Raw genomic sequence first — 57671 nt, forward strand, 5'->3', positions numbered from 1 at the left:
TCACCGGTACGCCGTTCATCGAGGTGACCACCGGTGTGGGGGTCGTGATGAAGGCCTCAAGACCGTCCTTCCGGCACCGGTTGATCAGCGCGGAGGCGATGAAGCTGTCGAGTTCGTTGAATCCGTCGAAGGTGAGCACCGCTACCTGCATGGCATCTCCTCTGGGCACGGCACGGACGACGCGGATGCCGAGTCTCTCAGGAGAGCCGCGCCGGGGTCGCGGGCCAATCGCCGACCGGTGGCCGGTCAGCCTTCGGTGTCCTGCTGGGCGAAGTGCTCCCGCAGCCGGTCGAGGAGGGCCGCGAACGCGGGGGACATGGTGGTGTCCGACCGGGTGAGGACGGTCGTACGGCCGCCGTCCTCCACCGTGATCGTGTAGCTCATGGCGTCCGGGGCCCCGCCGGGCGGCTCCGGAGCCGGGGCCTCCGGGACGGCCGCGGCCACCAGCCGGGCGACCTGCGCGGCGGCTTCCTCGGGCAGGGTGCCGGTGTCCAGCACCTGGGGCGGGAGGCGGAGGTTGATCGCCGCCGCCTGCCCGCCGTGCGTCGCCAGGGTGACCTTCATCGTCGCCGGGCCGCCCGTTTCGGCGGCCGGTGCACGCCGCCGGTCCTCACCTGCCCGCCTTCAGCGCGGTGACGTCCTTGGCCAGACCGGTCACCTGGACGGACAGGGCGCCGATCTGCTTGCTCAGGGCCGCCAGGCCGTCCTCCCGGCCGACCAGCCCGTCTCGGCCGTCGCGGCCGTCAAGGCCGTCATGGCCGTTGCGGCCCGCCGCGAGGCTGCGGGCCCGGGCGACCCCGGTGGGGATCCCGCTGATCTGGACGCCCACGCCCTGCCAGGCCGCCAGCACGGCCAGCTGCTCGGGGCTGCCGGCTCCGAACAGTTCCTCGGCCTTCTGGTAGGTGGTGTCCGCGAAGTCCTGGAACTGCGTCTCGGCGCTGGACGCCTTGAGCGACTCGTACCAGATGAGTCCGGGGGACTCCCAGGCGAATCCGCCGATGCCCGTGGCCGTCAGGTAGAACGCCCGGTTGGGAATGCCGGAGTTGATGTGTACCCCGCCGAAGTCGCCGTTGTCGCTGTCCGGCAGGTTGACGTACTTGCTCATGTGGTCCGGCTGGGGGTCCTTGCCGAACAGCGGGTTGTCGTAGGCCTGTCCGGGGGCCTTCATCGACCGCAGGGCGTCGGCCTCGATCCCCGGGGTGAAGACCTCGGGGCCGATCAGCCAGTCCGCCTCGTCGACGGACTGCTTCTTCGACCATTGCTTGACGAGTGATCCGAAGACATCCGAAACGGATTCGTTCAGGGCTCCGGACTGGTTGTGGTAGGCCAGTCCGGCCGTGTTCTCGGTGACTCCGTGCGTCAGTTCGTGGCCGATGACGTCGACGGACGAGGTGAAGTCGGTGAATATCTTTCCGTCGCCGTCTCCGAAGACCATCTGCCGTCCGTCCCAGAACGCGTTGTTGTAGTGCGAGCTGAAGTGGACGTAGCCGTCCAGGCGCATGCCCTGGTCGTCGATCGAGTCGCGGCTGAACACGTCGTGGTAGAAGTCGCGGGTCGCGCCCAGTCCGTCGAACGCGCGGTTGACGGACTCGTCGGCGGACGGCGGTCCGTCCTCCGACCGGGCCGTCTCGGCCAGGGAGAGCATGCGGCCGTGCTGGCAGTCGAAGACGGTCCGCCGGCCGTTGCCGGGGGCGGCGGCGCCGGCGAAGGTCGCCCGTACCGTTCGTTCGCCCCGCAGGGACGCGGTGGTCAGCAGGGTGGCCAAGGCGGCCTTGTGCACCTCGCTGTCGTCGCTTCTCAGCAGCTTTTCGAGAAGGTGCGGGGGAATGATGCAGTTCGGGCGGCAGGTCCTGGTCATGGGATACCTCGGGTGCGGAAGAGCGGCGGCAAAGGCCTTGCTCGTCAGAGCGGCGCGCGCCGGAGGTGCCGATCGCCGAGAGAAACGGTGCCGCTGTGACCGGACGATCGCGTCCGACGCGCGGGACGGCTCCTGCGTGCGGGCGGGAAGCCCGCGGACCTGCAGGGCAAGCCGTGTGGCGAGCGGTTCGCCTTCCCGGCGTCGTACACGGGATTCCGGCGTCGTACACAGGACGGGGGAGTCGTGTGCACGGCTGAGGAGGCGGAAACCGCTTCTGCCTTCATTGTCCGCTCGATTCCGGCGGCCCGCACCCCGGGCGGGGTCTGACGTCCGGTCAGTGGGCGAACCACCCGTCAAGGGTGAGGCCGGCGGCGCGGCCCCACCGGATGCTGTCGAGCAGGTCGTACGGACCCGGCGGACGGCGGACGGTGACGGTGGACGGCGGAAGTAAGGAGCGGACGGGCGATGGGCGACGACAGGGCCGAGCGGATAGCGGAGTTCATCGAGCCTCTGCGGGTCGAGCCCGGGAGCAGGGTGCGGCTGGGCGAGGACTTCGACCCCGGCTACAAGGCCGGCATCCACAAGAAGGAGGACGGCGTCGAACTGCTCCGCACCGGTATCGAGCTGCTCGCCGACTACCAGCGGCGGCTGGCCGCCCAGGACACCTACGGAGTGCTGCTGTGCCTGCAGGCGCTGGACGCCGGAGGCAAGGACGGCACCATCCGCCATGTGATGAGCGGAGTGAACCCGCAGGGCGTGCGGGTATCCGGCTTCAAGGTGCCCTCGGACGAGGAACTCGACCACGACTACCTGTGGCGTTACACGCGCGAGCTGCCCCGGCGCGGCGAGATCGGCATCTTCAACCGCTCCCACTACGAGGAAGTACTGGTGGTGCGGGTCCATCCGGAGAACCTGCGGCGCGAGAAGCTGCCCGACGCGGCACGCGGCCCCGACGTGTGGCAGCGGCGCTACCGGGAGATCAACGACTGGGAGCGCTATCTGAGCGACAACGGCTTCAGGGTCGTCAAACTGTTTCTGAACCTTTCGAAGGAAGAACAGCGCATCCGTTTTCTGAAACGCATCGACGTTCCCGAACGGAACTGGAAGTTCTCGTCGGCCGACGTGCGTGAGCGGGCCCGGTGGGACGACTATCAGCGGGCGTTCTCGCAGATGCTCTCCGCCACCAGTACGGAATGGGCGCCCTGGTACGTCGTTCCCGCCGACCACAAGTGGTTCGCCCGGGTGTGCGCGGCCGCCGTACTGGCGCACACCCTCATCGACATCGACCCCCGGTACCCGGAGGTCAGCGACGCGACCCGCCGTGAACTGGCCGAGGTCAGACGGGAACTGGAGGCGGAGGCGCCCGAGGGGGCGGCCGCGGACCCCTATGCGGCGGACGCCGGAGCGGGCGAGAAGAAGCGGAAGAAGAAGCACAAGAGGCACCGGTGACGGGGCGGGCGAGCAACGGGGGCTGGCGAACAACGGGGGTGGGCGAGCAACGGGGGCCGGGAACGGAGGCACCTTCATGACTGCGCAGACAGACGCCTCGCAGGACCGGGCGGCCGACGGCCGGTCGTGGTACGCGCATCCGCCGCAGGAGGTGGCCGCGGCGTTCGAGGTGGATCCGGCCGCCGGACTGTCCACCGCGCGGGCCGCGGAACTGCTGCGTACGCACGGCCCGAACGCGCTGCCCGAGGAGAAGGCGACGCCGGGCTGGCGCCGCTGTCTCGCCCAGTACCGCAGCTATATGCAGCTGGTCCTGGTGAGCGCCGCCGTGGTCTCGCTCGTCATCAAGGAGTGGAGCACCGGGGTGCTGCTGCTGGTCCTGACCGTCGTCAACGCGGTCGTCGGGATGCGCCAGGAGGGCAAGGCGGACAGCGCCATGAACGCGCTGAAGTCGATGATGAAGGCGACCGCGCGGGTGCGCAGGGACGGCACCGAGTCGAAGATCCCGGCCGAGCAGGTCGTCCCGGGTGACGTGGTGCTGCTCGCCGCGGGCGACGAGGTGCCGGCGGACGGCCGGATCGTCCTGGCGAACGCCCTGCAGATCGACGAGTCGGCGCTGACCGGCGAGAGCGTGCCGGCCGCGAAGGAGTCGGGCACCCTCACCGGTACCGACCTGCCGCCCGGCGAACGCCACAACATGGCGTTCATGAACACGCCCGTCACCCACGGCAGCGGCACGGTGGTGGTCACGGCCACCGGCGCGGACACCGAACTCGGCCGGATCTCCGGCATGTTGTCGAGCACCCGCCGGGAGGCCTCGCCGCTGACCCGGGAGATGGACCGGCTCACCCTGTGGATCACGGGCACGGCCGGGCTGACGATGATCCTGATGTTCGTGCTGGGCCGCAGCCGGGGTACGGCGTGGGACGCGCTGTTCGTCAGCGCCGTCTCGCTGGCGATCGCCGCCATCCCGGAGGCCCTGCCCACCGTGTCCCAGACGATCCTGTCCATCGGCGCCGTCGACCTGTCCCGGCGCCAGGCGATCGTGAAGGACCTGCCGTCGGTGGAGGCGCTGGGGTTCACCTCGGCGATCAACTCCGACAAGACCGGCACGCTCACCATGAACCAGATGACCGCCGTGGAGGTCATCGACCCCGGCGACCGCTACACCGTCTCCGGCACCGGTTACAGCCTGGCGGGCCGGATCCAGCACGCGGTCGGCAGCGCCCCGGACATGACGGACGCGATCCTGCCCTACCTGGTCGCCAACGACGCCCGGCTGGTGGACGGCAAGGTGGTCGGCGACCCCACCGAGGGCGCCCTGCTGGTCCTCGGCCACAAGGCCGGCCTGGACGTCGACGCCACCAGGGAACGGCTGCCACGGCTGGCCGTGCTGCCCTTCGACCCCTCCTACAAGCTGATGGCCACCTTCAACCGGGCCACCGACGAGGACGGCCGCCCGGTCGTGCGCTGCTTCGTGAAGGGCGCCGCGCCCGCCATGATGGACCGCGCGGCGACGGCACTGCGCCAGGGCACGTCCGTCCCGTGGGACGACGCGCTGCGGCAGCGGGCGCAGGAGCACGTCGAGCGCATGGGCGGCGAGGGGCTGAGGGTGATGGCCGCCGCCCGCCGGGACCTCGACCCGGCCGCCTTCGATCCGGACGGCGATCTGCTCGGCCATGTCACCGACCTGCAGATGACCAGCCTGGTCGGGATGGTCGACCCGCCCCGCGCGGAGTCGAAGGCCGCGGTCGCCGACGCGCAGGCCGCGCACATCAGGGTCCGGATGGTCACCGGCGACGACGTCGTCACCGGCGCCGCCATCGCCCGGCAGCTCGGCATCGAGGGCGAGGCCATGCTGGGCGCGGAGTTCGCCGCCCTGCCGGAGAGCGAACGCCTGGCCAGGATCGACGGCATCGGTGTCGTCGGCCGGGTCGCGCCCGAGCACAAGGTGCTGCTCGCCGAGACCCTGCGCAAGAAGGGCGGTGTCGTCGCCATGACCGGCGACGGCGTCAACGACGCCCCCGCCATCAAGGCGGCCGACGTCGGTATCGCCATGGGCTCCGGCACCGAGGTCGCCAAGAACGCCGGCCGTATGGTGCTCGCCGACGACAACTTCGCCACGATCGTCTACGCCGTCGAGCAGGGCCGCAAGATCTATGACAACCTCACCAAGTACATCCGGTTCGTGCTCGTCCTGCTCGTCGTTTTCGTGCTGACGTTCCTCGGCGCGACCCTGTTCGACATCGCCGCCGGGGAGCCCTTCACCCCCGCTCAGGTGCTGTGGATCCACTTCTTCGTCAACGCGGCCTTCGGCTTCGCGCTCGGCTTCGACCGGCAGAGCCCCGGTCTGATGGCCCGCAGGCCCCGCCCGCGCGGGGCGCATGTGCTGTCCCGGGGCGTGATGGTCACCGTCGGCCTGTCCGGCCTGGTGATCACCATCGGTCTGCTCTGCCTGATCGAGCTGGGCACGAGCCGCTACGACAGTGTCGCGATCGGCCAGTCGATGGCGTTCACCTCCTTCGCGCTCTGCCTGATCGTGGCCGCCCTTGAGTGCCGCAGCGAGCGGGACACCGTGCTCACCACCGCCAGCTTCGACAGCAAGCAGATGAACCGGGCCATGCTGATCGAGTTCGTGCTCGCGGTCCTGGTCACGCAGATGGACGTCTTCCGCAGGCTGCTGGGCACGACCGAACTGGACCTGGCCCAGTTCGCCTGGGCGCTGGTGCCCGCGCTCGTGCTGCTGGCGCTCTGGGAGATCGGCAAGTTCCTCGCCCGATGGAACGGCAGGCCCACCGCGCGGACCTGACGCCGGCCCGCTGTGAGGCCACGCTGTGAGGTCTCCCACGAACTCTTGTCGCGGCCGGACACCGGTACCTAAATTCGGTCATATGTCCGCCAAAGATGACTCCCTTCCCACCGAGCCGGTCGACTTCGCCGTCGATCTCACCGGTCATGAGATGACCCGGCGGGCCCACGTCATGAACGCACTCGGCGCCGAGTGGGACCCCGTCGAGGTGATGCGCGGCGAGGAGGAGGCCTACGACCGGCTGTACTCCGGCCTCGACCAGGAGCAGCAGCGGCTGTACGACACCCTCGTCGCCGCCGGCGTTCTCCCGCGACGCGGGGGCGATGGGTGAGGCCGGTCAGTCGGTCGAGTCCATGAAGGCGAGCATGCGGCGGTTGACCTCGTTCGCGTGGTCGATCTGCGGCCCGTGGCCGGTGCCCTCGATGATCTCGGCCCGGGCGCCCGGTATCAGCCGGGGAACGCGCTCCAGCTGGCGCCGCGGGTGCACGAGCAGACTGCGCCTGCCGAGGACCAGGTAGAGCGGGGTGCGGATGGTGGACAGCTCGCCCTCGGTGAGGGGGAGCGGGGCCGGCCGGCGGATGCGGTACGCGCGGACGCTCCGCCGGATCATCGTGTGCAGCTCCGGCACGACGAGCACCGGCTGCTCCAGCCAGGCCGCGAGGCGCGGGCGCAGCGCCTTGGGGGCGGACGTCGCGAACAGGCCGGCGAAGATCCAGACGAAGAAGCGCAGTCCCACCTTCTCCAGGCCGCCCGGGTCGAGCAGGGTCACCGAGGCCAGCCGCTCCGGCCTGCGGTGCGCCTCGTTGAGCGCGAGCCAGCCGCCGTAGGAGGAACCGACCAGGTGCACCCGGTCCAGGCCGAGCCCGGCGAGGGTCTCGTCGAGCCACCGCGCGGCCCGCTCGGGCTGGTGGATGGGGGTGTGCTGGACGCTGCGGCCGGGGTCGCCCGGGGTGTCGAGCGCGTAGACCGGGCGCTCGGCGGCGAGGGCGCGGGTGTTCGGGTACCACATGGCGGAGCAGGAGCCCGCTCCGTGCACGAGAACGACGGGGGTGCGGGCGGCGGCGGCCGGGTCCGCCGGGTCGTAGCGGTAGACGTGGGTGGTGCCGAAGGAGGTCTCCACGTCGGTCTCGGCCGCCGCGGGCGCGCCCAGTGCGTAGAGCGCCGCGCAGGCCTCGAAATAGCGGTCGCGCCGGGCATCGCTCACATAACGGCCGACGTCGGGCCGGGTGCGGACAGCGGTCTGGGTCACGGCCACCTCCGGGGATCGGTTTCTTCGTGATACGACCGTACCACGATGATGGTACGGCCGTATCATCAAATTCGCCGGGTGTGGACAGCCGGGTGTGGACAACCGACGAGAGGTGCGGCCGATGCCCAGGCGTGTGGACCATGCGGAGCGGCGCGCCGAGATCGCCGAGGCGCTCGTCCGGGTCGCGGGGCGGCGCGGGCTGCACGCCGTGGGGATGCGGGACGTGGCGGCGGAGGCCGGGGTGTCCCTGCGGCTGGTGCAGTACTACTTCGAGACCAAGGAGAAGCTGCTGCTCCACGGACTGCGGTGGCTGACCGAGCGGTTCGGTGAGCGGGTCGCCGCCCTGGTCCGGGACGCCGGGGACGCGCCGCCGCCGCGCGCGCTGGTCGAGGCCCTGCTCACCGCGGCGCTGCCGACCGACCTGGAGAGCCGCACCTTCCACCTGCTGCACACCTCCTACGCCGTCCTGGCCGTGACCGACCCGGCCCTCGCCGCCCAGCCGTTCCTCAAGGACCCGGACGCCGCCGAACGCGTGCTGACCGAACTCCTCGGGCAGGCGCGGGAGTCGGGCCTGACCCGCCCCGGTGTCGACCCGGAGATGGAGGCGATCGGCCTGCTCGCCATGTCCGCGGGTCTCGGCACGGCCGTCCTGGCCGGCCAGCGCACGCCGGAATCCGCCGCCGCCGTCCTCGCGCACCACCTGGACCGGATCTTCCGTCCGGCAGCGAAACCGTGACACGACCGCCATGGAAGGCGGACCCGCGCGGCCGCACAATCGGGAATCCGAAGACCGGGAAGAAACGGGGGAGTCGACGGACATGGAACTGGAACTCGGTTACGACCTGCTGGGCGGCCGGCTCCGCAGCATCGGGGACGTGGAACTCACCTACGGCCGATGGGGCGGCAGGCCGCACGCGCTCGGCCCGCATCCGCTGGAGTACGACATGCTCGGCAGCCGGCTGCGGTGGATCGGCGACATCGAGATCGGCTACGGTCGCCTGGGCAGCGTCCCGAGGACGTTCGGGACCTGGGACGTCGACTGCGCCGCCTGGTCCGGGATCCCGCGCACCATCGGCCCCTACCCGATCGACCACCCCCGGTTCAGCGGCCGGGCCCGCGCGGTCGGCCCGATCGAGATCTCCTACGACCTGCTGGGCAGCCGCGCCCGCCGCATCACCCTCCCCAAGGGCTGGACCGCCGTTCCCGACGACCTCCTGCGCGTCCTCTTCCTGGTCCTGCACCTCCAGACGGAACGCAACAAGAGTTCCTCCGCGTCCTCCTGAGCGGAAAAAGACCGAAGGCCCGCCGGAAAGATCCGGCGGGCCTTCGGCGTGACGCTGGGTCAGACGGCGCCCGAGTACTTCGGGTTGGTGCCGTACTGGTTCTGCTCCGGCTTGCCCTCGGAGGCGAGCCAGACGATCAGGATGATCGTGCCGATCAGCGGGATGAGGGCGATCAGGATCGCCCAGCCCGAACGGCCGGTGTCGTGCAGGCGGCGGACCGCGACGCCCAGACCGGGCAGGAAGACCGCGAGGCTGTAGATCAGGCCGAGGGCCGAGAAGCCGATGACCCGTCCGACGACCGCCAGCACAATGCTGATGATCACGTTGAACAGGAAGAACATCCAGTATTCCTGCCGACGCGCACGGCCGCTGAACACCGCGTACTTCTTCAGTACGTCCACGTACCAGTTCATTACTCGTCCCCCAAGGATCAAGAACTTGACTGACCCCCAGCAAATCAAGCCGACTTGGCCGAATCCATTCAGATTGGCGTGTGCGGGTCAACCGTTATCTTGTCGCCGCCGTACGGTGATCAAGGGGGGTCGATCAGAATCCCCGTCCGGATCTCCGTGTTCCTGGTGGTGCTGCCGGTACGCCTGCTCTGGGACGCGTGCGCCGCCGCCGCGCGGTTCCCGGGGGCGGTACGTCCTCGTCCCCGCTGCCCGCTTCCTGTGGCGTCATGTCCTCGCCCCGACGGGACACGCGATCGGCTGGATCCTGCACCGGCTCCTCGTCCTCCCCCTGATCTGGCTCTACCGCCACCTGCTCACGCCCCTCGGCCACGCCCTCCTGTGGCTCCTCACCCCCGTCGCCCGGGTGTTCGACCGACTCGCCACCGCCCTGGCCTGGACCGCGCGGGTGCTCCTCGTCCTGCCCGCCCGCGCCCTGTGGCGCTGGATCCTCACCCCGGTCGGCCGCGTCCTCGGCATCGTCCTGCGGGAGACCGGGGACGCCCTCGGACACGCCTGGCGGGCCGCCGGGTACGTCGCACGGGCCGCCGGACGGGTTCTCGCGACCCTCTTCCGGTGGATCTTCCAGGAACCCGCCCGCTGGGTGTACCGGACCGTCCTCTCCCCGGTCGGACACGTCGTGCGCGACCTCGTCCTGCGCCCCGCAGCCCAGGCCGCACGGGCCGTCGGCCGCGCCGTCGGCCAGGCCCGCGCGGACCTCCGGCGGGCCCTCTTCGGCGAGTCCGTCCCGCCCACCGCCGTCCACCGCCGGGAACCCGTGGGCCGCGACGCACGTACTCTTGATGGATAGCACGCACGGCAGCACGGCCGGCTACGGCACGGCTGCTCTCACGAGAACCACGAAGGACTGACGACACTGGGCAAGCGACAGCCCGAAGGCCCGCCGCCCGCACCCGCGGTACAGCGCATCCGACTGCGCTACACCAAGCGCGGCCGCCTCCGGTTCACCAGCCACCGTGACTTCCAGCGCGCCTTCGAGCGTGCGCTGCGCCGCGCCGAGGTCCCCATGGCCTATTCGGCGGGGTTCACACCGCACCCGAAGGTGTCGTACGCCAATGCCGCACCCACCGGCACGGGCAGCGAAGCCGAGTACCTGGAGATCGCGCTCACCGCACCCCGTGACCCGGAGCGGCTGCGCGCACTGCTCGACGAGTCCCTGCCCACCGGGCTGGACATCGTCGACGCGGTCGAGGCACGGACGTCCGGACTGGCCGACCGGCTCACCGCCTCCGTGTGGGAGCTGAGGCTGACCGGCCAGGACCCGGCGGAGGCGGAGAAGGCCGTCGCGGCGTTCAACGCCGCCGAGTCCGTCGAGGTCAGTCGCGCCACCAAGAACGGCGTCCGCACCTTCGACGCCCGCCCCGCCGTCGTACAACTTGAAACACAGAGTGAAACGGCTGATAGGCCGACCGACCAGCCCTGTGCGATACTGCGGCTGGTTGTTCGGCACGTGACGCCTGCCGTACGACCCGACGACGTCCTGTCCGGTCTCCGCGCCGTGGCCGACCTGGCGCCGCCGGTCCCCGCAGCGGTGACCAGGCTGGCGCAGGGGCTGCTCGATGAAGAGACCGGCACGGTGACCGACCCGCTCGCGCCCGACCGCGAGGCAGAGACGGCCCTTTCGAAGGCCGAACCCGCTGCCGCCGCGACGGCGCCGGCGTAAGGAAGGTCCCGCGAAGGACGGACGTCGTAGCGCAGCCCTCGTACTCGGGAGCCACCTGGGTCGGGCAGCGCACCGACCAGAAGACTTTCGCCAGGCCGTCCGCGACAAGGCGTACGGAACCGGCGAGACAGGACACAGAGAGCTCCTGTGCGGCGCCCGCGCCCCACACGGCGGCACCGCGCATCGCGCGAGCCGCGGACGTCACCGGCGGTCGCTCGACTCGATCGACGCCGGACCAGGCGCGGCGCCCGGGAGCCTGACGGGAGAAACGCCCGCATGCTCGAACCGACCGAGCCCACCGAGGGCTCCGAACTGAACACCCCCAGCGACACCCTGCCGCCGCGCAGGCGTCGCCGTGCCGCGTCCCGCCCCGCGGGACCGCCCGTCGCGGGCGAGGCCGTGAGCGAGACCACCGAGGCCACCGGGCCGGCCATACCGGCCGATGCCTCCGCGGAGACTTCCGAGGCCGCAGTGGCCGGCGGGACCTCCGAGGCCGTTGAGGCGGTCGAGGCCGTCGAAGAGACGGCACCCGCCCCGCGTACGCGCCGCCGTGCCACCCGTAGGGCCTCCGCGCCCACCGGTGCCCCGGCCGCCGCCGAGGACGCGGAAACCGTGGCGGCCGCCGTTGCCACCGAGGCCACCGTCGCCGACGAGGCCGCTGCCGAGAGCGGTGAGGACACCGCTCCGCGTCGTACCCGCCGCCGGGCCACGCGCCGCGCCTCCGCGCCCGCCGGTGCCCCGACCGCCGTCGAGGAGACCACCGCCGTGGCCGAGACCGAGCAGTCTGAGCAGACCGAGGAAGAGGCGGAGGAGACCGTCGAGACCGCTGAGGCCGTCGAGGCTTCCGAGACGGCTGAGGCCGTCGAGGAGGTGGCGCCCGCTCCGCGTGCGCGTCGCCGTGCCACCCGCCGGGTCTCCGCGCCCGCCGGTGCCCCGGCCGACGAAGAGGCCACGACCGTCGTCGCCGCAGAGGCCGCGGCGGAGGTCGCGCCCGTCGCATCCGAGGCTGCCGAGGTCGCCGAGGAGGTGGCGCCCGCTCCGCGTGCGCGTCGCCGTGCCACCCGCCGGGTGACCGCGCCCGTCGGTGCGCCCGAGGCCACCGAGACGGCCGTCGCCGATACGACTGCTGCCACCGCCGCGCCGCAGGCCGAGGCCGTCGAGGCGCCGGTCGCCGAGGCCGCCGCGCCCGCCCCCGAGGCCGCCGAGGCCGAGTCCCCGCGTCGCCGTCGCCGGGTCGTACGCCAGGCCGCCACCGGGTTCTCCGAGCCCCCCGCCCCGGCCTCCGAGGACGAGCCGCAGCGCCGTCCGGGCCGGCCCGCCGTCGCCGTCTTCCAGGCGCCCGTGTTCACCGAGCCGCAGTTCCAGTTCCAGACCCCGCAGCGCGCCGCCGCGGCAGCCGCTGCCGAGGCCGCCGGCACGGAGGAGCCCGAGGAGGCCCCGGCCGCGGCCGCGGCCGGGGCGCCGACCGCCTCCGGCGCGTCCGCGTTCGCCGCGGAGCCCGCCGAGCAGGCCGAGGCCGGTTCGCGCCGCCGCCGTCGCCGCCGGGGTGCCGTCGAGGAGGCCCCGGTCGTCGAGGCCGCCGACGAGGACGAGACCGAGGAGCCCGAGGAGTCCGTCGAGGACGCCGCCGACGGCGAGGACGAGACCGAGGAGTCCGGCTCCCGCCGTCGCCGCCGCCGCGGTGGCCGTCGCCGCCGTCGCGGTGACGCCTTCGACGGCGAGGGCGCCGACGCCGACGAACTCGCCGCCGAGCAGGCCGAGCAGGACGCCGAGGACACCGCGGAGCAGGAGGAAGAGGACGAGGACGAGGCCCACGACGAGGCCGGCGGCTCCTCCTCCAGCAGCCGTCGCCGCCGCCGTCGCCGGCGTCGCGCCGGGGACACCTCCGTCGACACCGAGCCCGACGAGGGCGACCCGGAGCGCACCGTCGTCAAGGTCCGCGAGCCCCGCAAGCCCTCCGAGCCGTCCGACGAGGTCCAGTCCATCAAGGGCTCGACCCGCCTGGAGGCCAAGAAGCAGCGCCGCCGCGAGGGCCGCGAGCAGGGCCGCCGCCGCGTCCCGATCATCACCGAGGCCGAGTTCCTCGCCCGCCGCGAGGCCGTCGAGCGCGTGATGGTCGTCCGCCAGCACGGCGACCGCACCCAGATCGGCGTCCTGGAGGACGGCGTGCTCGTCGAGCACTACGTCAACAAGGAGCAGGCCACCTCGTACGTCGGCAACGTCTACCTGGGCAAGGTCCAGAACGTGCTGCCGTCCATGGAGGCCGCCTTCATCGACATCGGCAAGGGCCGCAACGCCGTCCTGTACGCCGGTGAGGTCAACTTCGAGGCGCTCGGCATGGCCAACGGGCCGCGCCGCATCGAGGCCGCCCTCAAGTCCGGCCAGTCGGTCCTCGTCCAGGTGACGAAGGACCCGATCGGCCACAAGGGCGCCCGCCTCACCAGCCAGGTCTCCCTCCCGGGCCGCTACCTCGTGTACGTCCCCGAGGGCTCGATGACCGGCATCAGCCGCAAGCTGCCCGACACCGAGCGCGCCCGGCTGAAGACCATCCTCAAGAAGATCGTCCCCGAGGACGCGGGCGTCATCGTGCGCACCGCCGCCGAGGGCGCGAGCGAGGACGAGCTGCGCCGCGACGTCGAACGCCTGCAGGCGCAGTGGGAGGACATCCAGAAGAAGTCGAAGAACGGCAACGCCCCGACGCTGCTGTACGGCGAGCCGGACATGACCGTCCGCGTCGTCCGCGACATCTTCAACGAGGACTTCTCCAAGGTCGTCGTCAGCGGTGACGAGGCCTGGGAGACCGTCCACGGCTACGTCTCGCACGTCGCCCCCGACCTCGCGGGACGCCTGTCGAAGTGGACCTCCGAGGTCGACGTCTTCGCCACGTACCGGATCGACGAGCAGCTGTCCAAGGCGCTGGACCGCAAGGTGTGGCTGCCCAGCGGCGGTTCGCTGGTCATCGACCGGACCGAGGCGATGGTCGTCGTCGACGTCAACACCGGCAAGTTCACCGGCCAGGGCGGCAACCTGGAGGAGACGGTCACCAGGAACAACCTGGAGGCGGCCGAGGAGATCGTCCGCCAGCTGCGGCTGCGCGACCTCGGCGGAATCATCGTCATCGACTTCATCGACATGGTCCTGGAGTCCAACCGGGACCTGGTGCTGCGGCGCCTGCTCGAATGCCTCGGGCGGGACCGCACGAAGCACCAGGTGGCCGAGGTGACCTCGCTGGGGCTCGTCCAGATGACCCGCAAGCGGGTCGGACAGGGCCTGCTGGAGTCGTTCTCCGAGACCTGCGTGCACTGCAACGGCCGGGGCGTCATCGTCCACATGGAGCAGCCGGGCTCCAGCGGCGGCGGTGGCGGCGGCAAGCGCAAGAAGCGCGGCCGTGGCGGCGACGGACACGAGCACGACCACGAGACGCACGAGGTCGTGGCCGACGGGGCCGTCGAGCACGCCGAGGCCGTCCACGCGGTCGAGTCGGCCGCGGAGGTCGCGGCCGAGGCCGCCGCGCCCGTCGCGCTGCCCGCGCCGGACTTCGAGCCGGACGAGGAGCTGTACAGCAGCGTCGCCGAGGCGGAGGCCGCGGCCGGTCGTGGCCGTAGCCGCCGCCGGGCCGGCCGCCGGGCCTCGGCCCCGGCCGGTGCGCCCAAGCAGCGCGCTGGACGGGACCGGGCCGCCGCCGAGGCACCCGTCGCCCAGGCCGAGCGCGAGGTGCTGCCGGAGGCGGTTGCCGAGGCGGTCACCGAGCCGGTCGCCGAGCCGGTCGTCGTGGCGGACGCGGTGGTCGAGGCCCCGGAGGTGCCCGAGGCTCCGGCCCCGGTCGCCGAGGAGGCCGCGCCCAAGGGTCGTACGCGTCGGCGCGCGACCCGCAAGGTGTCCGCGCCCGCCGGCTCCCCGGCGGGGGCCGAGGCGGCGACCGTGGTGACCGTCGTCGCCGAGAGCGCGCCGGTCGCGGAAGCGGTGGCCGAGCCGGTGACGGAGGCGGTGACGGAGGCGGTGACGGAGCCCGAGGCGGCCGCGCCCGCCGAGAGCGCCGCTCCGGCCCGTCCGCGCCGCCGCGCGGTGCGCAAGACCGCCGCGCCGACCGCGTCCGAGGAGACGGCCGTCGTGGTCGTCCCGACGGCGGAGGCGGAGCAGCCGGAACAGTCGGAGCCGGCGGAGGCGCCGGTCGCCGAGGGAACCGTCGAAGCGGCTGTCGAGGAGACCGTCGAGGAGGCCGTCCCGGCCAAGAAGACGGCCCGTAAGACGGCTGCCAAGAAGACGGCGGCGAAGAAGACGGCCGCCAAGAAGACCGCCGCCAAGAAGACGGCGGCGAAGAAGACGACGACGGCCAAGAAGGCGGTCAAGACCGCCAAGACGGCCGCCGCGAAGTCGACGGCGAAGAAGACCACCACGGTCGCCACCGCCTCCGACGAGGGCTGACACCCGGGTGCGGGGCCGGTCGCGGAGACCGGCCCCGCACTCCGTGGGGCCCGGTCCGCGTGACCGGCCCCACACCCCCCGGGGCCCGGTTTGACCCCCTCGGCCACCGCCCCGTAACCTTGACCGTCGGCGTGTCCATGGATATGAGGACGCGCCACATCCCCGTAAACCTCTTCCTTCGGAGCACAGGGTGTTCCGGAGAGGCGGCCCGTGTTCGCCGGGCGGCTGGACTGCGGGGGTGCCGTTCCCGAGCGAGAGAGTGAGATCCGCGTGTACGCCATCGTGCGCAGCGGTGGTCGCCAGCACAAGGTTGCTGTCGGCGACATCGTTGAGGTTGACAAGATTTCCACCGCCAAGGTTGGCGACACGGTCGAGCTCTCGACCCTGCTCGTTGTCGACGGCGAGGCTGTGACCAGCGACCCGTGGGTGCTGGCCGGCATCAAGGTCCAGGCCGAGGTCGTGGACCACCACAAGGGCCAGAAGATCGACATTCTGCGCTACAAGAACAAGACCGGTTACCGTCGTCGTCAGGGCCACCGCCAGCAGTACACGGCGATCAAGGTCACTGAGATCCCCGCGGCTGCGAAGTAAGGGACTGAGAACAGATGGCACACAAGAAGGGCGCATCGTCCACCCGGAACGGTCGCGACTCCAATGCCCAGCGGCTCGGCGTGAAGCGCTTCGGCGGTCAGGTCGTCAACGCGGGTGAGATCCTGGTCCGCCAGCGCGGCACCCACTTCCACCCGGGTGCGGGCGTCGGCCGTGGCGGCGACGACACGCTGTTCGCGCTGCAGGCCGGTTCGGTGCAGTTCGGCACCCACCGTGGCCGCAAGGTCGTGAACATCGTTCCGGTCGCTGCCTGAGTCCTCTGACTCGACGGCTCAGACCGAACGTTTCGCGAGGCGGACCTCACTTCCCGATCGGGAAGGCGGGTCCGCCTTTCGCGTGTTGACATAGGTATTACCCCGCAAGTATCTGGAGGCACAGCACCATGACCACCTTCGTGGACCGCGTCGAGCTGCACATCGCCGCGGGTAACGGAGGCCACGGCTGCGCCTCCGTGCACCGGGAGAAGTTCAAGCCGCTCGGCGGCCCCGACGGCGGCAACGGCGGCCGGGGCGGCGACGTCATCCTGACCGTCGACCAGTCGGTGACGACTCTCCTCGACTACCACCACTCCCCGCACCGCAAGGCCACCAACGGCAAGCCCGGCGAGGGCGGCAACCGCGCGGGCAAGGACGGCCAGGACCTGATCCTGCCGGTGCCCGACGGCACCGTGGTGCTGGACAACGCGGGCAACGTGCTCGCCGACCTCGTCGGCCACGGCACCTCCTACGTCGCCGCCCAGGGCGGCCGCGGCGGCCTCGGCAACGCGGCCCTGGCCAGCGCCCGCCGCAAGGCGCCCGGTTTCGCGCTGCTCGGCGAGCCCGGGGACCTCGGGGACATCGTCCTGGAGCTGAAGACCGTCGCCGACGTGGCCCTGGTGGGCTACCCGAGCGCCGGCAAGTCCTCGCTGATCTCCGTGCTGTCCGCGGCCAAGCCGAAGATCGCCGACTACCCGTTCACCACCCTGGTCCCCAACCTCGGCGTGGTGACCGCCGGCTCCACCGTCTACACCATCGCCGACGTCCCCGGACTCATCCCCGGCGCCAGCCAGGGCAAGGGCCTCGGCCTGGAGTTCCTGCGCCACGTCGAGCGCTGCAGCGTGCTGGTCCACGTCCTGGACACCGCCACCCTGGAGTCCGAGCGGGACCCGGTCTCCGACCTCGACATCATCGAGGAGGAGCTCAAGCAGTACGGCGGCCTCGACAACCGGCCCCGCATCGTCGTCCTCAACAAGACCGACGTCCCCGACGGCAAGGACCTCGCCGAGATGGTCCGCCCCGACCTGGAGGCCCGCGGCTACCGCGTCTTCGAGGTCTCCGCGGTCGCCCACATCGGCCTGCGCGAGCTGACCTTCGCCCTCGGCGACCTGGTCGCCAAGGCGCGCGCCGCGAAGCCCAAGGAGGAGGCGACCCGCATCGTCATCCGGCCCAAGGCCGTCGACGACGCCGGTTTCACCGTCACCAAGGAGGACGACGGCCTGTACCGGGTGCGCGGCGAGAAGCCCGAACGCTGGGTCCGCCAGACCGACTTCAACAACGACGAGGCCGTCGGCTACCTCGCCGACCGCCTCAACCGCCTCGGCGTGGAAGAGCAGTTGATGAAGGCGGGCGCCCGCTCGGGCGACGGCGTCGCCATCGGCCCCGAGGAGAACGCCGTCGTCTTCGACTGGGAGCCGACCATGATGTCCGGTGCCGAGATGCTCGGCCGGCGTGGCGAGGACCACCGCTTCGAGGAGCAGCGGCCCGCCGTGCAGCGCCGCCGCGACCGGCAGGCGGAACGGGACGAGGCACTGGGCGAGTACGAGGACTTCGACCCGTTCGAGTAGGCCGCGGCGCGGCGGGGCCGTCGGCCTCCCCGCTCCCCGAGGTTCGCTGATCTACCGTCAGGCCAGCTGATCTACCGTCAGACCCGTTGTGGCCGGGACTTGTTCCCGGTCGCGACGGGTTTTCTGTTGTCTGCCTAGTTGTCATGCGCACGCATGCCGGTGTTCAGGGGGTGGACCGTCCGGCCGTGGGAGCTTCCGAAGGTCAGACCGTCCAAGAGGCCACTGTGGCAAGGGAGTCCGCGCATGCCCGGAGTACCGTCGCCCGATCGACGCCGCTTCCTGACCGCCGGTGCCGCCGTCCTCGGAGCCGCCGCATCCGCCCAGCTCTGGCTGCCGGCCACCGCCGGGGCCGCCGAAACCCCGCTGCCCGACAGCGTGTTCAGCCTCGGCATCGCCTCGGGCGACCCGCTGCCCGACGGCATCGTGCTCTGGACCCGGCTCGCCCCCGACCCCCTCAACGGCGGCGGCATGCCCGACCAGGTGGTCCCCGTCCACTGGGAGATCGCCGAGGACGAGCGCCTCGGCAAGGTCGTCCGCCGGGGCACTGCCCACGCCCGGCCCGAGTACGGGCACAGCGTTCACGTGGATGTACGAGGGCTGCGCCCCGGCCGCTCCTACTGGTACCGCTTCCGCGCCGGCGGACAACTCTCGCCCACCGGACGCACCCGCACCGCGCCCCACCCGCACAGCAGGAACGGCTCCCTGCGCGTGACCCTGGCCTCCTGCCAGAACTGGCAGCACGGCTACTTCACCCCGTACGCCGACATGCTCGCCCAGGACCCCGACGTCGTGCTCTTCGTCGGCGACTACATCTACGAGTCCACCCCGTCCTCCGCCGGCCCGCGCCGCCACGAGGGGACCGGGGAGCCGTACACCCTGGTCCAGTACCGCAACCGGTACGCCCAGTACCGCAGCGACCCGGACCTCGCCGCGATGCACGCGAACGCGCCCTGGGTGGTCACCTTCGACGACCACGAGGTCGACAACGACTGGGCCGGCGAGATCCCCCAGGACCCCGACAAGCAGTCCCACGACGCGTTCGTCGCCCGGCTGACCGCCGCCTTCCAGGCCTACTACGAGCACATGCCGGTCCGCGCCACCGCGATCCCGGACGGCCCGCACATCCAGATGTACCGCCGCCTGGAGTTCGGCCGCCTGGTCCGGCTCAACGTCCTCGACACCCGCCAGTTCCGCAGCGACCAGGTCACCAGCCAGGCAGCCGCCGAGAACCCCGCGCTCACCATGCTCGGCGCCGGCCAGAAGCAGTGGCTGCTCGACGGGCTGCACGACTCGCCGGCCCGCTGGAACCTGATCGCCTCGCAGATCATGATGGCCGAGACCGACATCCTGCCCGGCGCCGGCAAGCTCTGGTACTACGACGCCTGGGACGGCTACCAGGTCGAGCGGAACGCCCTCCTGGACGAGTTCGCCTCGGTCCGCAACCCCGTCGTGCTCAGCGGCGACCGCCACCTCACCATGATCAGCGACCTGAGGAAGGACTTCGCGGACCCCGCGTCGGACGTCGTCGGCGCCGAGTTCGTCGGCACCTCCATCTCCAGCAACGGCGACCAGGACCAGGCCGCCTTCCACGCCCAGTGGGACCCGCTGAAGGCCGACAACCCGCACTGGAAGGTCATCGACGCCCACCGCGGCTACCACCTCTTCGACATCCGCCGCGACGGCATCGACGCCCAGGTCCGCGTCGTCGACACCGTCGTCCGGCCGCAGGCCGCCGCGAGCACCCTCGCCGCCCTGCGCGTCGAGGCGGGCGAACCGGGCGTACAGGTCGCCTGACGGGCGAAACGGGCACGCCGAAAGTCAAGTCTGTGTAACAGGAGCCTGGGACTCATCTGTGTCCCAGGCTTCTCTCAGGTGAACCTAAGGTGAAAGTCTTACCTTCCGTTAACCATGGAGACGGACTGTACGAGAGGCGAACCCCCGGTGAACAACGCCCCGATTGGCCCCATCGGTCCCATAGCCGCCCTGCCGGCCGGTACCCGCCTGCTGCACATCGGCCCGCACAAGACCGGCACCACGGCCATCCAGGGCGCCCTCTTCGCCGCGAAGGACCAGCTGCCCGAGCACGGCGTGGTCTTCCCGGCGACCAGCCGGCACCCGATGGAGGCCGCCCTCGCCGCCTGCGCCCGGCCCGCGATGATGGGCGACACCGTGCCCACCGAGAAGCACTGGACGCGGCTGCTGCAGCAGGTCGAGGCGACCGGATCCCGTACCTCGGTGATCAGCAGCGAGTTCTTCGCCGACGCCCCCGACGACGAGGCGATCGCCCGCATCGTCGAGCAGCTCGGCGGCGAACGCGTCCACATCCTCGTCACCCTGCGCCCGATCGCCAGGATCATGCCCTCGCAGTGGCAGCAGTACGTGCAGAACGGCCTGCGCATGGGCTACGAGGACTGGCTGGACCACATGCTCCGCAAGGCCCCCTACGAGAAGCCCAACCCCAGCTTCTGGCGCCGGCACCGGCACGACCGGCTCGTCGAACGGTGGATCCGCGCGGTCGGCGCGGACCGGGTCACCGTCGTCGTGGTCGACGACCGCGACCGCGACGGACTGATGCGCACCTTCGAGGCCCTCCTCGGACTCCCCGACAAACTCCTCCAGCCCGTCCCGGACACGGCGAACCGCTCCCTGACCCTCGCCGAGACCGAAATGCTGCGAAAGCTCAACGTGGAATTCCGCGGCAACGGACTGCCCGACGAGCTCTATTCCAAGCTCGTCCGCAACGGCGCCGTCATGCATATGAAGAACGCGTGCAGTCCCACCGATGCCGACGTGAAGATCTCCACCCCGGCCTGGGCCGTCGAGGCCGCCGGCCGCGTCGGCGCCGAGATGGCGGAACGCATCGGCGCCATGGGGGTCCGTGTCATCGGCGACCCGGCCCTGCTCTCCGCCCTGCCCGTCATCCCCAGCCAGCCGGGAGCGCCCGCCGTCGAGGCCCGCATCGCACCCGAGGTGGCCGCCCAGGCCCTGTACGGCGCGCTCGCCGCGGCGGCCGCGGCCCCGGTACGGCACACCGCCGAGGCGAAGGCCCGCACGGTGCACCAGACGTCCACGAAGGAACTCGTACGGGTCCTGGGACACCGATGTCTGAAGAAGCTGCGGCGCCGCTGAGCTGCCGATCCGAAGAAGCCGAGGCGCCGCCGAGCTCTTGAGGCGGGCGTGCACTGTGTCACGCAGAGCAATCGGAATGCGCTGTGTAGTTACTCACAGCAAATTCACGGAACTTCCCCGGAGGTCTGCCGGGCGGCGCCCATCACCAGCGACGCAAGGTGAATGAAAGGTTGCGGGCACATATGCAGTGGACGGCGCTCACCTTGCACAGCGGTTACCGGAAGTGGGACCATTTCCAGGTTCCCTGATGCCCCAAGGTAGGTCACCTGTGTCCCAGCACATAGCCAAGCCCCGAACCACCGCAGTGATCCTGGCCGGTGGCACCGGTCAGCGGGTGGGTCTGTCGATCCCCAAGCAGCTGCTGAAGATCGCCGGCAAGGCAGTCATCGAGCACACCCTGGCCACCTTCGAACAGGCCGACTCGATCGACGACATCATCGTGCTGATGGCGCCGGGCTACGTCGCGGACGTCGAGAAGATCGTCGCCAAGGCCGGCTTCGCGAAGGTCAAGAAGATCATCGAGGGCGGCAGCACCCGGAACGAGACCACCGAGCGCGCCATCGAGGCCCTCGGCGAGGGCCTGGCCGTGGGCGAGGACCTCAACGTCCTCTTCCATGACGCCGTACGCCCCCTGCTGTCCCGCCGCGTCATCGACGACTGCGTGACCGCCCTGGAGCGCTACCAGGCCGTCGACGTCGCCATCCCGTCCGCCGACACCATCATCGTCACGCGGACCCACGGCGAGGACGGCGAGTTCATCACCGAGATCCCGGACCGCTCCCGGCTGCGCCGCGGCCAGACCCCGCAGGCGTTCAAGCTGTCCACGATCAAGCGGGCCTACCGGGTCGCCGACGGCGACCCCAACTTCCAGGCCACCGACGACTGCTCCGTCGTCCTCAAGTACCTGCCGGACGTGCCGATCCACGTCGTCGCGGGCGACGAGTACAACATGAAGGTCACCCAGCCGGTCGACGTCTTCATCGCGGACAAGCTCTTCCAGCTCGCCTCCACGGCCGCCCCCGAGCAGAACGGCGAGGACGCCTACCGCGAACTCCTCACCGGCAAGACCGCCGTGATCTTCGGCGGCTCGTACGGCATCGGCAAGGACATCGCCGAACTCGCCGAGTCCTACGGCGCGAACGTCTACGCGCTGGGCCGCTCCACCACCGGCACCCACGTGGAGAACCCGGAGGAGGTCGACGACGCGCTCTCCAAGGCGTACGCCGAGACCGGCCGCATCGACTACGTCGTCAACACCGCGGGCGTCCTGCGCATCGGCAAGCTCGCCGAGACCGACAACGCCACCATCGAAGAGGCGCTGAAGGTCAACTACCTGGCCCCGGTGCAGATCGCCCGCTCCAGCTACAAGTACCTCGCCGAGACCCAGGGCCAGCTGCTGCTCTACACCTCCAGCAGCTACACCCGCGGCCGCGCCGAGTACAGCCTCTACTCCTCGACCAAGGCCGCCATGGTGAACCTCACCCAGGCCCTGTCCGACGAGTGGGCCGGCGACTCCGTCCGGGTCAACTGCATCAACCCCGAGCGCACCGCCACCCCCATGCGCACCAAGGCGTTCGGCCAGGAACCCGCGGGCTCGCTGCTCTCCTCCGAGGCCGTCGCCCGCACCTCCCTCGACGTGCTGCTCTCCGAGCTCACCGGCCATGTCATCGACGTCCGCCAGCAGGACCCGACGGCCGCCGCCGGCCAGGCCTCCGGCTTCGAGCAGGCCCTGGCCAGCGTCCTGGACCGACAGGACGGCGTGGCATAATCGGTAGCCATTAGTCATCTCTTATTCAGGCCTCTGTGGTTGCACGTTCGTAGAGCACTCACAGGGGCCTGAGCCGTAAGAATCCAGATCGACAACAGATCGACCAGATCGACAACCTTCCAGATCGTCCGCAAGGTCAAATTCAGGCCTTTTTGTCAGCAAAAGGTTCTCCGTGATATCCACCGCTATTCGCGTCGCCCGGGTGGGCAGCGCGGCCGAGCTGGCCGCGGCGGCACTCATGATGCTGGGCTTCCCGGTCCTCATGATCGCCGCGCTCGTCCCGAGCGTGTACGCCTTCGCGGCCGCGGCCGCCGTCACGTACCTGGCGGACCACTACCTGCACCGCAAGGGCAGCTACCTCGTCAGCCGCCTGAGCAAGGTCCGGGCCGGCCTGTCGATCCGCTTCCTGATCCGGCAGCTGCTGCTGATCCTGCTGCTGGCCCGCATGGACCTCCAGAACGGCCTGATCTTCTACGGCGCGATCGCCTGCTTCATCGCCTTCTACGGCCTGCAGGCCCCGCACGGCGCACTGGTCACCCTGATCCGCAACCGCCGCCGGATGCCGGTCGCCACCCGCAACGTCGACCTGAAGTCCCGCATCCGCATCCCGGACGCCCCGCCGCAGGGCCTGCTGGACCGCTCCGCCGAGAAGATGCTCCACCTCGACCTCGCGGCCGTCGTCGGCCTGCTGATCTCGGCGATGACGGACAACGCGGTCGCCGGTTTCGTCGGCATCGGCATCACCCTCGCCCTGGGCTGCCTCTACGTCCTGGTGCTCATGCCGTACGTACGCGGCCGCAAGACCCCGCCGGACGCGGACACCGTGCTCGCCGCCGTCGACGACTGGCTCGCCGAGTACCGACCCGGCACCGTGCTGTACTTCTCCGGCTCCAAGGACTCCGCCTACCAGCTCAACATGTGGCTGGAGACCATGGAACAGCTGGACTCCCGCCCGCTGGTCCTGCTGCGCGAACGCGTCATCCTGCAGAACCTCGCCCCGACCACGGCCCCCGTCATCTGCGTGCCCGGCGGTGTGCACCTGATGAACATGGACCTCTCCACGGTCCGCGTCGCCCTCTACGCCGCCAACGTCGGCAAGAACATCCACCTGCTGCGCGTGCCCACCATGAAGCACGTCTTCATCGGCCACGGCGACAGCGACAAGCTGGCCAGCGTCAACCCGTTCAGCAAGGTGTACGACGAGGTGTGGACCGCCGGCCGCGCGGGCCGCGACCGCTACGCCATCGCCGACGTCGGCGTCCGCGACGACGACATCGTCGAGGTCGGCCGCCCGCAGCTGGCCCCCATCCAGAACCGGCAGGGCGTGGCCGAGGGCCGTGTCCCGACCGTGCTGTACGCGCCGACCTGGGAGGGCTGGGACGGCGAACCGGGCAACACCTCCCTCGTGCTCGCCGGCGAGAACATCGTGAAGAAGCTGGTCAAGGCCGACCCGCCGGTCCGCGTCCTCTACAAGCCGCACCCCTTCACCGGCACCGTCAGCGCCGAGGCCGGCGCCGCCCACCGGCGCGTCACCGCCCTTGTCGAGAGGGCCGCCGCGGCGCGGGCCGCCGACCCCCGCTTCACCGTCGACACGGCCGCCCAGACGGCCGCACAGGCCGAGCTGGCCCGTATCGAGACCCGCCTGGCCGAGCTCACCGGCACCGCCAACGAGCGTCGCGACGAGGCCGAGGCCAGCCGCGACGACGTCGTCGACCTGAAGAAGCACGAGGAGATCGCCCGGCTGCGCGCCGAATGGAACGACGCCCTCTGGCGTTCCTTCCCCGACCACGAGCACCGGGTCGTCACCGGCGCCGAACCGCGCCTGTACGACTGCTTCAACGTCTCCGACGCGATGGTCTCCGACATCTCCAGCGTCGTCTCCGACTTCATCGCGAGCGGCAAGCCGTACGCCGTCACCGACTCGGCCGGCGTCGGCGTGGAGGAGTTCAAGCGGGCCAACACCGCCGTGCGCGCCGCCGTGATCCTCTCCAACAGCGCCAAGGAGCTGGGCGGCCTGCTGGACGCCGTACGCGACCCGGCGGCCGATCCGCTGGCCGCGGAGCGGGTCGAGCTCAAGCAGTACCTGCTCGGACCGGACGAGCCGACCTCCATCGAGCAGTTCAACGGCGCCGTCGCCGCCCTCGCCCGCAAGGCCGAGACCCGCAACCTGGGCCAGGAGGCCCGGATCGCGGCCGGTGACATCGAGGCCGCCGAACTCGCCGAGGCGCTGCCCGGGAAGCCGCGGACGGCCGCCGGCGAGGCGGAGGGCGCGACCGCCGGCTGACCCTCCCGGCACACACGCCGAACGGGCTCGGTCCCGGGGACTCCTCCCCGGGACCGAGCCCGTTCGGCGTTTCTCGCCCCGGCGCCACGTCCTCTTACTTTTGCTTAGCCGTCCTGGGTGTTTCTTCTTACCTTTCCTTCGCGGTCTTCGGTGAACGGCTCTTACCCGGCTTCCGTACCGTCCGACGTAACCCGCCGTACACCATCCAGCTGTCCGTTGGTCATGTGAGCTGGGCCACTGGAGGTGTATCCCCAAGCAACCCGCGGCGGCGGTCAGTCATCTAAGACGTTGCGATCCGGGCGACACAGGGGGAGCGCACCATTGACTAGGGGGAAACGTGACCGTCGTTGCGCAGCCTGATGTGACCGTGATCATCGGGGCGTACGAAGCGATGCCGTATCTCGTCGAATGCCTGGCCTCCGTCGAGCGCCAGACCCTCGACCCGGCTCGCATGGAGGTCATCACCGTCGACGACGGATCGACCGACGGCACGGGGGATTACCTGGAGGAGTTCGCGGCCCGCGCCGCCATGCCGGTGACCGTGATCCACCAGGAGAACTCCGGCGGGCCCAGCGGCCCCCGCAACGTCGGCCTCGGCAAGGCCGCCGGCCGCTATGTGTTCTTCCTGGACGCCGACGACCGGCTCGGCCCCGAGGCCCTGGAACGCATGGTCGCCATGGCTGACAAGAACAACACGGACGTCGTCCTCGGCAAGGTCGAGGGGATCAACCGCAAACCCCCGAAATCGATGTGGCACAAGACGCTGGACCGAACCGACGTCTTCTCCTCCAACATCAAATTCACGCTCAGCGCCCAGAAACTCTTCCGCCGCGCCCTGCTGGAACAGCACGGCATGCGATTCGACGAATCCCTGTGGACCGGCGAGGACGCGCTGTTCACCATGGAGGCCTATCTGCGCGCCGACGGCGTCTCCGTCGTCGCCGACTACCCCTGTTATTACCTCGTCGGCCGCGAGGACGGAAAACACGTCACCAAGACCGGCAGCTACACCCTGCGTTTCGACTCCGCGCGCGCCCTGATGAACCTGATCGCCGACATGGTGCCGGCCGGACCGCGCCGCGACACGCTCATGGTCCGGCCGTTCCTGGTCACCCTGCTCCCGCAGTTCGGCCCGAAATTCCTCAAGGACAGCGAGGAAGTCCGGCGGCACAAGATGGAACTGGCCCAGCCGTTGCTGGACATCCACTGGAACCCCGAGGTCGCCCGCCGTCTCAGGGTGCACGAACGGCTGCGTCTGCACCTGGTCGCCGTTCAGCGGCCCGCGCTCCTCGTGGACGTCATCGAGTTCGTCCGCGCGAAGAAGCAGGCGGGCGCCCTTCTGGAAAAGCGCGGCACGCACGTGTATCTCGTCTACCCGCACTTCCGCGCGAAGACGGCCGGGATCCCCGACTGGATCTATCTCGCCGAGCCTCGCGAGGCCCGCGCGGTCGAGGGCTACCGCGAGGAGGCCGCCAACACCTTCCTGCGGCGCGCCCTGCGCAGAATGCGCCGGACACTGCCGACGCGGGGCGTGAAGGCGGCGGCGGTCTGACCGGGCCCGGCCGGACCGCCGCCGATCCGTGCGACTACTGGCCCGTCCCCAGCGCCCGGCGGATCGGCCTGCCCACGGCCCGCCGGGCCCGCCGGTAGACCGAGGCGGGCGGCAGGGCGGGCGACACGACGGGCGCCTTGGCGCGGGACCCGGCACGCGCCAGGTCCTTCTGCAGCCGGGCGTTGTCCAGCGACAGTTCGTCGATGCGGTTGTGCAGCCAGCCGAACCGCGAGGTGAGAGAGGCGACGTCCGCCTCGACCCACGGGCGGATGCCGGCCGGGAACGTCAGCGAACGCATCCGCTCCTCGAAAGCCGCGCCGCCGTCGCCGTGCGTGAAGGTGTTCTCCAGCCCGTTCCTGCCGAGGAAGCCGGTGAACCGCTCGAAGCGCTCCCGGTGACCGCCGACCAGTCCGCCGAAGTCGGCCTCCGCGTACAGCTTCGCCGGATCCGCCGACTCGGGGTCCTTGACCGCCTGGTCCAGCCGCCGGTGCGGGATCTCGAAATAACGGCACAGTTCCAGAGTCCGCGAGTCACCGCACAGCACGGTCGCCGGAGTGCCGGCCAGCAGCGCCGCTATGTTGCCGTGGATACGCGAACCGAAGGAGAAGTCGAAGGAACGCAGATCGTCGATCCAGGTGATCGGGTCGACGTAGACCCGCACCTTGTCCTCGCGGTACATCGGGTGGTCCGGGTGGGACGGCATCGCGGTCACCGCGGCGTTGGGATCCGACAGGTCCCGCCAGTGCAACTGCCGTGCGTCGCTGAGGTTCTGGCCGACGAACCGCAGATACGGGTAGCGCTCGTGGGTACGCGTGATGATCCGGTCCAGGCCCTGCGCGCGTACGGCGCTGTGCGAACCGTTGATCGCGATCCGTGACTGGGGCGTCAACTCCAGCGCCTTCTTGTGCACCGGCAGCCGGTCGCCGTGCATGAACAGCGAAGGACAGCCGATGACCTCGACGTCCTTGAAGCCCATGGCGTTCAGGTACTGCTCGGTGAACTCGCCCCGCACACCGATCGACGCGCTGCGCTCCAGGACCGCCGCGCAGAACTCCCGGACGGTCGGCTCCATCCGCTTCAGCCGCTCCGGGTTGTAGCTCACCCCCGTCTGCGCGCCGACACCGAGCACGACGACCGGGATCCGCAACTTCGAGATCAGCCGGGTCATCCGCTTCAACGCGCTCTCGAAGGACGGGCGGAAGGCGTTGGCGAGCGGGATGACGAAGGCGTCGTACTCCTCGTTGATGCGCCGGGCGGCGGAGACGTCCGAGGGCATGCCGTTGGAGACGACCTCGGTCCCCGGCGTCTCGAGGATCTTGTGGGCGGCGTCGCTGAAGATCAGGTTGCCCGAGTTGGTGGCGATGACGTCCCGGTGCAGGGCCTCCTCGACGCCGACGACGTCGTAGGGACTCTTTCCCGACCTGAGGAGGATGCGCTTCACGCTGCGCTCTTTAGATGACACAAACTTCAAGTTAACTTTAAGTTCGTTTCGATTTCCATACACAGTCAACGCAACCTTTTTGCCGTACGCGGGACGTGAGCACACGATCACGTGGCGCTGTTCCCGGTCGACTGCCTGTTGTCCGGCTGTCGTCCGCCCGTCGGCTGTCCGGGGGCTGGACGGGCGCGCCTGGCCTCGGTCCCGTTCGCGTAGATTGCTGCCACGCGCGACGAAGTGGGGACAGGACGTGGCAAGGGCAAGGCAGGCCGTGAGCGAGGCCCGCAGGATTGTCGTCAAGGTGGGTTCCTCCTCGCTGACCACTGCCTCCGGCGGCCTGGACGCCGACCGGGTCGACGCGCTCGTCGACGTCCTCGCCAAGAGCCGCGGCGGGGGAGAGAAGGAGATCGTCCTGGTCTCCTCCGGTGCGATCGCCGCCGGCCTCGCCCCGCTCGGGCTGCGCCGCCGCCCCCGGGACCTGGCCCGCCAGCAGGCCGCGGCCAGCGTCGGCCAGGGACTGCTCGTCGCCCGCTACACCGCCTCCTTCGCCCGCTACGGCGTCCGCGTCGGACAGGTCCTGCTCACCTCCGACGACATGAGCCGCCGCGCCCACCACCGCAACGCCTCCCGCACCCTCGACAAACTCCTCGCGATGGGCGCTTTCCCGATCGTCAACGAGAACGACACCGTTGCCACCGACGAGATCCGGTTCGGCGACAACGACCGGCTCGCCGCCCTCGTCGCCCACCTCGTCCACGCCGACCTCCTGGTCCTGCTCTCGGACGTCGACGGCGTCTACGACGGCGACCCCAGCAGGCCCGGCACCTCGCGGATAGCGGAGGTGCGGGGCCCCGGGGACCTCGCGGACGTGGAGATCGGCAGCGCCGGGAAGGCCGGCGTCGGCACCGGCGGGATGGTCACCAAGGTGGAGGCCGCCCGGATCGCGGCCGCCGCGGGCATCCCGGTGGTCCTCACCAGCGCCGTGCACGCCGCCGACGCGCTCTCCGGGGGCGATACCGGCACCTACTTCCACCCCGCCGGCAAACGGTCCGCAGACCGCCTCCTGTGGCTTCAGCACGCCTCCACCCCGCAGGGTTCGCTCACCCTCGACGACGGCGCCGTCCGCGCGGTCGTCGAAGGCCGCAAATCGCTGCTGCCGGCCGGGATCGCCGCGGTGGAGGGCGAATTCGGCGCGGGCGACCCCGTCGAGCTGCGCGACGCCGAGGGCCGCGCGGTCGCCCGGGGGCTGGTCAGCTTCGACGCCAAGGAGATCCCGCAGCTGATCGGGCGTTCGACCAGGGAGCTGGCGCGCGAGCTGGGCCCGGCGTACGAACGGGAGGTCGTACACAGGGACGACCTGGTGGTCCTGCACCCGTAAAACCGGGCGTAACGACGGACCCCGGTGGGGGACGTTCCGTAAAACCGCCACACGAACCCTTGCGGCCTGCTCAACTTTGTCTCAGGACCACGTTCCGCACGAGCACAGCTGAAGGAGGCCGTCGTGAGACGAGTGCGCCCTGGGGCTGCGGCGTCCCGCGGTGCTCTGACGAGTGTCGCGGCCGGGGACACCTACGAGGAGCCGAAGGACCTGCCCCGCCTGTGGCACGTCACCCTCAGCGTCTGCGGTGCCGAGGTCCCGCTGCCGGAGCTGCGCCGTGGACTCGAACAACTGGCCCACGACCATCCGTTCCTCCTCACCAGCCGCTACGCCTGCGACCACGCCGAGATCCGCTACTGGGAAGAGGCCCGCGACCTCCACGACGCCGCCGCCGTCGCCCTGCGCCTGTGGGGCGAGCACCGCCAGACCGCCGGCCTGCCGGCCTGGGAGATCGTCGGCCTGGAGGTCATCGACCGCGCCACCTACCACCAGCGCATCGCCGAGGGCTACGGCCCGCCGCCCGCGACACCGGTCGGCATCCACCCCTTCTGAACCCAGTTCTGACCCCCGCCCGACCGCTGTGCGACCCCTTTGCGACCCCGCCCGATCCCCGCGGGCAATGCCCCGTTTTGATCGCGTCTCGCGGTATGGGATACCGCGTGGACGGTTCCACGGGGCGCACTACCCTTCCCTCATGACGACGCTCTCGCCCTACGACGCCATGTCCCCGGTCACCCAGGCCGCCTACCGCGCCAAGGCAGCCGCCGCCGACCTCGCGCCGCTGCCGCGCGCGGTGAAGGACGACGCGCTGCTCGCCATCGCGGACGCCCTGGAGGTCCGTACGAGCGAGATCGTCGAGGCCAACGCCAAGGACATCGCCAAGGCCCGCGAGAACGGCACCAGCGAATCCGTCGTCGACCGCCTCACCCTCACCCCGGAACGGGTCCGCGCGATCGCCTCCGACGTGCGGGACGTCGCGAAGCTGCCCGACCCGGTCGGCGAGGTCGTCCGCGGCTCCACCCTCCCCAACGGCATCGACCTGCGCCAGGTCCGCGTCCCCCTCGGCGTCGTCGGCATCATCTACGAGGCCCGCCCGAACGTCACCGTCGACGCGGCCGCCCTCTGCCTGAAGTCCGGCAACGCCGTCCTGCTGCGCGGCTCCGCCTCCGCCTACGAGTCGAACACGGCGCTGGTCAGGGTCCTGCGGGACGCCGTCGGCGGCGCCGGGCTGCCCGCCGACGCCGTCCAGCTGGTGCCCGGCGAGGGCCGCGAGTCCGTCCACGAGCTGATGCGCGCCCGCGGCCTCGTCGACGTCCTCATCCCGCGCGGCGGCGCCTCCCTGATCCAGACCGTCGTCATGGAGTCCAAGGTCCCCGTCATCGAGACCGGCACCGGCAACTGCCACGTGTACGTCGACGCCCACGCCGACATCGACATGGCCGTCGACATCCTGATCAACTCCAAGGCGCAGCGGGTCAGCGTCTGCAACGCCGCCGAGACCCTCCTCGTCCACCAGGACATCGCCGCCGAGTTCCTGCCGCGCGCCCTGGACGCCCTCGCCGAGGCAGGCGTCACCGTCCACGCCGACGAACGCGTCCTCGCCTACGCCAAGGACTCCAAGGCCACCGTCGTCGAGGCCGTCCCGGAGGACTGGGAGACCGAGTACCTGTCGTACGACATCGCCGCCGCCGTCGTCGACTCCCTCGACCGGGCCGTCGAGCACATCCGGCTGTGGACCTCCGGGCACACCGAGGCCATCATCACCACCTCGCAGCAGGCCGCCCGCCGCTTCACCCAGCTGGTCGACTCCACCACCGTCGCCGTGAACGCCTCCACCCGCTTCACCGACGGCGGCCAGTTCGGCTTCGGCGCCGAGATCGGCATCTCCACCCAGAAGCTGCACGCCCGCGGCCCCATGGGCCTCCCGGAGCTGACCAGCACCAAGTACATCGTCACCGGCGACGGCCACATCCGCCGCTGACCCCCGTACGGCCGCTGCCCGCCCCCGTACGGTCGCCGGCACCCGTACGGCCCAACGGCGGACGCCCACGGCGCACGGGCGCGCGGAAGGGCGTGCGGGCCCCCGGGGCGGGCGTGAGAGGCGTCTCACCGGGCCTATGAATTTCCATACCGTCTGCCCAAATTGACCCCCCAGGTCTACTCTGGATCCGTGCCGGAGGACGTGGGGGGCACGCCGTTCCCTGACGGCTGGGAGCCCGACGACGACCATGACCACGGAATGTCGGACGAAGAATTCGACTCCGTGGTCTTCGACGAGGCCTTCGTGAAGGCGGCCGTGATCCACGAGCCGACCGCGGTCGAACGCCTCCTTGCCGCCGCCCAGGCCAGAGCCGAGGCCTCCGAGGCCGAAGCCCGCCGCGCCCACGCCAGAGGCGAGCGCTACGACGACGGCTACAACCCCGACGGCCCCGATTTCGGGCCGGGCGCCGATCTCGACGACCTGGACGACAACGACGTACTCGAAGACCGGTACGGCGCCGCCGGGACGTACGGCAAACACGTCCGCTGGCACCGCCCCGTCGCCTGGGTGCTCGCCCTCGTCATGGGCATCGGCATGGTCGCGCTCGCCTTCGCCGCGGTCTACCGCGGTGCCTCCTCGGGCGGCAGCCGCGACCAGGTGCCCAGGCCCCCCTCCACCGGCCTGGAACAGGGCACCGCGGCGGCTCCCTCGGTGTCCGCCGACTACTCCCAGCCCGCCAAGTCGGCGGCCTCCGCGATCCCGCGCACCCCCTGAGCGGTCATGGCCGCCCTGGTGACAGTCCTGGTGAGAACCTGTCAGAAGTTGTCGTGTAGCAGGGCGTTTACCTGAGGCTCCCGAGACCTACTCTGAAAGTATGGGCGGGCCTGCAGACCCACCTGAGGGGACACCCGAGGGCGGCCCCGTGGGTGGAGAGGACGAGTACCGATCCGTCGTCTTCGACGAGTCGTTCGTCCGCGCTGCCCGCCTCCAGGAGTCCTCCGCGCGCGAACGCATGACTGATCACGCGCCCGCGGTACGCCGCCGCCCGCCCCTGCGCCGGGGCCTCACCCGGCAGGCCCTGATCCTGGTCCTGCTGATCCTCGTCGCCTTCGGCACCGCGATCTACATGGGCGTCCGCCACCCCTACGGCACCGAGGAGGCCGAGCAGCCCGTGGAGCCCCTGCGGATGACCGTCATCCCGCTCGCCCCGCAGGGCAAGGTGGTCGGCGCCGCCGACGCCGAGACCCTGTTCGCGCACAGCCCCGCCGCCCAGTACAGCGTGGGCGCCGAAGGGATACCGCTGCCGGTCGTCCGCAGCACCGCGCACTTCTCCGACAGCCAGGTCGTCACCGCCCTGACCACGGCCAAGGACTACCTCGTCCGCTCCTCGCTCTACCCCGAGGTCCTCGACAGCAGCCAGGTGCGGCCCGCGCGGGCGCTGATCGACCCCGGGCAGCTCGACCAGTTCGACCAGAGCTTCGACCACCCCACGGCCGACGGCCGGCACGCCCCCACCGGATGGCTGGTCCGCTTCGACCCCACCCGGGCCGAACTCGCCGACCCGAAGATCCGCGTCCGGGGCAACCTGCAGGCCACCGAGACCGACGCGGCGACCCTGGAGGTCACCGCCGACCACACCTTCGTCTACGCGCTGCGGCCCACCGGCGCCCCGGCCGGTTCCGAGGTCTCCCTGTTCACCGTCCGCCGTGAGCTGACCTTCCGCTTCGACCGCGACGACCTGCGCCTGCACCAGACCCAGCTGGTCGTCTCCTACGTCCAGGCGGGCCCGCTGTCCTGCGCCGAGGACTCCGCCAACCACCTCCGCCCCCTGCTGGCCGGAGAGACGGCCAGGGCGGGCGGCCCGGCGGGCACGAACCCCTACGCCACGGACAGCGCCACCGCCCTGTGCGGGACGCTGGCCGCCGCTGCCGAGCCCAAGGTCTGACGAAGGCCTACGCGAGACCGGGACAGTGATACCAGGCCCGCGCGTACTACTCCTCGTCGTCGCGCGGGGGAGCGTCCTGCGGCTGTCCGTCCTGCGCGGGCGCGCCCTTCGACGGCGGGGCGCTGGCGAACCCCTCGAAGCCCCGCTTGACCCGCCCGCCGAGCCCGCCCGCTCCGCCCGCGATGTCCGTGACCAGCTTCATCAGCGGATCCTTGGAGCTCTTCACATCGCTCGCGTAGCTCGCCGCGGACTCCTTGAACGAGTCGCTGACCGAGGTGTCCCTGTCCTCGGTGCGCCGCGCGTAGTGACCGTCCATGATCCGCTGGTAGTCACGGGACTCCGCCCACTTCTTCAGCTCGGCCGCGCGGACCGTGGTGAAGGGATGCGAACGCGGCAGCACGTTCAGGATCTTCAGCACCGAGTCGCGCAGGTCGCCGCCGGCCTCGTACTCCTCGGCCTGCTGCAGGAACGCGTCCACGTTCATCTCGTGCAGATGGTTGCCGCCCGCGATCTTCATCAGCCCGCGCATCGAGGCCTGCACATCCTGGCCCACCAGCAGCCCCGCCCGGTCGGCGGACAGCTCCGACTTGCGGAACCACTCCCGCAGCGCCGTCACGATCGCCAGCACCGCCAGGTTGCCCAGCGGGATCCAGGCGACGCGCAGCGCCAGATTCGTCAGGAACAGCAGGATCGTCCGGTACACCGAGTGCCCGGACAGCGCGTGCCCCACCTCGTGCCCGACGACCGCCCGCATCTCCTCCTCGTCGAGCAGCTCGACGAGCCCGGTGGTGACGACGATGATCGGCTCGTCCAGGCCGATGCACATCGCGTTGGGCTGCGGATCCTGGTTGACGTACATCGGCGGGACCTTCTCCAGGTCCAGGATGTAGCAGGCGTCCCGCAACATGTCGTTCAAGTGGGCGAACTGCTGGTCCGACACCCGCACCGAGTCGGACAGGAACAGCAGCCTCAGGCTCCGCTCCGGAAGCAGCCCGCTGAGCGCCTTGAAGACCGTGTCGAAGCCGCTCAGCTTGCGCAGCGCCACCAGCGCCGAACGGTCGGCCGGATGCTCGTACGCGCGCGAGGAGATCCCCTGGAACCGCCTGCGCTGCCTGCTCGGCACGCGCTCGTGCCCGTTCTGCTCGTGGCCGTCGTCGGACATGTCATCCCCCATGTGCGTGAGTGTCTGCCGTGCCCCCGAGGCAGGGCCCAGCCTAGGCGGAGATACCGTGGACGGGCAGTACAGCCGAAGGAGTCCCCATGGAGCACAACCCCCCGGCCGCCTGGCTGACCCAGGCCGCGAGCGCCGCCCAGCAACAGGGCTCGGGCGACCTGCTCCGGGTCATCCTGATCGTCATGTTCCTGGGCTGCGGACTGACCGCCTGGTTCCTGCTGCGCGGGTACAAACAGAAGGACGACTGAACCACCGGGATCGTTCCCCGCCCGGCGTGGCGCGGGAGTCCGCCCGACGCGGGAGTCGGCCCAACGGAGGAGTCGGCGTGATCGCCGCCGGGCCGCCCGCATACGATGGGCCGACGTCTTTATCCCGTCCACACGCGATAGGTCCTGCCGCAGATGATGAATCTTCACAGCACCGCTGCCCAGTTGGTCACCCTCGCCGCCGAGGGCGAGGAGCACGGTGGCAACCACAACAGCCTCGACCCGCTCGTCACCGGTGGCAGCGCGTTCATCATCCTGCTGCTCCTGCTGTGGATCACCACTCGTTTCAACCGCGACCGCTGAGCCGGCCGCCGAGCCGGGCAGCCGTCCTCCGGGCAGGGCCCACGGGCCGGGCCGGTAGGGTCTGCACGCATGGGAGAGCAGGACATGCCTACCGGTCCGGCGCATGACGAGGCCGACACCGCCGACGGCAGGGTGAGGACCCCTCGGTACACGCCGGCGGGCCCCGCGCACACCGGCAAGCGCCGCCTCGGCGTCATGGGCGGAACGTTCGACCCGATCCACCACGGGCACCTCGTGGCGGCCAGCGAGGTCGCCGCCCAGTTCCACCTCGACGAGGTGGTGTTCGTGCCCACCGGGCAGCCATGGCAGAAGACCCACCGCGCGGTCTCGCCGGCCGAGGACCGCTACCTGATGACGGTCATCGCGACAGCCGAGAACCCGCAGTTCTCCGTCAGCCGTATCGACATCGACCGCGGTGGACCCACCTACACCGTCGACACCCTGCGCGACCTGCGCGCCCTCAACCCGGACGCCGACCTCTTCTTCATCACCGGCGCCGACGCCCTCGGCCAGATCCTCACCTGGCGGGACTCGGAGGAACTCTTCTCCCTGGCCCACTTCATCGGCTGCACCCGGCCCGGGCATCCCCTGACCGACCACGGCCTCCCCGAGGGAGGCGTTTCGCTGGTGGAGGTTCCCGCACTCGCCATCTCCTCCACAGACTGCCGTGCGAGAGTCGCCAAGGGCGACCCCATCTGGTACATGGTGCCGGACGGAGTCGTGCGCTACATCGACAAGCGCGAGCTGTACCGCGGCGAGTGAGCCGAGAGGGGCACCGGTGAACGACCGATACGACGCGGGTTACGGAAGCGACCAGTACGAACTCGTCGGCTACGACGAGTACGGGCAGCCGGTGTACCGCCAGATCCCGGCCCAGCCACAACAGCAGACGTACGACCCGTACGCCGGACAGGGCTACGGCTACGACCCGTACGCCGGCGGCGGACAGCAGACCGCGCCGTCGTACGACACCGGGCAGCAGGCCCCCGTCCACGACACCGGCCGGCAGCCGGTCACGCCCGCGTACGACCCGTACAACACCGGCGGGCACCCCGCCTACGACCCCTACGGGCAGACGGCCGGCAGCGGCCGGCAGCCCCGGGTCGCCGAGCAGACCGCGCACATCCCGCAGCAGGCCGGACCCGCCGACCATGCCACCGGCCCCCAGCAGGCCGACGACGAACGGGACTACCACACCGGGCAGTTCGCGTTCGTCGAACAGCCCGACGGTGACTCCGAGGACGTCATCGACTGGCTGAACTTCACCGAGAACCGCACCGAACGCCGCGAGGAGGCCAAGCGCCGCGCCCGCAGCCGGGTGATCGCCCTGACCGTCGTCCTCGCCCTGGTCGCCGTCGGCGGCGTCGGCTACCTCTGGTACGCCGGAAAGATCCCCGGTCTGTCCTCCTCCACCACCAAGGGCGGCACGACGACCTCCGCGGCCGCCCAGAAACGCGACGTGATCGTCGTCCACCTGCACAACACCAGCGGCGGCGGCACCTCGACCGCGCTGCTCGTCGACAACACCACCACCAAGCAGGGCAGCACCGTCCTGCTGCCCAACTCGCTCGCCCTGACCGACGACGACGGCACCACCACGACCCTCGCCAAGTCCGTCGGCGGCGACGGCTCCTCCGGCACCCGCGACCAGCTCGACACCGTCCTCGGCACCAACATCGAGGGCACCTGGCGGCTGGACACGCCCTACCTGCAGAACCTCGTCGAACTCGTCGGCAACATCGACATCGACACCAACGCCGACGTCCCCGACCCGGATGCCAAGAAGAAGGGCGAGGAGCCCCTCGTCCACAAGGGCAAGGACCAGACCCTCAGCGGCAAGGCCGCCGTCGCCTACGCCACCTACCGTGCCTCCGGCGAGGCCCAGAACGCCCAGCTGGAGCGGTTCGGGCAGGTCATGCAGGGCGTGCTGCGCAAGATGTCCTCCGACGCGTCGGCCGCCACGGTCACCGTGCAGACCTTGGCGCAGATCCTCGACCCCTCGCTGACCGACAAGGACCTCGGCTCCTTCCTCGCCAAGCTCGCCGACCTCGCCAAGGGCGGCGACTACAAGACCGCCCTGCTGCCGGTCCAGAACGACGGCACCCTCAGCGCCGAGACCAGCTCCAGCGTCGTCAAGGACATCCTCGGCGGCGCCGCCAAGAGCCCCACCGCCAGCTCCGCGGTACGCGTCTCCGTCCAGAACGCCACCGGCGTCAAGGACAACACCGAGAAGGCGCGCGTGGTCCTCGTCAACGGCGGCTACACCTTCCTGGAAGGCGGCTCGGCCTCCGGCACCCAGACGACCTCCAAGGTGCTGTACGCCGAGGCCTCCGACAAGGAGAACGCCACCGAGGTCGCCAAGACCCTCGGCCTCGACGCCAAGGACGTGGCGAAGGGCACGGTCGGCTCCGGCGCCGACGTCTCCGTCGTCCTCGGCCAGGACTACAAGCCGTCCTCCTCCTGAGGCACCCGCTCCTGAGGCACCCGATCTTGAGGCACCCGCCCACCGCACCCCACGTGACCCGGTCATCACGTGGGGTGCGCCCGGCGGTCCGTGAGACCCTTGAGGTCAAACGACCGCCGACGGAAAGCCACGCAGTGACCGCCACCGACCGTTCCATCGAGCTCATCACCGCCGCCGCGCAGGCGGCCGCCGACAAGCTCGCCCACGACGTCATCGCCTACGACGTCAGCGACGTCCTGTCGATCACGGACGCCTTCCTGCTGGCCTCCGCACCCAACGACCGCCAGGTCAAGTCGATCGTCGACGAGATCGAAGAACGCCTCCAGAAGGAACTCGGCGCCAAGCCGGTGCGCCGCGAGGGCGACCGCGAGGCCCGCTGGATCCTGCTCGACTACGTCGACATCGTCGTGCACGTCCAGCACAGCGAGGAGCGCGTCTTCTACGCCCTGGAGCGGCTCTGGAAGGACTGCCCGGAGCTCGAGCTGCCCGCCGACGCCAAGGCCACCCGCGGCAAGGCCGCGGAGCACGCCAAGCTGCAGGCCGCCGACGACGCCGGCGAGCCGGGCGGGGAATGGTGATGAGCGCCACCGGAGAGGTCACCGACCGCAAGGGCCGCGGCCGCCGCATCATCCTGTGGCGCCACGGCCAGACCTCCTGGAACGTCGAACGCCGCTTCCAGGGCTCCACCGACGTCGACCTCACCGAGACCGGCATCGGCCAGGCCCGCCGCGCGGCCCGGCTGCTCGCCTCCCTTGGGCCCGACACGATCGTCTCCTCGGACCTGAAGCGGGCCGCCGAGACCGCCGACCAGCTCGCCGCCCTCACCGGCCTCGACGTCATCCGCGACGAGGCGCTGCGGGAGACCTACGCGGGCGTCTGGCAGGGCCTCACCCACGAGGAGATCATCGGCCGCTACGGCGACGAGTACGCCGCCTGGAAGCGCGGTGAGCCGGTCCGCCGCGGCGGCGGCGAACTGGAGACCGAGGTCGCCGACCGGGCCGCCCCCGTCGTGCTGCGGCACGCCGAGAAGCTGCCCGAGGACGGCACCCTCGTGGTGGTCAGCCACGGCGGCACCATCCGCACCACCATCGGCCGCCTCCTCGGCCTGGACTCCCAGCACTGGGAGAGCCTCGGCGGTCTCACCAACTGCTGCTGGTCCGTGCTCGGCGAAGGCGCCCGCGGCTGGCGACTCCTGGAGCACAACGCGGGCACCCTCCCGGAGCCCGTCCTCGGCGACGACGACTGAAGACCGTGGGACCACCGGGCCCGCCCCCGGGCCCGGATTTCACTTTCCGGCAGGTCGCAGGCTAAAGTTCTTCTTGTTCGCCCGCCGAGCGGAAAGACGGGAAGAACACAAGGGGCTATAGCTCAGTTGGTAGAGCGCCTGCATGGCATGCAGGAGGTCAGGAGTTCAATTCTCCTTAGCTCCACAGATCGACACTCCACACACTGTCGAGTTGTCAAAGATCGATGATGAAATCCCGTCCTCTTCAGAGGGCGGGATTTTCTGTGTTCCACTCCCGGATGATCCGGGCGGCCGCCTCGTCCGTCACCGGCCACAGCCGCTGCCTGCACTCCCGCAGCGAAGCGACCTTCTCCCGGGTCCGCTCGTCCTCCGGCGTGTAGACCACGATCCGGGACTCCGGCATCCCGTCGATCGACAACGACTGCGAGGTCATCCGCAGTTCGCCCACCACCTCATGACGGAACGTCTTCACCCGCGGCCCGGGCTGCGCCACCGCCCCGCTCGCCCACATCCGGGCGAAGTCCGGACTGGCCTGGGACAGCGCGCGTATGAAGTCCTCCCAGGCCGGTTCCCCCACATGTCTGCCGTAGGAGGAACGCAGCGTCGCCACCATCATCGGCAGTTCACGCTCCCGGTACGCCACCGGGCAGGCGTCCTCCGGCACCGTGAACAGCGTCCACAACACGTTCGGCACGCCGATCCGCACCGTCTCCGGCACCAGGAACAGGTCCCGGTAGGCCGAGTTCGTGGCCAGCACGTCGTAGCGAGACGTGTACACGACCGCGAGCAGCGGGTCGAGGGCGTCGATGATGCCCTGCACCTCCGCGCCGACCGACCGGGACAGCCCCTCGGACGCCGGCGCGAAGGGCACCTCCGCCAGCCGGTACAGATGCTCCCGCTCCGGCGGGTCCAGCATCAGCGTGCGGGCCACCGCGTCCAGCACCTGCGGCGACGCGTTGATCGGCCGCCCCTGCTCCAGCCAGGTGTACCAGGTCACGCCCACCCCCGAGAGCTGGGCGACCTCCTCGCGCCTGAGCCCCGGAGTGCGCCGCCGCAGCCCCGGCGGCATGCCGACGTCGGCCGGTGTCACCCGGGCCCGCCTGGTGCGCAGGAACGCGGCCAGTTCCGGCCTGCGGCGGTGTGCTGTCGTCCCCATCGTCACGTCCCCCGTCGTCACGTCATCCAGCGTGCGCTTCCGCCCCGCCCCCTGCCAGGTGCTGCCAGTACCAGCATCGGCGGGCTCTCGGCACCCGTACCGGCCCCTCGCCACGCTCGAAGGCATGACGACGACATCCCGGCCGGGACCAGGTCCCGCGCCCGTTCCAAACCCTGTGAAAAGTGAAGCACCCGGCACTGACAACCGGCCCCGGCTGCTGCTCGCGGTCGTCCTCGCGGCTCTGTTCATGGCCGTGCTCGACGTCTTCATCGTGAACGTCGCGGCCCCCACCATCGGTTCCGAACTGAACGCCTCCGGCGCCGACTTGCAGCTGGTCGTCGCCGGGTACGCCATCACCTACTCCGTGCTGCTGATCACCGGCGCCCGCCTCGGCGACCGGCTCGGGCACGGCCGGGTCCACCTCGCCGGCCTCGCCCTGTTCACGACGGCCTCACTGGCCTGCGGGCTGGCCCAGGGAGCCACCGAGCTGATCGTCTTCCGGCTGGTGCAGGGCGCCGGCTCGGCGGTGATGATCCCGCAGGTCCTCAGCATCATCCAGCGCACCTTCACCGGCGAGGCCCGCGTCCGGGCGCTCGGCGCCTACTCGGCGGTCCTCGCGGTCGGCGCCGCCGCCGGCCAGGTCGTCGGCGGCGTCCTGGTCAGCGCGGACCTGTTCGGCACCGGCTGGCGGCCGGTGTTCCTCGTCAACGTGCCGGTCGGCGCCGTACTCCTCGTCCTCGGCCGGCGCGTCCTGCCGCCCGCCGCCGGATCCGGACCCGAGCGGGCCCGCGGCATGGACCTGCCCGGACTGGTCCTGCTGGCGGCCGCCGTCTCCCTGCTGACGGTCCCGCTCGTGCTCGGGCAGGAGGAGGACTGGCCACTGTGGTCCTGGCTGTCCCTGACCGCCGCCGTGCTGCTGTTCGCCCTGTTCTGCGGCTACGAATCCCGGCTGGCACGGCGCGGCGGCGCCCCGATCGTCGCCCCCAGGGTGCTGCGCCACCCCGGCATGGGAGTGGCCGTCTTCCGGATCCTCGCCGTCATGGCCGTCAACGCCGGATTCCTGTTCGCGCTCACCCTGCACGTCCAGCTCGGCCTCGGCTACAGCGCGCTGCGTGCCGGACTCACCTTCGCGCCGACCGCCGTCGTCTTCGGCGCGGTCGCGCTGACCTGGCGCCGGTGGCCCGCCTCCTGGCAGCGGTTGCTGACCCCGGCCGGGTTCGCGCTCGCCGGGCTGGGCGTGGCGGGCGTCGGGCTGGCCTTCCACGGGGGCGGCGACGGGGGCGCGTGGCTCTATCTGGCGTACGCCGGCGTGGGTGCGGGGCTCGCGCTCGCCTTCAGCCCCACACTCACGGGCGCGCTCGCAACCGTGCGCCCCGAGGATGCCGCGGACGCCAGCGGCCTCCTGGCGACCGTCACGCAGCTCGGGCAGCTCATAGGCGTCGCGGCGTTCGGCACACTGTTCTTGAACCGGCTTGAGTCACTTGGGGTCCCGGAGGCGTATACCTCTGCGGAGGCGCTGTCAGCCTGCGCATGGGCGCTCGCCGCGACGGCGGCCGCGGGGGCCGTGTCCGGACTGGTACTGAGGCGTCGCTGACCGTATTGGTCCGGCCGTGGCAGAATCAAACGGCCGGAAGGGGGCGCGGCCCGACGGGAGGAGTAGCGATGCCTGCGAGCATCCTTGAGGAGGGCGGCCACCTCCTCGGTGCGGCGTTGATACGGGATACGATCACCCGCCTGCTCTGCCCTTCCTGTGGTTCCGTGCATGTGGCCCAAGTACTGGGCGACAACGGCGGGATCTCCTACGTGTGCACGGCCTGCGGCCACAGCTGGAGCTGATCGATGGGTGCACACAGGCGGAAATGCGACTGGTGCGGTAGCGGCACCCCGATCGTCCGCGACATGGAGCCGATCAACCCCGACTACCAGTACTGGTGCGAGGAATGCGCACGGGCGCTGATCATAAAAGGCGACCCGATCGAGACCTACCGCGAGCTGGAGGGCGAGCCGATCTACGGCCGTCTCCTCGAGGAGCACTGCACACTCAAGAGGTTCTACTCGTTCGTCACGGCCTGAGCGGGGCCCGGCCTCGGCAACGATGTCCGGGCGAGCACCAGGAACAGCACACCGGCGACCGTGTAGAGCGCCGACAGCGTCAAGTCGACACCGTTCTGGCGCAGTTCGGGCCGCCCGAGCCCGTGCGGCACCCACCACAGGGCGTACGAGCAGAAGACCAGCCCGGTGCCCACGGCCGCCGCCCGCCGCCCGCGCGTCCACAGCAGCAGCACCAAGGGCACGCACCACACCCAGTGGTGCGACCAGGACACCGGGCTGATCAGCAGGGCGGTCACCGCGCACGCGGCCACCGCCCAGGCCCGCCGGCCGCGCAGCTCCGCCGCGATCGCCAGCGCGAGCCCCAGGACGGCCGTCAGAGCCGCCGCGGCGACCCAGAGGGCTCCCGGCTCGGGAGTATGCAGGAAGCGCGCCAGAACGCCGCGCAGAGCCTGATTCGCGGTTTCCTCGGCCCGCCCCACCCGGCCCGTCCGGAACACCATCCCCGTCCAGAACCGCCACGAGTCGTACGGCAGGACGGCCGCCGCCGACAGGGTCGCCCCCGCGAAGGCGACGGCCGCCCCCCGCGCGTGCCGCAGCCACGGGCCCCCGTCCCGCCCTCCGAGACGCGCCACCAGGCCCGTCGCGAGCAGGAACACCACGAACAGGGCGGGCGTCAGCTTGACCGCCGCAGCGAGTCCCACACCCACCCCGGTCCAGCGGTCCGGGCGTTCGCCGGGGCGACGTGACAGATCCCACAGAACCAGCGCGGCCAGCAGCAGATTGACCTGCCCGTAGCGCACGGTCGTCCACACCGGCTCGCACCACACCGCCACGGCCGCGACCCACAGCACACGCTCCACGCGCGCGTGCCCGACGAGCCGCATCGACAGCCCGACGAACACCACGAGAAGAACCAGGTTCCCGACCGTCGCCAGCGTGCGCATGCTCGGAACGTCCAGCAACGTCAGGGGAGTGAACAGCAGCGCCGCGAACGGCGGGTAGGTGGACGGCAGATGAGCCGCCGTCGTACGCAGCGCGTAGAGATCGCCGCCCGCGCGGACGGTCGCCCCCTCCGCCCGGTAGACCATCAGGTCGATCATCGACACGTGCGCCGCCCGCTGCGCCACCCAGAACGCCGTGAACGACAAGAGGCACGCCCCCAGGGCCACCGGCACCCGGCGCCGGGTCTCGGAGAACGCGATCACAGTCACGAAGTCCGACACTAGCGTCCGTATCCGCACAGAACGGAAACGATTTGGTGGTGCACCCTGTCGACCGTGTAATGTTGGCGTCGCCGCCAGGGAAACCGGGTGGAACGCAAGCAAGGGGCTATAGCTCAGTTGGTAGAGCGCCTGCATGGCATGCAGGAGGTCAGGAGTTCAATTCTCCTTAGCTCCACAGAAGTCGAAGGCGGATCATCCGGACGGATGGTCCGCCTTCGGCGTTGTTCCGAAAACAGTCTTGGGTAAGCAGTCCGCGTCGTCGGCCGCGGTCTTTCTCACGCTGTTTTCTTCTCACGCGCGTGGGGTGGGTCACCCGACCTCGGGTGACCCACCCCACGCGCGTGAGTGCGCTGCGAACTGTGCGCTCAGCGTCCCAGTGCCCGGCGACCGCGGCCTTGGGAGAGGACCGGCAGGTTCTTGGCCGGCGCCTGCGAGCGCGTGTCCTCCTCGAGACGCAGGGCGAGCGCCGGGCAGCGGCGCACCGCGCGCAGCGCCTTGGCCTCCGCGAAGCGCGGCACCTTCGCCTGCGCCACCGTCGGGAAACCGTCCGCGCCGAGTTCGAAGACCTCCGGGAGGATGTCCGCGCACAGGCCGTGGCCCCGGCACAGCGTCCAGTCGACGTAGATCTTCTGGCGGCTGCCGCCACCGTTGTCCTCGGGCTCCCCGCCACCGGGGATGCCGCTGGGCAGCTTGCCGTCCTCGAAGAGCGGCAGAACGCCCTCCACGGGCCGTCCGCAGCCGTTTCCGAGGACATGCGCGGCCAGGTCGTCGGTGAACGCCTTGATCGTCGACTCCAGGAACATCGCGGAGCCGTCCGGGTGAGAGCAGGCGCCGCGCCGCTTCACGTTCTTCGCGACCTGCTTGAGCGCCTCCAGGGCGGCCGGTCCGCCGCCGTTGAGGATGTCCTCCATGCCGCGCGCGGCCGCCGGCAGACCCAGATAGCAGGGACCGCACTGTCCCGCGCTCTCCTCCGCCAGCCACTGGGCGACCCGCAGCGACTCACCCAGCGGGCAGGTCTCCTGCGTGATCGGCAGGATGGCGCCCGCGCCGAGCGCACCGCCCACCGCGTCGAGCGAGTTGCGGGAGACGATCGCCTCGTTGACCGTGGCGGCGTCGATCCATCTGCCGTGATAGCCGCCGGTCAGCACACCCTGCGGCACCGGCGGGGCGCCGGCCAGCTGCAGGACGTAGCGCAGCGGCACCCCCGTGGGAACCTCGATCACCATGGGACGGGCGACCGCGCCGGAGACGGTCAGCATGACGGTGCCCGGCTCGTCGTACAGACCGGTGTTGCCGTAACGCTCGGGGCCGATCCGGGCGGCGATCGCCAGCTGCGCGAACGTCTCCGCGTTCGACAGCAGCGTGGGCGCTCCGCCGACACCGTTCTGCGAGGCACTGGTCTTGCGGCCGGGCGGGATCGCCGGGCCGCCGTCGATCGAGCGGATCAGCGACGCGGCGGCGCCGGTGACCATGCGGACCGGGTTGCGCTGGACGAACGCCTTCAGAGCGGAACGGCGGCCGGTGCTCAGGCCGCGTTCCGCGAGCGCCTGCTCCATGGACCGCTGCGTGGACTCACGGGTGACCCCGATCACGAGCGTGCGGGCACCCAGGGCCTCGGCACAGAGCAGCGCACCGTCCAGGATCAGATGCGGGGCACGGTTGATCAGCACCGTGTCCTTGCGGCAGGCCGGTTCGTCCTCGCTGCCGTTGACGACGACGACCGGCCGTACACCGCGCTTGATCGCCGCTTCGGCGACCGAGCGCAGCTTCTTGTGGAAGGGGAAGCCCGCGCCGCCGCGGCCCTTCAGGTTGATGCGTTCGGAGAGTTGCGCGAGCTGCTCCCCGCCCAGGGGTTCGAGCGGCCCGTGCACCTTGAGGTGCATGGGTAGATCGAGTCTTTCGACAAGGTCGAAGCCCGACGTGAGCTGCGGAAGGCCGACCACGCGGACTTCTGGGACGTCGGGCAGGGCCTCGTTCACCTATAGCCTCCGGAAGGCGTGTTCCAAGGTTCGCCCGAACCCGGTGCGTCGAAGGACGCGCCGGGCGCTGGTTCGTTGGCGGGACCGCTGTTGTACGTGTCATTCGAGTTGTACGTGCCATAGCGGGCGTTCGTCTCACCCGTGTCGTACACATCACGTCCGACCGTTCCGCCTGTGCCCGGATTGCCATAGGCGGGGATGTTGTATCCGGTGTCCTGGAGCGGGTCGTACGCCGACGGGGGAGCCTCGCCGACCGGCGGCGGGGTCGGGACCGGCCAGCTGCCCGTGCCGGAGTTGCCGTCCATGCGCGGCATGGCCTCGGTGGCCTGCATGTCCATCCGCTCCATGCGGGCGGTCTGCCCGGTCGCGAACGGCGACTGGGGCTGTCCGGGCGTGGACGTGGCCCGATAGGCGGCCGCGAAGCCGGAGGGCTCGGAGGTGGGTGCGGCGGTCGGGAACAGCGGGTTGGACTGCGAGGTCGCCGTGTCGGCCCGGGACGGCCGCGGCTCACGCTCGCGCATGTTGTCGTAGCCGGGAAGCCCGGACTCGCTCATCCGGGCCCGGCTGGCGTCCAGGTCGTCCAGTTCCGGGCGTTCCGAGCTGCCCAGGACGGAGACGAGGCGGTCGGCGACCTTGCGCTTGAACGGGCGCGGGGCGGCGCGCAGCGCCAGCGCGGCCATCACGCCGACCAGGCACAGGTCGTAGGAGATCATGAAGAACGGCTTCGCCGCGCGGCCCGCGTACAGGCCGTGGATCAGCGCCGCGCACCAGGCCGGGTAGGCCAGCATGTGCATGGCCCGCCAGCGGGCCGCCACCACGGCCGGGGCGGCGAAGTTGCTGCGCAGGGCGCCGGTGACACCGACGAAGATCATCAGGAGTCCGGCCAGCGAGCCGAGCCCGATCAGGCCGGCGCTTCCGGTGACGCCGAGCGAGAACGGGATGATCGCCGCGATCACCACGGTGTGATCCAGGGCGATCTTCGTGACGATGTGGATCAGCAGGAACGCGATCGAGGCGACCGCGGTCGTCCGGTGCACCGCCTGGCCGACGATCCGCTGACGGGTGTTGAGGAAGATGCGGTCCTGTGCGATCAGACCCCAGATCACCGAGCAGCTCAGCGAGACGAGCGAGAGCACGCCCGCGCCGAAGTTCAGGAACGACTGGAACTGGCTGCCTCCGGTCAGCACAACCACGGGTATGAGCAACAGGATGACAGCGGACGCCACCCCCCAGGCCGAACGGCCTGGCTTGGGAAGCGAGCTGTTACTACGACGAGGGTTCATGGGGGCAACTCCGAGCAGTTCGGGAAAGCGGTCCCGGTGCCGCAGCCTAAGTGGCGCCATACCGATCAGTACGAGGTTTGAGTTATTGCGTTGTTATCAAAGGGCAGTGCGGCCCTTGTGGTGTCCCTTAGCGGACGTTACGCGAAGTAATTCTTGAACCTGGTTCAACTCTCGTCCCGATGGTCGCCTCAGACGCGCGTGTCAACCCTTGATACGCAAGCGCGTCGCGGCTTGCTCAAGCGCTGCGGTACCCTGACGCCATGCGTGCCGTACGCCTTCTGCTTAGCGGGCCGCGCTGATCAGTCCCGACCGCCGGACGAAACGGTGGGTCGGCATCGGCGCGGCGTCCCCTCCTGTGCGAGGGGATTTTTCGTTTCTAGGAAGTTCGCAGCCGCAGGCAGAGACGACCGATGGAGCTTTGAGGATCATGAGCGAGACGAACCCCGCTGCCGCCGCCACGTCGGCGGAGGCCGCGCCGCACCGCTACACGGCCGCCCTGGCGGCCGACATCGAGGCACGCTGGCAGGACATCTGGGACGCCGACGGCACCTACGCGGCCCCGAACCCCAAGGGTGACCTGGCCGGCGACCCGCAGCTGGTCGCGAGGCCCAAGAAGTTCATCATGGACATGTTCCCTTACCCGTCCGGTGCGGGCCTGCACGTCGGCCACCCCCTGGGCTACATCGCCACCGACGTCGTCGCCCGCTACCAGCGCATGAACGGCCACAACGTCCTGCACACCCTGGGCTTCGACGCCTTCGGCCTGCCCGCCGAGCAGCACGCCGTGCAGACCGGCGAGCACCCCAGGGTGACCACCGAGGCCGCCATCAACAACATGAAGTCCCAGCTGCGTCGGCTGGGCCTGGGCCACGACAAGCGCCGGTCGTTCGCCACGATCGACCCGGACTACTACAAGTGGACCCAGTGGATCTTCCTGCAGATCTTCAATTCCTGGTACGACGACGAGGCGGACAAGGCCCGTCCGATCTCTGAGCTGATCGCCCAGTTCGAGTCCGGCGAGCGGGTCGTACCGGGTCACACACGCGCGTGGAACGAACTGACCGCCGTCGAGCGCGGTGACGTCCTGGGCGAGTTCCGCCTGGCCTACGCCTCCGACGCGCCAGTCAACTGGTGCCCCGGACTGGGCACCGTGCTGGCCAATGAGGAGGTCACCGCCGACGGCCGCTCCGAGCGCGGCAACTTCCCCGTTTTCAAGGCCAAGCTGCGCCAGTGGAACATGCGCATCACCGCCTACGCCGACCGGCTGCTGGACGACCTGAACGAGCTGGACTGGCCCGAGGCCATCAAGCTGCAGCAGCGCAACTGGATCGGCCGCAGCGAGGGCGCCCGCGTCGACTTCCCGATCGACGGCGAGAACATCACGGTCTTCACCACGCGCCCGGACACCCTGTTCGGCGCGACCTACATGGTGCTGGCCCCCGAGCACCCGCTGGTCGACAAGTTCGTCCCGGCCGCCTGGCCCGAGGGCACCCACGACGTGTGGACCGGCGGTCACGCCGGCCCGGCCGAGGCCGTCGCCGCCTACCGCGCGCAGGCCGGCGCCAAGTCCGACGTGGAACGGCAGGCCGAGGCCAAGGACAAGACCGGTGTGTTCACGGGCGCGTACGCGACCAACCCGGTCAACGGCGACCGGATCCCGGTCTTCATCGCCGACTACGTCCTGATGGGCTACGGCACCGGCGCGATCATGGCCGTACCGGCCGGAGACCAGCGCGACTTCGAGTTCGCGCGCGCCTTCGAACTGCCGATCGTCTGCATCGTCGAGCCGACCGACGGCCGCGGTACGGACACCGCGACGTGGGAGGACGCCTTCGGGTCCTACGACGCGAAGATCATCAACTCCTCCAACGACGACATCAAGCTGGACGGTCTGCCGGTCGCCGAGGCCAAGGCCCGGATCACCGAGTGGCTGGCCCGCAAGGGCATCGGCGAGGGCACCGTCAACTTCCGGCTGCGCGACTGGCTGTTCAGCCGTCAGCGCTACTGGGGTGAGCCCTTCCCGATCGTCTACGACGAGGACGGCGTCGCCCACTCGCTGCCCGAGTCGATGCTGCCGCTGGAGCTGCCGGAGGTCGAGGACTACTCGCCGCGCACCTTCGACCCCGAGGACGCGGACACCCAGCCCGAGACGCCGCTGTCGCGCAACGAGGACTGGGTCGACGTCACCCTGGACCTGGGCGACGGACCGAAGAAGTACCGCCGCGAGACCAACACCATGCCCAACTGGGCCGGTTCCTGCTGGTACGAACTGCGCTACCTGGACCCGCACAACAGCGAGCAGCTGGTCGATCCCGAGATCGAGCAGTACTGGATGGGCCCGCGCGAGAGCATGCCGCACGGCGGAGTCGACCTGTACGTCGGCGGCGCCGAACACGCCGTGCTGCACCTGCTGTACGCCCGTTTCTGGTCGAAGGTCCTGTACGACCTGGGACATGTCTCGTCCGCCGAGCCGTTCCACAAGCTGTTCAACCAGGGCATGATCCAGGCCTACGTCTACCGCGACGGCCGTGGATTCCCGGTGCCAGCCGCCGAGGTCGAGGAGCGGGACGGCGCCTACTACTACGAGGGCGAGAAGGTCACCCGTCTGCTGGGCAAGATGGGCAAGTCGCTGAAGAACGCGGTGACTCCGGACGAGATCTGTGCCGAGTACGGCGCCGACACGCTGCGTCTGTACGAGATGGCGATGGGTCCGCTGGACGTCTCCCGGCCGTGGGACACCCGCGCGGTGGTCGGCCAGTTCCGGCTGCTGCAGCGGCTGTGGCGCAACATCGTCGACGAGGCGACCGGTGAGATCACCGTCACCGACGCCGAACCCGACGAGGAGACGCTGCGTGTCCTGCACAAGGTGATCGACGGTGTCCGCCAGGACCTGGAGGGCCTGCGCTTCAACACCGCCATCGCCAAGGTCACCGAGCTGAACAACCACCTGACCAAGACCGGTACTGCCGTGTCGCGTACGGTCGCCGAGCCGCTGGTTCTGATGATCGCGCCGCTGGCCCCGCACATCGCCGAGGAACTGTGGCGCAAGCTGGGCCACACCGACTCGGTCGTGCACCGCGACTTCCCCGTCGCCGACCCGAATTACGTCGTCGACGAGACCGTGACCTGCGTCGTGCAGATCAAGGGCAAGGTCAAGGCCCGTCTGGAGGTGCCGCCGGCGATCTCCGACGAAGAGCTGGAGAAGGTGGCCCTGGCCGACGAGACGGTCGTGAAGGCGTTGGGCGGTGCCGGGATCCGCAAGGTGATCGTGCGCGCGCCGAAGCTGGTGAACATCGTCACGGCGTGATGCCGTAGGCCGCCTCCGGGTGGTCCCCTACGGGCAGGTTCGGGGTTTTTTGGAACTCCGGACCTGCCCTTTGCGTTTACCGTTGAGGAGCGCGGCCGCACTCCTGCTGTCGTCGAGACGGTCGGGTCGGCCGGGAGCGAGGAGGAGCACCGTGGAAACAGTGATCGCCGTATTCGCCGTGCTGTTCCTGCTCTTCGTCGCCGGCGGGGCGTATGTCACCTTCAAGGCGGTCGGTGCCGCCAAGCGCGGTGTGGACCGTACGATCACGCAGGCCCGGCGCACCGTCGAGGACCACACGCTGCGGGCCAAGTCCATGGTCCAGCTCGGCCCGGCGGGCGAGATCGCCCAGTTGCGGCTCGCCCTGCGCACCTCGATGCGGGCCACCCAGGAGGCGTTGCACGCGGGCGTCGCCGAGGACGAGTCGCTGAAGGAGTCCCTCGGCCTCTTCCAGCGGCTCAGCGCGCACGGACACGAACTGGACGGCGAACTGCGGCGCCTGGAGTCCGAGCCGGACCGGGCCACGCTCGCCGCACGCCTGCCCGAGTTGCGCCGGCGCACCGAGCGCGTCACCGAGTCCGCGGACGCGTTGCGCTGGGCGGCCCGGGATCGGGCCCGTCGGTTCGCCGACGACGATCTGGACACCTTGAGCGCACAGATCGGCGTCGAGGCGGACGCCCTGCGGCACTGGACCGGGCCGGGCGCCGCGTCCGGGCCGGAAACCCCGCCGTGGCCCGAGGCCGCCGCCGGACCGGCCGACCGGCAGACCTGGCCGGATCCATCGGGGGCCGCCGCGGCCGGGGACCCGGTACAGCCCGCGATCACCCCGCCCAGCCGGCGTCAGGCGTACCCCTGGCAGAAGAAGCCCCGGCCGGAGAGCACCACTTGAACCGGCCGGTCCCGGTCCGGGTGAGCGGGGGTGGACTGCCGCCCCTGGGCTACGCCAGGTAACCTCCAGCTCATGTCCCGCCATGTCGCGATCGTCACCGATTCAACGGCCTACCTGCCGCCGCGGACGATGGAGCGCCACGGCATCACCGCGGTACCCCTGACCGTAGTCCTCGGCGACCGGGCCCTCGAAGAGGGCACCGAGATCTCCACCCGTTCCCTTGCCCAGGCTTTGCAGAAGCGCCGCCCCGTCACCACGTCCCGGCCCAGCCCCGAGGTGTTCGCGGCAACCTACCGCAGGGTCGCCGAGTCCGGGGCCACCGGCATCGTCTCGCTGCACCTGTCCGCCGAACTGTCCGGCACCTACGACGCGGCGGTCGTCGCGGCCCGCGAAGCACCCGTCCCGGTGCGGGTGGTGGACACCGGGATGGTCGCGATGGCCCTCGGTTTCTGCGCGCTCGCGGCGGCCGAGGCCGCCGAGGCGGGCGGCACCGTCGACGAGGCCGTCACGGCGGCGGAGAAACGGGCCGCCGGCACCGCCGCCTACTTCTATGTGGACACCCTCGACTATCTGCGCCGTGGCGGCCGCATCGGCGCCGCCCAGGCCCTGCTCGGCTCCGCGCTCGCCGTGAAACCCCTGCTCCAGCTGGACGGCGGGCGGATCGAACTCCTCGAGAAGGTCCGGACGGCCTCCCGGGCCATCGCCCGCCTGGAGGAGCTCGCCGCCGAGCGAGCGGGCAGCGCCGAGGTCGACATCGCCGTCCACCACCTCGCCGCCCCCGACCGTGCCTCGGCCCTCGCCGACCGGCTGCGGGCCCGGGTACCCGGCCTGGCCGACCTGCATGTGAGCGAGGTCGGCGCGGTCATCGGGGCACACACCGGCCCCGGACTGCTCGGGGCCGTCGTCTCCCCACGGTGATGCGGCGACGCGGTGATGCGGCGACGCCGTGATGCGGTGACCTGTGGACCAGGGAACGGCACTCTCCCCTTCTTCACTCTCCCCTTCTTCACTCGTGCGAGTGGTGAAGTTATCCACAACTCCGCCGTGATCCACGGAAATTGAGCAAGATCATCGCGAATCGGCGGGAAGCCCGATCCTCGTCGCATGGCACTTCGATCACGCTCACACGAGACACACGCGACCAGTGGCCCGGGCCGGGGCCCCGCCTCCGACGGCCGCACCCGACACCGCCGGCCCTCCGTCCGGGTCCGCACCCGGCACCGCCCGGCCCCGGCGGACGAACTGCGCCGCCGGGCCGAACTCCTCTTCGGCGAACGCGGAATCACCCGCCCGCATCCGGGCCAGGGACCGCCGAGCGCAGCCACGGTGACCGGCTCAGGACCCGCGACCGGACTGACCGCGGCCACCGCCGGGGTGCGCGCCGCCACGACCGGGGTACGCACCGCCGCTGCCGCACTGACCACGGCGGCGGCCGTGATGTCCTCCGCCCGTGCGCTGGCCGGCGCGGCGACGGCCCACGGCGAGCCGGCGCTGCCCAGGCTGCGGGCCCGCTTCGGGTCCGCCGTGCGGGAGCGGATGCCGGTGTGGCTGCAGACCCGCTGCGGTCTGGAACGCCGGGGCGCGGTCGCCCTCGGGGTGGTCCTCGTCGCGGCGGCGGCCCTGGCCGCGCAGCACTTCTGGACGGGCCGCACCGAGTCAGTGAGCGCGCCGGAGGTGGTACGCGCCGAGGCGCCGTACGAGAAGAACGAGGAGCAGGTCCCGGCCACGGGCACCGGTACCGCCGCCGCGTCCGGCGGGCCGGGCGGCGAGATCGTCGTGGACGTCACCGGGAAGGTCCGTGAGCCGGGCGTGCACACCCTGCCGGCCGGGTCCCGGGTGACCGACGCGCTGCGGGCGGCGGGCGGAGTACGGCCCGGTACCGACACCGACGGACTCAACCGGGCCCGCTTCCTGGTGGACGGCGAACAGGTCGTCGTCGGGGGACCCGCCCCGCCGGCCGCACCGGGCCAGGCCGCGGGTGCTACGACGGGAACGGGCCCGGCCGCCCCGATCCTCCTGAACTCGGCGACCGTGGAGCAGCTCGACGCCCTGCCCGGAGTCGGCCCCGTGCTGGCCCAGCACATCGTCGACTACCGCACCGAGCACGGCGGTTTCCGCTCCGTCGGCGAACTCCGCCAGGTCAAGGGCATCGGCGACCGCCGCTTCTCCGACCTGCGGGATCTGGTACGGCCATGAGCCGTGCGACCGACGGTGCCCCGCCGGGATCCGCGACCGGGCGCCGGGCCGGGCACACCGGCTCGGGCCGCCGTCCCGGGACCGCCCACCCCCGCCGGGACGGGACTGCCCACCCCCGCCGGGACGGGTCCGCTCACCCGCGTCGGCCCGGGACCGCCCACCCCCGGCGGGACGGAACGGCCGATCTGCGTCTGGTGCCGCCCGCGCTGGCCGCCTGGGCGACGGCGGCGCTGACGCTGGACACACCGCCGCGGTGGACGGCGGGGATCGCCGTCGCCTGCCTGGTCGCCGGGATGCTCCTGCTGTGGCGGAGCCGGATCGGCGCCCGACCGGGGACGTCGGCCGCCGACACCCCGCCCTCCCGGGGGACTTGGCGGAACGCCTCCGCAGGCGCACTGCTCCTGTGCGTCGCCGGGGCCGCAGCGTCGGCGGGGCTGCACGGGGCGGATGTGCGACGGGGGCCGGTGCCGGAGCTGGCCAGCGGATACACGACCGTGACCGCGGAGGTGGAACTCACCGGTGACCCCTGGGTCAGCAGGCCGCGGGTGCGAGGGGACCACGCCACGACGGCCGCCGTGCTGGTACGCGCGGAGGTGCGCCGGGTGGAGAGCGGTGACGGGACGGCGATGACGACGCGTTCGCCGGTGCTGGTGGCCGTCGACCCGCAGGTGCGGGCGCCCGGTGGCGGCGGGCGGGCGCGGTGGCTCGGGCTGCTGCCCTCCACGCGGCTGCGGGTGAGCGGGCGGCTGGCGCCCGCGACGGCCGGCGGGGACCGGGTCGCGGCGATGCTGCGGGTGCGGGAGTGGCCCGTGCCGGTGGTGGTGGGAGAGCCGAGCGGGCCGCAGCGGCTCGCCGGACGCCTGCGGGCCGGGCTGCGGGAAGCGACCGACGGGCTGCCCGGGGACGCGCGGGCCCTGCTGCCGGGGCTGGTCGTCGGGGACACCTCACGGATCACCCCCGAACTGGACGAGGCCTTCAAGGAGACCGACCTCGCGCACACCCTCGCGGTGTCGGGCAGCAACCTCACCATCCTGCTCGCCCTGCTCATCGGGCCGCCGGGACTGGCCCAGCAGGTCGAGCGGCGCGGCCTCGCCCCGCGCCTCGGGCTGTCGCTGCGGGGGACCGCGCTGCTCGCGTCGGCGCTCACGCTCGGCTTTGTCGTCGTGTGCCGGCCGGACCCCAGCGTGCTGCGGGCCGCGGCCTGCGGAGCCGTCGCCCTGCTCGCCCTCGCCACCGGCCGCCGTAGATCCCTGATCCCGGCGCTGGCGACGACGGTTCTGCTGCTGGTGCTGTACGACCCGTGGCTGGCCCGCAGTTACGGCTTCCTGCTGTCCGTGCTGGCCACCGGGGCGCTGCTGGTCCTGGCGCCGGGCTGGAGCGAGGCGCTGCGGCGGCGCGGGGTGCCGCAGCGGCTGGCCGAGGGTCTGGGCGCGGCCGCCGCGGCGCAGGCGGTGTGCGCGCCGGTGGTGGCGGTGCTGTCGGCGCGGGTGAGCCTGGTGGCGGTGCCCTGCAATCTGCTGGCCGAGATCGCGGTCGCGCCGGCCACCGTGCTGGGGTTCGCGTCGCTCGCGGTGGCCCCGGTGGCGATGCCGGCGGCCAAGGCGCTTGCCTGGTGCGCGGGTTGGCCCGCTGGATGGATCGCGGGGATCGCCCGGACCGGGGCCGAACTGCCGGGTGCGGGCGTGGACTGGCCCGGGAGCTGGACGGGGGCCCTGCTGCTGGCGATGGTCACCGTGGCCGTCGTAGCGCTGGGGCGGCGGTTGCTGCGGCATCCGTGGTGGTGCGGGGCGCTGGGGGTGCTGCTCCTGCTGCTGGTGGTGCGGCCCGTGCCGCTGACCCGGGTGATCACGGGCTGGCCGCCGCCCGGCTGGCGGCTGGCGATGTGCGATGTCGGGCAGGGCGACGCGACCGTGCTCGCGGCGGGTGCGGGCACCGGCGTGGTGGTGGACGCCGGGCCCGATCCGGCGCTGGTCGACCACTGTCTGCGGGAGCTCGGCATCACCCGCGTTCCGCTGGTCGTCCTGACCCACTTCCACGCCGACCATGTGGCCGGCCTGCCCGGGGTGCTGCGTGGCCGTGAGGTGGCGCAGATCGAGACGACCGGGTTCGAGGAACCCGCGGACCAGGCGGGGTTCGTGAGAAGGGAGGCGGCCGAGCACGGGATCCCGGTCACGCGCGCGGTCGCCGGGGAGCGGCGCAGGACGGGACCGCTGGACTGGCAGGTGCTGTGGCCGCCGCCGGCCCCGGCACCCGAACCGGACGGTCCGAACGACGCCAGCGTCGCTCTGCTGGTGCGGTCGGCCGGACTGCGGATGCTGCTCCTCGGTGACCTCGAACCCCCGGCCCAGGAGGAACTGCTGAGATCGCCGGCGGCCGCCGCACTGGGCCGGGTGGACGTTCTGAAAGTGGCCCATCACGGGTCCGCGTATCAGGATCCGGCCCTGATACGGCTGGTGGCGCCCCGGCTCGCCCTCATCTCCTGCGGCGCGGACAACCCGTACGGACATCCGGCTCCGGGCACGGTGGCTCTGCTGCGGGCCGGAGGGGCGAGGGTGCTGAGGACCGACCGGGACGGGTCGCTCGCCGTGACCGGCGGCCGTCGGGGAAAGGAGGCGGGGGAGCTGGCAGTCGCGCGAGACTGAGCGCATGAACTCGGTGAACCCTGTGAACCCGGTGAACTCCGCGCAGATCGACGCCTACCTCCGCCGTCTCGGGGCCGCCCGCCCGGCCCGGCCCACCGCCGAGGCCCTGCGCGAGCTGCATCTGCTGCATCTGCGGACCATTCCCTTCGAGAACCTGTCGATCCACCTCGGCGAGGAGATCGTGCTGGAGGAGAAGCGGCTGCTGGACAAGGTGGTGGGCGCGGGCCGGGGCGGGTTCTGCTACGAACTCAACGGAGCCTTCGCGGCGTTGCTGACCGCCCTCGGCTTCGGGGTGACATCGCTGGCGGGGCGGGTGTACGGGGACGAGGGACGGCTCGGGATCCCGTACGACCATCTCGCGCTGCTGGTGCGGACGGTGGACGGGGGCGAGTGGCTCGCCGACGTCGGGTTCGGGGCGCACAGCCACTACCCGCTGGCGTTCGCGGAGCGGGGCGACCAGCCGGACCCGGGCGGGACGTTCCGGGTGACGGCCGCCGGGCCGGACACGGCGGGGGTGCGGGGAGCGGCGGGAGTGGGGGGAGGGGACGGAGGGGAGGGCACGGTGGCCGGGGACATCGACGTGTTGCGTGACGGTCGGCCGCAGTACCGGCTGGAGGTCAGGCCGCGGGTGCTCGGGGACTTCACGGCCGGGGCGTGGTGGCACAGCACGTCGCCGTCGTCGCACTTCACGCAGTCGCTGGTCTGTTCGCGTATCACCGAGGACGGTGGGCGGATCACGCTCAGCGGGCGGACGTTCAAGGTGTCGGCGGCCGACGGGTCGCGTGAGGAAAGGGAGTTGGAGCGCGACGAGGAGGTGCTCGCGGTCTACCGGGAGCGGTTCGGGATCGAGCTGGACCGTGTGCCGACTGTGCGGAATCTGCGAAACGCTGATCGGAATGGCTAATTCGGGCGTGATGGGTGAACACGTTACTACTGGCGCGTAGCGTCCTACTCGTGCGTAGTCCCGGCGCATGCGCCGGATTCCCGCGATGTGGGCTCGTGTTGCCTCGAAAGCCGCATCAGTGATCGAATGTGTCTTCGGTAATGGACGGTGGCGAGGCGTACAGGGGTGGCGAGGATGTTCGGCCGCTTGATGGGAAACCGAACGAGCCGCGCGCAGCGGACGAGCCCCCTCGCGGCGGTGCAGACCCCGCCCGACGCCGGGGTACTGAGCTGCCGGGTGCTCGACCCGGTCAACGAGCCGGTGCCGAAGGCCGAGTTCGCGGTCAGCGACACCATGGGGCGCACGGTGGTCAGCGGGGGTACGGACCCCTACGGGTCGTTCGTGACGACCGTGCCGGCCGGGGAGTACCGGCTGGCGGTGTCCGCCGAGGGGTTTACGCCGTACCGGGCGACCGCGCTGGTCGGTGAGAACAGCCTCGCCTCGCTCGGTGACGTGACGCTCCAGGTCGCCCAGCCGCCGGAGCTGCCGGCGCCGGGGGACTGGGAGATCGAGCCGACGCACTCCTCGATCGCCTTCACCGCCCGGCACATCGGACTGGCCCGGATCCACGGGCGGTTCAACTCGTTCGCGGGCGCGGTACGGATCGCCGAGCATGTCGAGCGGTCCGCGATGCACGTCGTGATCGACGCCGCGACCATCGACACGGGCGTGCGGATGCGGGACGACCATCTGCGGTCGGCGGACTTCCTGGACGTGCAGCGGTTTCCGACGCTGGAGTTCTACAGCGACCGGTTCGTCCACAAGGGCGGCACCAGATGGGCCGTGACCGGGGCGCTGTCCCTGCACGGTGTGACCCGGACGGTCACGCTGGACACGGAGTACCTCGGGCTCGGCAACGGCATGGAGGGCGAGGTGCGGGCGGCCTGCCGGGCCACCACCGAACTGCACCGGGACGACTTCACCGTGAGCTGGCAGACCATGCTGGCGCGCGGGATCGCGGTCGTCGGGCCGAGCATTCGCATCGATCTCGATGTGCAGATCGTGCCCAAGGGCTGATCTTTCACGGCCGTCGTCCGGACGCGTCCGGTGGTGCCCGAGAATGGTGCCGTGAGTGATGTGAGACATGTGCTGGTGCTGCCGGACCGGGACGCGGCGCAGGAGGCGGCCCAGGCGCTCGGGGAGCGGTTCGGAATCGTCGAGGAGCCGCGGTTGGTGCGGGACGCGCTGGCCGGCGAGGACGACGCGGAGGACGCGCAGTGGCTGGTGCTGCTGGGCGACGAGGACGGACGGCTGGATCCCGCTGAGCTGGACGAGTTCGCGGGGGAGTGGGACGGGTGGCGGGAGGAACCGTGACCTGCCGGTGGCCGAGGCGTTGAGGGGCGACCGGCCGCGCGGTCCCGTTGTCAGTGGCCCGTGGGATGCTTGGCGTGATGGCGAAGAAGAGTGCTGATGACGATCCGCTGGCCCCCGTGACCCTTGCG

The 57671-nt window shown here is 71.0% G+C and carries 50 protein-coding genes and 2 tRNA genes (2 of these 52 running past the window's edge); 41 read left to right on the forward strand and 11 right to left on the reverse strand.

The features are described from left to right. The 3 genes from ACGFZS_RS00745 to ACGFZS_RS00755 all read right to left on the reverse strand — a co-directional run. Window positions 1-151: the 5' portion of a DJ-1/PfpI family protein gene (locus ACGFZS_RS00745; RefSeq protein WP_393533045.1), read on the reverse strand. Its footprint begins 461 nt before the window's first position; 151 of the gene's 612 nt are visible here — the first part of the coding sequence; its start codon is at window positions 149-151; its stop codon lies beyond the left edge, outside the window. A 95-nt stretch (window positions 152-246) separates the two neighbouring features. Continuing rightward, complete coding sequence (locus ACGFZS_RS00750) at window positions 247-564, reverse strand: protealysin inhibitor emfourin (protein WP_393793307.1); 318 nt, start codon at window positions 562-564, stop codon at window positions 247-249. Between the two features lie 46 nt (window positions 565-610). Next, the gene (locus ACGFZS_RS00755) at window positions 611-1858 is read right to left on the reverse strand and encodes a M4 family metallopeptidase (RefSeq protein ID WP_393793308.1); all 1248 of its coding nucleotides are present in this window, start codon (window positions 1856-1858) and stop codon (window positions 611-613) included. 465 nt (window positions 1859-2323) lie between these two features. On the opposite strand from ACGFZS_RS00755, the gene ACGFZS_RS00760 reads away from it, so the two are divergent. The 3 genes from ACGFZS_RS00760 to ACGFZS_RS00770 all read left to right on the forward strand — a co-directional run bounded on the left by ACGFZS_RS00760 (window position 2324) and on the right by ACGFZS_RS00770 (window position 6444). Beyond that, complete coding sequence (locus tag ACGFZS_RS00760) at window positions 2324-3307, forward strand: polyphosphate kinase 2 family protein (protein ID WP_393793309.1); 984 nt, start codon at window positions 2324-2326, stop codon at window positions 3305-3307. A 76-nt stretch (window positions 3308-3383) separates the two neighbouring features. Continuing rightward, window positions 3384-6113 (forward strand): cation-translocating P-type ATPase, encoded by a 2730-nt coding sequence (locus ACGFZS_RS00765; RefSeq protein ID WP_393793310.1) that lies wholly within the window; start codon window positions 3384-3386, stop codon window positions 6111-6113. An 82-nt stretch (window positions 6114-6195) separates the two neighbouring features. After that, window positions 6196-6444, forward strand: coding sequence for a DUF6400 family protein (locus ACGFZS_RS00770; protein WP_393793311.1), 249 nt, complete (start codon window positions 6196-6198; stop codon window positions 6442-6444). A gap of 6 nt (window positions 6445-6450) precedes the next feature. Here the strand turns inward: ACGFZS_RS00770 and ACGFZS_RS00775 are convergent, their stop codons facing one another. Then, entirely contained in the window at window positions 6451-7362 is a 912-nt protein-coding gene (locus tag ACGFZS_RS00775) for an alpha/beta fold hydrolase (RefSeq protein WP_393793312.1), read from the reverse strand. Window positions 7363-7483: 121 nt separating this feature from the next. On the opposite strand from ACGFZS_RS00775, the gene ACGFZS_RS00780 reads away from it, so the two are divergent. Beyond that, window positions 7484-8098 (forward strand): TetR/AcrR family transcriptional regulator, encoded by a 615-nt coding sequence (locus tag ACGFZS_RS00780; protein ID WP_393656732.1) that lies wholly within the window; start codon window positions 7484-7486, stop codon window positions 8096-8098. 82 nt (window positions 8099-8180) lie between these two features. Beyond that, the gene (locus ACGFZS_RS00785) at window positions 8181-8645 is read left to right on the forward strand and encodes a hypothetical protein (protein WP_393656730.1); all 465 of its coding nucleotides are present in this window, start codon (window positions 8181-8183) and stop codon (window positions 8643-8645) included. 59 nt (window positions 8646-8704) lie between these two features. Here the strand turns inward: ACGFZS_RS00785 and ACGFZS_RS00790 are convergent, their stop codons facing one another. Continuing rightward, a complete protein-coding gene (locus tag ACGFZS_RS00790; RefSeq protein WP_393793313.1) occupies window positions 8705-9058 on the reverse strand; it encodes a DUF805 domain-containing protein in 354 nt (117 codons plus the stop codon). 115 nt (window positions 9059-9173) lie between these two features. Here ACGFZS_RS00790 and ACGFZS_RS00795 point away from each other — a divergent pair, with 115 nt between their 5' ends. The 11 genes from ACGFZS_RS00795 (at window position 9174) to ACGFZS_RS00845 (ending at window position 26367) form a co-directional block, all read left to right on the forward strand. Next, window positions 9174-9905 carry a hypothetical protein gene (locus ACGFZS_RS00795; protein WP_393793314.1) on the forward strand — a complete coding sequence of 244 codons (732 nt, stop codon included), beginning with the start codon at window positions 9174-9176 and terminating at the stop codon, window positions 9903-9905. A gap of 66 nt (window positions 9906-9971) precedes the next feature. After that, a complete protein-coding gene (locus tag ACGFZS_RS00800) occupies window positions 9972-10778 on the forward strand; it encodes a TIGR03936 family radical SAM-associated protein (protein WP_393794092.1) in 807 nt (268 codons plus the stop codon). A gap of 276 nt (window positions 10779-11054) precedes the next feature. Continuing rightward, window positions 11055-15203, forward strand: coding sequence for an Rne/Rng family ribonuclease (locus tag ACGFZS_RS00805; protein WP_393793315.1), 4149 nt, complete (start codon window positions 11055-11057; stop codon window positions 15201-15203). 270 nt (window positions 15204-15473) lie between these two features. Beyond that, window positions 15474-15794 (forward strand): 50S ribosomal protein L21, encoded by a 321-nt coding sequence (gene rplU / locus ACGFZS_RS00810; RefSeq protein ID WP_030217740.1) that lies wholly within the window; start codon window positions 15474-15476, stop codon window positions 15792-15794. 14 nt (window positions 15795-15808) lie between these two features. Next, window positions 15809-16066, forward strand: a complete 258-nt coding sequence (gene rpmA / locus ACGFZS_RS00815; RefSeq protein ID WP_355722355.1) for a 50S ribosomal protein L27 — start codon at window positions 15809-15811, stop codon at window positions 16064-16066. Between the two features lie 128 nt (window positions 16067-16194). Next, on the forward strand, window positions 16195-17634 hold the full coding sequence (obgE, locus tag ACGFZS_RS00820; protein ID WP_393793316.1) for a GTPase ObgE: 1440 nt from the start codon (window positions 16195-16197) through the stop codon (window positions 17632-17634). 243 nt (window positions 17635-17877) lie between these two features. Then, window positions 17878-19428, forward strand: a complete 1551-nt coding sequence (locus tag ACGFZS_RS00825) for an alkaline phosphatase D family protein (protein ID WP_393793317.1) — start codon at window positions 17878-17880, stop codon at window positions 19426-19428. A 114-nt stretch (window positions 19429-19542) separates the two neighbouring features. Beyond that, complete coding sequence (locus ACGFZS_RS00830; protein WP_393793318.1) at window positions 19543-20763, forward strand: hypothetical protein; 1221 nt, start codon at window positions 19543-19545, stop codon at window positions 20761-20763. 268 nt (window positions 20764-21031) lie between these two features. Continuing rightward, window positions 21032-22531 (forward strand): D-ribitol-5-phosphate cytidylyltransferase, encoded by a 1500-nt coding sequence (locus ACGFZS_RS00835; RefSeq protein WP_393793319.1) that lies wholly within the window; start codon window positions 21032-21034, stop codon window positions 22529-22531. 172 nt (window positions 22532-22703) lie between these two features. Then, window positions 22704-24815, forward strand: coding sequence for a hypothetical protein (locus ACGFZS_RS00840; protein WP_393793320.1), 2112 nt, complete (start codon window positions 22704-22706; stop codon window positions 24813-24815). A gap of 391 nt (window positions 24816-25206) precedes the next feature. Beyond that, window positions 25207-26367 (forward strand): glycosyltransferase family 2 protein, encoded by a 1161-nt coding sequence (locus ACGFZS_RS00845; protein ID WP_393794093.1) that lies wholly within the window; start codon window positions 25207-25209, stop codon window positions 26365-26367. A gap of 34 nt (window positions 26368-26401) precedes the next feature. Here ACGFZS_RS00845 and ACGFZS_RS00850 read toward each other — a convergent pair whose 3' ends face one another. After that, a complete protein-coding gene (locus ACGFZS_RS00850) occupies window positions 26402-27808 on the reverse strand; it encodes a polysaccharide pyruvyl transferase family protein (protein ID WP_393793321.1) in 1407 nt (468 codons plus the stop codon). Window positions 27809-28076: 268 nt separating this feature from the next. On the opposite strand from ACGFZS_RS00850, the gene proB reads away from it, so the two are divergent. The 5 genes from proB to ACGFZS_RS00875 all read left to right on the forward strand — a co-directional run bounded on the left by proB (window position 28077) and on the right by ACGFZS_RS00875 (window position 33109). Further along, window positions 28077-29183, forward strand: a complete 1107-nt coding sequence (proB, locus tag ACGFZS_RS00855) for a glutamate 5-kinase (protein ID WP_365682998.1) — start codon at window positions 28077-28079, stop codon at window positions 29181-29183. 123 nt (window positions 29184-29306) lie between these two features. Continuing rightward, entirely contained in the window at window positions 29307-29735 is a 429-nt protein-coding gene (locus tag ACGFZS_RS00860) for a hypothetical protein (protein ID WP_046733220.1), read from the forward strand. A 142-nt stretch (window positions 29736-29877) separates the two neighbouring features. Beyond that, complete coding sequence (locus ACGFZS_RS00865; protein ID WP_393793322.1) at window positions 29878-31164, forward strand: glutamate-5-semialdehyde dehydrogenase; 1287 nt, start codon at window positions 29878-29880, stop codon at window positions 31162-31164. Window positions 31165-31326: 162 nt separating this feature from the next. Next, entirely contained in the window at window positions 31327-31938 is a 612-nt protein-coding gene (locus ACGFZS_RS00870) for a hypothetical protein (protein WP_393793323.1), read from the forward strand. Between the two features lie 100 nt (window positions 31939-32038). Further along, a complete protein-coding gene (locus tag ACGFZS_RS00875) occupies window positions 32039-33109 on the forward strand; it encodes a hypothetical protein (RefSeq protein WP_393793324.1) in 1071 nt (356 codons plus the stop codon). Between the two features lie 46 nt (window positions 33110-33155). Here ACGFZS_RS00875 and ACGFZS_RS00880 read toward each other — a convergent pair whose 3' ends face one another. Then, the gene (locus ACGFZS_RS00880) at window positions 33156-34271 is read right to left on the reverse strand and encodes a M48 family metallopeptidase (RefSeq protein ID WP_393794094.1); all 1116 of its coding nucleotides are present in this window, start codon (window positions 34269-34271) and stop codon (window positions 33156-33158) included. Between the two features lie 98 nt (window positions 34272-34369). On the opposite strand from ACGFZS_RS00880, the gene ACGFZS_RS00885 reads away from it, so the two are divergent. From ACGFZS_RS00885 to ACGFZS_RS00915, 7 genes are all read left to right on the forward strand, one after another. Further along, complete coding sequence (locus tag ACGFZS_RS00885; RefSeq protein ID WP_355727856.1) at window positions 34370-34531, forward strand: hypothetical protein; 162 nt, start codon at window positions 34370-34372, stop codon at window positions 34529-34531. Window positions 34532-34684: 153 nt separating this feature from the next. Further along, on the forward strand, window positions 34685-34852 hold the full coding sequence (locus tag ACGFZS_RS00890) for a hypothetical protein (protein ID WP_365683022.1): 168 nt from the start codon (window positions 34685-34687) through the stop codon (window positions 34850-34852). A gap of 69 nt (window positions 34853-34921) precedes the next feature. Beyond that, window positions 34922-35614 carry a nicotinate-nucleotide adenylyltransferase gene (gene nadD / locus ACGFZS_RS00895; protein ID WP_359221100.1) on the forward strand — a complete coding sequence of 231 codons (693 nt, stop codon included), beginning with the start codon at window positions 34922-34924 and terminating at the stop codon, window positions 35612-35614. A 16-nt stretch (window positions 35615-35630) separates the two neighbouring features. Next, on the forward strand, window positions 35631-37316 hold the full coding sequence (locus ACGFZS_RS00900) for a LytR C-terminal domain-containing protein (protein ID WP_393793325.1): 1686 nt from the start codon (window positions 35631-35633) through the stop codon (window positions 37314-37316). Between the two features lie 134 nt (window positions 37317-37450). Further along, on the forward strand, window positions 37451-37894 hold the full coding sequence (rsfS, locus tag ACGFZS_RS00905) for a ribosome silencing factor (protein ID WP_355727862.1): 444 nt from the start codon (window positions 37451-37453) through the stop codon (window positions 37892-37894). Beyond that, on the forward strand, window positions 37888-38562 hold the full coding sequence (locus ACGFZS_RS00910; RefSeq protein ID WP_393656704.1) for a histidine phosphatase family protein: 675 nt from the start codon (window positions 37888-37890) through the stop codon (window positions 38560-38562). The genes rsfS and ACGFZS_RS00910 overlap by 7 nt, the downstream gene beginning before the upstream one ends. A 111-nt stretch (window positions 38563-38673) precedes the next feature. Next, a tRNA-Ala gene (locus tag ACGFZS_RS00915) sits at window positions 38674-38746 on the forward strand. A gap of 60 nt (window positions 38747-38806) precedes the next feature. Here ACGFZS_RS00915 and ACGFZS_RS00920 read toward each other — a convergent pair. Then, complete coding sequence (locus ACGFZS_RS00920) at window positions 38807-39718, reverse strand: helix-turn-helix transcriptional regulator (protein WP_393794095.1); 912 nt, start codon at window positions 39716-39718, stop codon at window positions 38807-38809. A gap of 124 nt (window positions 39719-39842) precedes the next feature. On the opposite strand from ACGFZS_RS00920, the gene ACGFZS_RS00925 reads away from it, so the two are divergent. The 3 genes from ACGFZS_RS00925 (at window position 39843) to ACGFZS_RS00935 (ending at window position 41791) form a co-directional block, all read left to right on the forward strand. Continuing rightward, window positions 39843-41312, forward strand: a complete 1470-nt coding sequence (locus ACGFZS_RS00925) for an MFS transporter (protein ID WP_393793326.1) — start codon at window positions 39843-39845, stop codon at window positions 41310-41312. 68 nt (window positions 41313-41380) lie between these two features. Then, a complete protein-coding gene (locus ACGFZS_RS00930; protein ID WP_107483215.1) occupies window positions 41381-41554 on the forward strand; it encodes a hypothetical protein in 174 nt (57 codons plus the stop codon). Window positions 41555-41557: 3 nt separating this feature from the next. After that, entirely contained in the window at window positions 41558-41791 is a 234-nt protein-coding gene (locus ACGFZS_RS00935; RefSeq protein ID WP_006136074.1) for a hypothetical protein, read from the forward strand. Here ACGFZS_RS00935 and ACGFZS_RS00940 read toward each other — a convergent pair. Further along, entirely contained in the window at window positions 41770-42981 is a 1212-nt protein-coding gene (locus ACGFZS_RS00940; RefSeq protein WP_393793327.1) for a glycosyltransferase 87 family protein, read from the reverse strand. The two genes, ACGFZS_RS00935 and ACGFZS_RS00940, sit on opposite strands and share 22 nt — an antisense overlap. A 114-nt stretch (window positions 42982-43095) precedes the next feature. Here ACGFZS_RS00940 and ACGFZS_RS00945 point away from each other — a divergent pair. Continuing rightward, window positions 43096-43168 (forward strand) — tRNA-Ala (locus tag ACGFZS_RS00945). Window positions 43169-43358: 190 nt separating this feature from the next. On the opposite strand, the gene ACGFZS_RS00950 is transcribed toward ACGFZS_RS00945, so the two are convergent. Both ACGFZS_RS00950 and ACGFZS_RS00955 read right to left on the reverse strand, forming a co-directional pair. Beyond that, window positions 43359-44972, reverse strand: coding sequence for an NADH-ubiquinone oxidoreductase-F iron-sulfur binding region domain-containing protein (locus tag ACGFZS_RS00950; protein ID WP_355728677.1), 1614 nt, complete (start codon window positions 44970-44972; stop codon window positions 43359-43361). After that, on the reverse strand, window positions 44969-46255 hold the full coding sequence (locus ACGFZS_RS00955; RefSeq protein ID WP_393793328.1) for a cytochrome b/b6 domain-containing protein: 1287 nt from the start codon (window positions 46253-46255) through the stop codon (window positions 44969-44971). Before ACGFZS_RS00955 ends, ACGFZS_RS00950 begins: the two co-directional genes overlap by 4 nt. Before the next feature lie 427 nt (window positions 46256-46682). Here ACGFZS_RS00955 and leuS point away from each other — a divergent pair, with 427 nt between their 5' ends. The 9 genes from leuS to holA form a co-directional block, all read left to right on the forward strand. After that, on the forward strand, window positions 46683-49562 hold the full coding sequence (gene leuS, locus ACGFZS_RS00960) for a leucine--tRNA ligase (RefSeq protein ID WP_393793329.1): 2880 nt from the start codon (window positions 46683-46685) through the stop codon (window positions 49560-49562). Between the two features lie 151 nt (window positions 49563-49713). After that, a complete protein-coding gene (locus tag ACGFZS_RS00965; RefSeq protein WP_393793330.1) occupies window positions 49714-50448 on the forward strand; it encodes a hypothetical protein in 735 nt (244 codons plus the stop codon). Between the two features lie 72 nt (window positions 50449-50520). Beyond that, window positions 50521-51366 carry a DegV family protein gene (locus ACGFZS_RS00970; protein WP_393793331.1) on the forward strand — a complete coding sequence of 282 codons (846 nt, stop codon included), beginning with the start codon at window positions 50521-50523 and terminating at the stop codon, window positions 51364-51366. Window positions 51367-51552: 186 nt separating this feature from the next. Then, complete coding sequence (locus tag ACGFZS_RS00975; RefSeq protein ID WP_393793332.1) at window positions 51553-52644, forward strand: helix-hairpin-helix domain-containing protein; 1092 nt, start codon at window positions 51553-51555, stop codon at window positions 52642-52644. After that, the gene (locus ACGFZS_RS00980; RefSeq protein WP_393793333.1) at window positions 52641-55286 is read left to right on the forward strand and encodes a ComEC/Rec2 family competence protein; all 2646 of its coding nucleotides are present in this window, start codon (window positions 52641-52643) and stop codon (window positions 55284-55286) included. The genes ACGFZS_RS00975 and ACGFZS_RS00980 overlap by 4 nt, the downstream gene beginning before the upstream one ends. 31 nt (window positions 55287-55317) lie before the next feature. Further along, on the forward strand, window positions 55318-56190 hold the full coding sequence (locus ACGFZS_RS00985; RefSeq protein ID WP_393794096.1) for an arylamine N-acetyltransferase: 873 nt from the start codon (window positions 55318-55320) through the stop codon (window positions 56188-56190). 174 nt (window positions 56191-56364) lie between these two features. After that, window positions 56365-57246: a YceI family protein gene (locus ACGFZS_RS00990; RefSeq protein ID WP_393793334.1), complete on the forward strand. Its 882-nt coding sequence runs from the start codon at window positions 56365-56367 to the stop codon at window positions 57244-57246. A gap of 51 nt (window positions 57247-57297) precedes the next feature. Next, a complete protein-coding gene (locus ACGFZS_RS00995) occupies window positions 57298-57543 on the forward strand; it encodes a hypothetical protein (protein WP_393793335.1) in 246 nt (81 codons plus the stop codon). A 77-nt stretch (window positions 57544-57620) separates the two neighbouring features. Further along, window positions 57621-57671, forward strand: partial view of a DNA polymerase III subunit delta gene (holA, locus tag ACGFZS_RS01000; RefSeq protein WP_393793336.1) — the beginning only. It continues 939 nt past the right edge of the window; only the first 51 of its 990 coding nucleotides appear in the window; the start codon lies at window positions 57621-57623; the stop codon falls past the right edge of the window.

Source organism: Streptomyces sp. NPDC048288, from assembly GCF_043201555.1.
Taxonomy (GTDB): domain Bacteria; phylum Actinomycetota; class Actinomycetes; order Streptomycetales; family Streptomycetaceae; genus Streptomyces.

Bases quoted from the DNA above. Each gene is read 5' to 3' on its own strand.
- ACGFZS_RS00830 (WP_393793318.1), top strand. From the start codon at position 19,543: ATGGAGACGGACTGTACGAGAGGCGAACCCCCGGTGAACAACGCCCCG.
- ACGFZS_RS00980 (WP_393793333.1), top strand. From the start codon at position 52,641: ATGAGCCGTGCGACCGACGGTGCCCCGCCGGGATCCGCGACCGGGCGC.
- ACGFZS_RS00970 (WP_393793331.1), top strand. From the start codon at position 50,521: ATGTCCCGCCATGTCGCGATCGTCACCGATTCAACGGCCTACCTGCCG.
- ACGFZS_RS00955 (WP_393793328.1), bottom strand. From the start codon at position 46,255: ATGAACCCTCGTCGTAGTAACAGCTCGCTTCCCAAGCCAGGCCGTTCG.
- ACGFZS_RS00990 (WP_393793334.1), top strand. From the start codon at position 56,365: ATGTTCGGCCGCTTGATGGGAAACCGAACGAGCCGCGCGCAGCGGACG.
- ACGFZS_RS00865 (WP_393793322.1), top strand. From the start codon at position 29,878: ATGACGACGCTCTCGCCCTACGACGCCATGTCCCCGGTCACCCAGGCC.
- ACGFZS_RS00790 (WP_393793313.1), bottom strand. From the start codon at position 9,058: ATGAACTGGTACGTGGACGTACTGAAGAAGTACGCGGTGTTCAGCGGC.
- ACGFZS_RS00920 (WP_393794095.1), bottom strand. From the start codon at position 39,718: ATGGGGACGACAGCACACCGCCGCAGGCCGGAACTGGCCGCGTTCCTG.
- ACGFZS_RS00755 (WP_393793308.1), bottom strand. From the start codon at position 1,858: ATGACCAGGACCTGCCGCCCGAACTGCATCATTCCCCCGCACCTTCTC.
- ACGFZS_RS00890 (WP_365683022.1), top strand. From the start codon at position 34,685: ATGATGAATCTTCACAGCACCGCTGCCCAGTTGGTCACCCTCGCCGCC.
- ACGFZS_RS00765 (WP_393793310.1), top strand. From the start codon at position 3,384: ATGACTGCGCAGACAGACGCCTCGCAGGACCGGGCGGCCGACGGCCGG.
- ACGFZS_RS00770 (WP_393793311.1), top strand. From the start codon at position 6,196: ATGTCCGCCAAAGATGACTCCCTTCCCACCGAGCCGGTCGACTTCGCC.
- ACGFZS_RS00760 (WP_393793309.1), top strand. From the start codon at position 2,324: ATGGGCGACGACAGGGCCGAGCGGATAGCGGAGTTCATCGAGCCTCTG.
- ACGFZS_RS00880 (WP_393794094.1), bottom strand. From the start codon at position 34,271: ATGTCCGACGACGGCCACGAGCAGAACGGGCACGAGCGCGTGCCGAGC.
- ACGFZS_RS00780 (WP_393656732.1), top strand. From the start codon at position 7,484: ATGCCCAGGCGTGTGGACCATGCGGAGCGGCGCGCCGAGATCGCCGAG.
- ACGFZS_RS00975 (WP_393793332.1), top strand. From the start codon at position 51,553: ATGGCACTTCGATCACGCTCACACGAGACACACGCGACCAGTGGCCCG.
- ACGFZS_RS00785 (WP_393656730.1), top strand. From the start codon at position 8,181: ATGGAACTGGAACTCGGTTACGACCTGCTGGGCGGCCGGCTCCGCAGC.
- ACGFZS_RS00925 (WP_393793326.1), top strand. From the start codon at position 39,843: ATGACGACGACATCCCGGCCGGGACCAGGTCCCGCGCCCGTTCCAAAC.
- ACGFZS_RS00805 (WP_393793315.1), top strand. From the start codon at position 11,055: ATGCTCGAACCGACCGAGCCCACCGAGGGCTCCGAACTGAACACCCCC.
- leuS (WP_393793329.1), top strand. From the start codon at position 46,683: ATGAGCGAGACGAACCCCGCTGCCGCCGCCACGTCGGCGGAGGCCGCG.
- ACGFZS_RS00910 (WP_393656704.1), top strand. From the start codon at position 37,888: ATGGTGATGAGCGCCACCGGAGAGGTCACCGACCGCAAGGGCCGCGGC.
- ACGFZS_RS00930 (WP_107483215.1), top strand. From the start codon at position 41,381: ATGCCTGCGAGCATCCTTGAGGAGGGCGGCCACCTCCTCGGTGCGGCG.
- ACGFZS_RS00845 (WP_393794093.1), top strand. From the start codon at position 25,207: ATGCCGTATCTCGTCGAATGCCTGGCCTCCGTCGAGCGCCAGACCCTC.
- ACGFZS_RS00825 (WP_393793317.1), top strand. From the start codon at position 17,878: ATGCCCGGAGTACCGTCGCCCGATCGACGCCGCTTCCTGACCGCCGGT.
- nadD (WP_359221100.1), top strand. From the start codon at position 34,922: ATGGGAGAGCAGGACATGCCTACCGGTCCGGCGCATGACGAGGCCGAC.
- obgE (WP_393793316.1), top strand. From the start codon at position 16,195: ATGACCACCTTCGTGGACCGCGTCGAGCTGCACATCGCCGCGGGTAAC.
- ACGFZS_RS00750 (WP_393793307.1), bottom strand. From the start codon at position 564: ATGAAGGTCACCCTGGCGACGCACGGCGGGCAGGCGGCGGCGATCAAC.
- ACGFZS_RS00935 (WP_006136074.1), top strand. From the start codon at position 41,558: ATGGGTGCACACAGGCGGAAATGCGACTGGTGCGGTAGCGGCACCCCG.
- ACGFZS_RS00875 (WP_393793324.1), top strand. From the start codon at position 32,039: ATGGGCGGGCCTGCAGACCCACCTGAGGGGACACCCGAGGGCGGCCCC.
- rpmA (WP_355722355.1), top strand. From the start codon at position 15,809: ATGGCACACAAGAAGGGCGCATCGTCCACCCGGAACGGTCGCGACTCC.
- ACGFZS_RS00885 (WP_355727856.1), top strand. From the start codon at position 34,370: ATGGAGCACAACCCCCCGGCCGCCTGGCTGACCCAGGCCGCGAGCGCC.